Raw genomic sequence first — 57671 nt, forward strand, 5'->3', positions numbered from 1 at the left:
ATCGCATCCCGAAAAAGTGGGTTAGCCTGTTTTTCCTCAGACATTATTTACTCCTACTGCCAGACTTCTCGTCTGTGGGCGTCTTCACTTAAAATAATTATTAGTTAGATAACTAAAAAAATCACCTAACTACTTCGCTAACAAAGTTGTGATGTTATTGCCGGTTTCTTTGTTGCGTTGTTTTAAAGCCGTAACGCTACCGCGCATGAACAAAGATAGCAATCTTTCTTTGTTACAACTCGTTAACTTTATCTCAAATAACGGTGAGACAACCTTATCGCTAAGCGCCATTATTCCTAATATAGAGGTAGGATAATAGGCAAATTAGGCTACTTTTTTTGATTGATAAACAGATAACACAAATTGCCAATTCATAAAAATTGCGTATAGCTCAAGATGTTGCGGAAGATGAAATTAATCCTAAAAAAGGAACATGGGTGATAAATTGCACAAAGGGAAGAAAATTGCAAAAATTGAGTCAACTTTATTTATTTGTTAATATGAATAATTGTAACAATTAGTCTATTCTTAGAATATAGTCATTTTATAAACCATAAACAGCGGTACTTTTTCACTGTCTATATTGAGTGATATTTTGTCATTTCACCTATAACACCATATAAAGAGCTTCTTGATTATGCATGAATCATTAACTATCGCGCTATTACAAGCTCGGGAATCTGCAATGGGTTTTTTTCGACCTGTTCTCAAAGAGCATAATCTGACAGAACAGCAGTGGCGGATTATTCGAGTACTTGCGGATAAGCGTTCTATTGATTTTCACGAATTAGCGCAAAAAGCGTGTATTCTTCGACCTAGTTTAACGGGCATTCTGATTCGAATGGAAAGGGACGAATTAATTTGTCGTTTAAAACCCGTGAGTGACCAACGTAAGCTGTTTGTCTCTCTTTCTGCTAATGGTCAAAATTTATACGATATAATTCAGCCTAAAATAGATAAGGGCTATCAATTAATTGAGCAAAAATTTTCCACTGAAAAATTACAGCGACTGTCAGGTCTATTAAAAGAGTTGATTGCTTTAGAGGCTGATGACTCGGCGCAAGCTGAAAAATAAGTTATCTTGAAAGTAAGAAAAAAAGGTGATGTTTAGCACATCACCTTTTGGACTTTTATCAGTGGATAGAATTATTGTTTACCTAACACATGTAAAAAGTGAATGTGTTTTTCATACTGATCAAGAATATCGTGAATGATTTGTTCTTTCGTCCAACCCATTACATCGTAATCTTGCCCACCTTCTTTTAAATGAATTTCAGCACGATAATATTTATGTTCTTCGTCTTTTTCTTCATCACTTAATCCAGCTAAAGCAAAGGCAGGTTGAGTATAAAAACGTAGGCGAACTTCATAGAAGAAATTCATGTCATCGCCTAAATCGACTTCAAAACCAATTCGATCATCTTCTTCATTATGGATAAAACATTGCGTTGCTTGCTTACTTAACTCAGCAGATACCATTTCCATTGAGGGTTGGATCACTTCATCCATAAAACGTTTTACATGAGAGCGTTTAGGAAAATAGGCAATATTTCTTAAACGGCGTTGCCAAGGGATCGGATTGCGGCTTGCTGGTGGTGCAATTGTCGTGAGTTGTTGGCTATCACGTTTATATACATCCACTCGCAATGCTTTTATTAGTCCATAAATAGAAGCAAGCAATACTATCGAGAAGGGAAGTGCACTTGCAATGGTTACTGTTTGTAGTGCAGTTAAACCACCCGCTAACAATAAAGTAATTGCAGAAACGCCCATTAAACCCGCCCAGAAAATGCGTTGCCATACTGGTGTTTCGCTATCACCACCAGAAGCTAAAGTATCAACAACCATCGCGCCTGAGTCTGCTGAAGTCACAAAGAAGACAACGACCATCAACATCGCAAAGAAGGATAAAACAGATGAGAATGGGAAATAATTTAAGAACTCAAATAAAGCCAATGACACATCTTGTTGTACGATATTGGCGAGGGCTTCTGCCCCTTTATCTTTGATTAAATGAATCGCTGTGTTACCAAAAACGGTCATCCAGAGTAAAGTAAAACCAGCAGGAACAAACAGAACACCGACAACAAATTCACGAATAGTACGACCTCGTGAAATACGTGCGATAAACATCCCTACAAATGGTGACCATGAAAGCCACCAACCCCAATAAAGCAGTGTCCATCCCCCTAACCAATCACTCGATTTTGGTTCGTATGCATAAAGATTAAAGGTTTTACTGACAATTTCGGATAGATATCCCCCTGTATTTTCAACAAATGATTTTAATATCAATACAGTTGGACCGAGAATAATGACTAATAAAAGAAGAATAACCGCCAATCCTAAGTTAAGTTCAGATAAAAAACGAATGCCTTTTTCTAAACCAGAAACAACAGAAATGGTTGCAAGCCCTGTGATCACAACAATCAATACGACTTGAATCGTTGGGTTAATAGGTACATTAAAGAGGTGGTTTAAACCCGCATTAACTTGTAGAACACCAAAACCAAGGGAAGTTGCGACACCAAATACGGTTCCCATAACAGCGAAAATATCAACAGCATGACCAATTGGGCCATGTATGCGATCACCAATAATTGGGTAAAGTGCAGAACGCAGTGTTAACGGTAAACCATGGCGATAAGAGAAGAAAGCTAAGATCAAAGCGACAATGGCGTAAATTGCCCATGCATGTAATCCCCAGTGGAAAAAGGTTAATCGCATGGCTTCTTTTGCGGCTTCTATGGTTTGAGCTTCACCGGTTGGAGGCATCAGATAATGCATAACAGGTTCAGCAACACCAAAGAACATTAAGCCAATCCCCATTCCTGCTGAAAAGAGCATGGCAAACCAAGCAAAATAACTAAAGTGAGGGCGAGCGTGATCAGGGCCTAATTTGATTTCACCAAATCGAGAAAGCCCTAAATAAGTCACACTCAGCAAAATCAATGCAACGGCTAGAATGTAGAACCAACTCGCATTCGTGAAGAGATTTTCCTGAAGATGACTGAGTTTATCATTTGCCAGCTCTGGAAATAATGCAGAGAAGCCAACGACCAATAAAATTAATAATGCAGATGTATAAAAAACGGGAGGATTAATTTTCATCCTAACTTTTTGAGGGGTTATATCGTTTTGTTGACTCATAGCTAACCTATTTTTTGTTATTTTCCTAGAAAGAGACTTTTCGCTATCAATTTTCTGATTGTCTATGTGATCAGAAAAGAAAAGTTCATAAGAAAATTTGAATAAAGCATCAAATTAGTGTGATGTTTTATAAAAAGAACGGAAGTAAATTATTTTTTCCGTAAGATGAAGAAAATGACAATTAAATCAATTTATTGCTGTTTTTTGTTTATAGCTGCTTTCGCACTTTAATAGGTTTCTCCTGTTGAAAAAAGGAGAACATGGTTACATTTTTTGCTTAATCGATCAACCCTTGTCTTTTTTATGAACAAAAAAAGCCAGTAAAAATTTACTGGCTCACAAATCATCAAAAAAACTGAAATCGGATTATTTGTTTTCAGTTTTTAACTCATCAATTTTTTGTTTCGCTTGATCGGTTAATTGATCCGCTTTATCAAGTGCTTTGTTTTCAGTTTCTTGGGCTTGCTGTTTTACATCATCACTTGTTTTTGCAGCATCACCTTTTAGCTGATCAATTTTGTTGCCTGCTTCTTGCATTAGGTTATCTGCTGTTTTACTCGCATCTTGTTTTAACTCTGCGGCTTTTTCAGATAATTTGTTACCTTCAGCTTCTAGGTTTTGCTTAACTTCTTCAGCTTTTGCAGCACTTGCATCTTTTAGCTCAGCTGCTTTTTGTTCAGCTTTATCTTTTAGCTCTTGAGCTTGTTGTGTTAATTCATCTGCTTTTGCTGATGCATCTTCTTTCAAGTCAGCAGCTTTATCTTTGGCTTGTTCAGTTAATTCATTCGCTTTATCTTGCGCAGTTTCGGTGACTTGAGTTGCTGTCTCTTTCGCCTTGTCAATGCCTTCATCAACTTTTTTAGATGAATCATCACAACCAGCTGTAATGGTAACAAGACCCGCTAGAACCAATGAAGTAAGTAGTTTTTTATTCATTTTTTTCTCCAAAATATGTGTTCAAAAACAATTCAGTGATATCCCGCGTAAAAACTAGAAAAGGCGAGAAACTATTGCGTTGATTGTAAGAGATTACGGCAAAACTATCTTAATAAGTATAGTGCGAGTCTTAAAATCAACAAACCTAAGTATATTAAGTGTTTTTTCTTAGTCAAATCCCATGAAAAACAAAGTAAAAATAATTTAGATTTTTATCTAGATGAGATTTTCTGCTTTATAATAAGTGCAGAAATTATTGGAAATGTGAGACGCAAATGGAATATTACTTTCTGGTTATTATCAAATTTATTATTGGTTTTACTATCATACTAGCCCATATGAATTTATCGGGTAAAACACAACTCTCCCAATTAACACCTATTGATTTTATTGGTAATTTTGTGCTCGGTGGCATTATGGGTGGGGTAATTTATACCGATGCGATCCCTCTTTATCAATATATTATCGTCTTCTTAATTGGTGTCTGTTTTATCTCTTTGCTTAATTATATCAGCAAACATTTCAATTTTTTCCGTGCAGTGACCATTGGTAATCCTATTCCTATTATCAAGAAGGGAGAGTTTATTATGGAAAACATCATGGAGAAAAAAAATAAAATAGACATTCTTAACATCACGTCTCGTCTTCATGCTCAAGGTATTCATTCATATCAGGAAGTCAATTACGCCCAGATTGAACCTGATGGACAAATCACGGTGGTATGTGATGGTGCAAAAATGCCTTCGATTATTGTCATGAAAGACGGAGTTATTCGAACATCAGAATTAGCGCAAATAGAAAAAGACGAAGTGTGGCTACAAGATGAGATGAAAAATCAACATATTGATAAACCAGAAGATGTTTTTTTGGCGGAATTTTGGGATGGCAAAGTGAATTTTATTTTGCAAGATGGAAAGATAAAACGTACCGCGCTATTGAAGGATAATTAAAGAAGTTTAAATCAATGGTTGGATGATTTGTGAATAGCGAAATGGCGACATCATGCCGCCATTGTTATTTAGCGAAAATGCCATTACAACTTAAATACCTCAAAATCAGAAGCCATTTCAGTATGGCTAAAGATCTGTTGGCTTTCATTGAGTAACTCAACGCAGTCTTCGGGTAAATAACGGCTACTAATATGAGTAATAATCAGCTTTTTAGCATTAGCCTCTTTTGCTAATGTTGCCGCTTGCACAGTTGTTGAATGCCCGCGACTATTTGCTTGTTCTGTCATTTCATGCTTAAACGTTGCTTCATGAACAATAACATCGGCATTATTAGCCAGCTTTAATGCATTAGGTGTAGGTTGAGTATCCCCAAAAATAGCAATACAACGACCTTCTATTTCATCACCAATATAGTCTTTACCATCAATTGTTCGTCCATCTGGTAATGTTATAGTTTTGCCTTGCTTTAAGTCTTGTAACCAAGAGCCTGCTGGAATATTTTCCGCTTTCAGTTTTTCTGCATCTAACTTACCTGGTTTGTTTTCTTCTTCTAAGCGGTAACCAAAACAAGGTACGGGGTGAGACAATGCCTCACAACTGACTTTCATACCTTCTTCTTCAAAAAGAAAACCCGCTTTGTCAATTTCAACAATATTAATAGGGTAAGTTAAATAGGATTGGCTTAATGTTAGCGACGTTTCTATAAAGGCTTTTATACCCGTAGGACCATATACTGTTAAAAGTGTTTCCGTTCCACCCATTGAGCGACTACAAAGTAATCCCGGTAAACCAAAAATATGATCGCCATGTAAGTGGGTAATAAAAATTTTATTTAAACGCGGTAGTTTCACGCGGGTATGCAATATTTGATGTTGTGTCGCTTCACCACAATCAAACATCCACATACTTTTTTGTTTATTTTGTAAATCGAGCACCATACTGGTGACATTGCGATCTTTAGAAGGAACGCCTGCGTTAGTGCCTAAAAAAGTGAGCTCCATAATGAAATATTATTCTCCATGTCGAATTTGTTCCCAACTTAAATTGAATTTCGCAAGATACTTACGTAGGCGATCGGCATCGTTGGGTTGTTTTTTATTTTGTCTTGATACTGCGAAAAGTTTTCTACCAGCTTCTGAGAGTGTTGATGATTGCTGACACGTTTTGATAACGGTATTCAGTTGGCTAAGATCGAAAAGATCAATATCAGTGCTATTAAATAAAGAAGAGGAAGCAACTCCCCAATTTTGTTTTAAACGTTTAATTTCTTCATCAACAAGAGGAAGGGTAATACGACCATTTTCGGCAAGTGTTGCCATTCGCGTTATACTAGCACTAAGTTCACGGAAATTACCACGCCATAATGCCTGTTCAGACGTTGCAAATCGAATATAGTGTGATTTTGCATCAGCGTTAAAACGGATTGCCTTTTGATAAAGCTTTGCAAAGTGATGCAATTCATAATCGATATTAGGCTCAATATCCTCTTTACGATCGGCTAAACCCGGTAATGAAAAAGACCATAAGTTGATCCTTGCATAGAGATCTTCACGAAAAAGTCCTTTCGCAATTTGCTTGTCCATATCACGATGCGTTCCTGCGATCAGCTGAAAATCACTTTGTACCTCAGTATCTGAGCCATAGGGATAAAAAGATTTCTCTTCTATCGCTTTAAGCAACATGGCTTGCTCATCAAGTCCTAACTCTGCAATTTCATCAAGAAATAAAATCCCTTTATCGGCTTCTCTTAATAATCCTTGTCTGGTTTGTAATGCACCTGTAAATGCCCCTTTTACATGCCCAAATAAAGTGGACATCGCATTGTCACCACGCAAAGTGGCACAGTTAACAGCAATAAAACGACCTTTTACAAAATGGCGAGACTGTCGTAATTCATAAATACGCTGAGCAAGGAATGATTTCCCAGCGCCTGTAGGGCCTGTTAATAAAATAGGCGCAACGGAGCGCAATGCAACACGTTCAATTTGAGCAATTAAAGTATTAAAACGTTCATTACGTGTGGCGATCCCCGATTTTAAGAAAGAGAGGGACTCATTATGGTAATGCTCAAATCGGCTCGTTAGTTTTGTATAACGGCTTAAATCGAGATCAATAACAGCATAACTACCTGTGGATGATTGTACTGTTTTGTTGCCATCTTCATTTTCTATTTTAGAAGAAGGAGAGGTTTGTAATAGTTTTGCAGGTAAGTAATGGGCTTCAGTCAGGAGGAACCAGCAAATCTGGGCAATGTGCGTACCTGTTGTGATATGTACATAATATTCTTCATTTTCAGTATCAAATGGGTAATTTACTGCAAAATCAAGAAAGTGACTATAAACCTCTTCTAGATCCCAAGGATCACAAATATCAATTTCGTAAGGTAATACCTCTGTGTCAGGGGAGACAGTATGAATATCTTCAGTGATTTTTGACGCTAACATTGAATCATTAGGTTGATGGATCATGACCAATCGACTAACGGGGAAATCTTTTTGATGGCAAATCGAAATTGTTGGGCGCCATGAGTTCCATCTTTTATGACTTTTACCTCGTTTATCTAATGTTGTGCCTAAAACACCAATCACCACTTTGCGTTTCATTAAGTTATCCCTACTTATTTTTTATCTATATTTATAAATGTATAGATAAAAAGATAGGTTTTTATCATTTTTAATTCAATGGCTAAATATTTAAAAATTACGTTAAAAATATTTTTTCAAATAAAAACAATGAATTAAAAATATTTTTAGTGAGATTTAAAAACTTGGCACGATCCTCGCAATATTATGAGTGTCTTGAGCAGATTTTAAATCTGGTAGGCACATAAAGAACACTCTGTGGTGTTATCTAAATGTGTTCCTCCACATCGGGACTCTGTAGGTGAAGAGGGTTATTTTCAGGTTCGATTCCTGACACCAAAAACCATTACAAATCCAAATGTAAAATTAAAGATAGAAAATCGTTGTGACAGCAGTACCGTCACCTTGCTTATCCACCAGCAACTACGCTGGATTGAAGGCAGAAGAAGAGACAAACAAAGTAACGTTCCTCTCTTGTTTTCCCTTCGATTTCGCCAAGTTTGTTCGTGGAAAGCAAGTCACGATAAAAATGGTAATAAAAGAAAGCTAATAATAAAGAAGAGCAAAAGGAAGCAATGATGATAAGAACAACAATAAAAGTGAAACAAGGACAGCTGGGTTTATTAAAGAAGGATGATGAGTATATTGACGTCCTTGTAGCTGGTGAGCATAAATTTTTCGATCTTCGTCGCCAATTAAGTGTTGAGCTGGTGGAGTTAAACGGCCCTGCAATTGAAAAAGAGAAAGCCGAGTTTTTACGCCAATATCATCCAGAATGGGTGAGTGAATATTGTTTTGATATTGTGCTATCTGATGAAGAGATTGGCTTACTCTATGAAAATAGCTCACTCAAAGAGATCTTAGCGCCGAGTACTCGCCGTCTCTATTGGAATTATGCACAACGCTCAATGGAAGTGTTGTCAGCAAATGAATTGGAAGTTTCGCCAACTTTGGTTAAAAAATTGCAGCATCCAAAATTACGTAACCAAACTGTAAAAGGCAGTGAAGGTGTATTAAGTGTGGATATTCCGACATGGCATGCTGGCATTATCCGTGTTGATGGTGAAGTTCAATCACTATTGCCACCGGGATTAAAAGGCTATTGGCGTTATCAGCACAAAGTTGATGTTGAGGTTGTTGATATGCGCTTACAAACACTCGATGTGAGTGGTCAAGAGATCTTAACGAAAGATAAAGTAACATTACGCATTAATTTGTCAGCAAGTTGGCGTTATAGCGATGTGCTTTCAGCGTACCAATTACTGAGTTCACCTCTTGAATTCTTATATAAAGAGTTGCAGTTTGCGTTACGCGAAGCCGTAGGAACAAGAACATTAGATGAATTATTAGAGAATAAAACGCTGATTGACACCTTAGTGAGTGAAAAAATCAGTGAAGTGACTAAAGGATATGGTATTGAAGTGGCTTCATTAGGGGTAAAAGATATTGTTTTACCAGGCGAAATGAAAACGATTTTAGCGCAAGTGGTTGAGGCAGAAAAATCAGCACAGGCTAATGTTATTCGTCGAAGAGAAGAGACATCCGCAACGCGTTCTTTATTAAATACGGCAAAAGTGATGGAAAACAATCCAGTAGCCTTACGATTAAAAGAGCTAGAAACCGTAGAACGTATTGCAGAACGTATTGATAAGATTTCCGTTTATGGCGGTTTAGACCAAGTATTAAACGGGTTAGTACAAATTAAAGGAGCACAGGCATGATATTGGATCATCAAATAGTAAAAGAAGCAGGAACTGCTGAAATCAAAATGTGGACAAATGGTGTACCTGTTGAAGCAGATGCTCTAAAACAACTTATTAATACCGCGAAGATGCCTTTTATTTTCAAACATATGGCGGTAATGCCAGATGTTCACTTAGGGAAAGGTTCAACAATCGGGAGTGTTATTCCAACAAAAGGCGCGATTATTCCGGCTGCTGTTGGTGTGGATATTGGGTGTGGAATGATTGCGGTGAAAACATCATTACACGCAAATGATCTACCAGATAATTTATTTGCCATAAGAACGGCAATAGAAAGAGCAGTACCTCATGGAAGAACAAGTTATCAATCAGGGAATGATCGTGGTTCATGGAAGAACCCACCTAAACTTGTTGATCAACATTGGCAACAACTTGAAGGGCGTTTTAAGGTTTTAACCGATAAGTACCCACGTTTACGAAATACGAATAACTATCGTCACCTTGGTACATTAGGAACAGGAAACCACTTTATCGAATTGTGTCTTGATGAATCAGATAATGTTTGGGTAATGCTACATAGTGGCTCTCGTGGTGTTGGTAATGCTATCGGTACGTTATTTATACAAATGGCACAAGAAGATATGAGGGAGCATATCGCTAATTTGCCTGATAAAAACTTAGCGTACTTAAAAGAAGGAACGCTTTTCTATGATGACTATATAGAAGCCGTAGAATGGGCACAGGATTTTGCCCGACATAATCGTGAAATTATGATGGAACGCGTGTTGGCGGCATTATCGACACAAATAACTAAACCTTTTACGACACAGCAACAGGCGGTGAACTGCCACCATAACTATGTACAAAAGGAAATGCACTTTGGCGAAGAAGTACTGGTGACTCGAAAAGGAGCCGTTTCAGCTCAGAAAGGTGAAATGGGGATCATCCCTGGTTCAATGGGTGCTAAGAGCTTTATTGTAAAAGGAAAAGGAAATGCCGAAAGTTTCTGTTCATGTAGTCATGGCGCAGGACGTGTAATGAGCCGAACAGCAGCGAAAAAAGCTTTTAGTGTTGAAGACCAAATTCGAGCAACAGCACATGTGGAATGTCGAAAAGATGAAGATGTGATTGATGAAATTCCGATGGCTTATAAGGATATTGATGCTGTTATGAAGGCTCAGTTATCACTTGTTGAGGTTGTTCATACACTACGACAGGTTGTTTGTGTAAAAGGATAATTGTATTTTTTAAGGAAATTAATAACTATCCCCAAACGATAACGTTGGGGATAGTGAGATATGAAAGCGTGTGCATGGAATGCAAATGAATAAAATTTTTAAGAATAGATATTTTCTTTAAATAAGACCCTTATTTCTTGATCGAAAATCAAACAAATAATGTTTAATATTATTAATAAATAAAGACTGATATTAAATTTATTGCCTTCCAATAAAGATAATCAAAAAAAGAATAATGATATTGGGTTATTCTTTAATTAGAAAACGATTATTAATAAATTATTAATACCTGCAATCGTGATTATTTATTTAATATAAAACAATTCCTAATTTTCTTAGTTATATTAAAATTAACTGTATTCTTATTGAAAAAATATAGCCTACTCTATTTAGTGTATTAATTCTTAGAGAATATATTAATTAAATAAATATTGTTAATTTCTTGCGTCCCAAATGTGAACAAAACGTTTTGAATTACTTGCGGTATAGATAACAGTATGTGAAATATTACGATGTCCTAAATAATCTTGAATTAAACGAGTATCTCTACCTAAATCAGCGAGTGCATAGCCACATGCATGGCGTAACATATGGGGATGAGGGGCTATGGATACATTAGCATCTTTACCTAAACGGCGAAGTAATCCATACACTTGTTGACGAGAAATTGGACCTGTTTTTTGGGATAAAAAGACCCATTCTGAGTCAGCCTCTCTCCATGTTTCCCTTTTTTTCAACCAGTTAACTAACGCTTCATACTCCTCTTCGATAATCGGTTGTGTTGTTGATAAACCGCCTTTTAAGCGTCTGACATAGAGTATTCGACTTTCTAAATCAATATCGCTTAAGGTTAAATTACATAGTTCACTCACGCGAAACCCATGTAAAAAACACATTAAAAACATACAGTAATCTCTTTCTGGATACCGTCCTTCCTTTGCTTGCTTCAAAATAGAATTGATCTCAAAACGTGTAAGAAACTTGCGCTGCTTCATTTTCATAACCTTTTCAATGAGATAACAAGGAACAAAAGTCAATTGATGCATCACTATAACAAGTAATATGCATCAATAAAGAGTTGTATTTTTTTTATGCTTACACTTTTACTTGTTCATTTTAAACAAGTTTATTGAAAGTTTATTTATTTTTAGAAAATGAAAGTGATTGATTGAAAAAGCGAAAAATGAGTATGGATAGGAATTTGGTTATCTTTAGAGAAATAAACAGAATACACCAAATTGTTTACTATTATTCTCTGGCTTCTCACTTAAGTCAAATTTAATGTTAATCACTTATCTTAATTTATTTAACATATTGATATTTATCATTATTTTAAAAAACAAATATGATTGGTTACTTTGTTTAAAATCCAGAAATAATTTTTTTTACTTTTTTCACAAATTATAGTAATTGCACTAAGAATTATAAACTCTTTTTTCGATATTTAAAGTTTGATTATCTAAATGTGTTTAATTTCGAGATGAAAATTTTTAACAAAACAATTTGGTGTATTTTGTTTTGTTTCTAACGATATTTAATTTCGTTTTGGACGGGCACAAGTATACCAAAATTCAAAAACTCAATAAGTGAGTCATTCAATTAGGAATAATTCAATCCTAATGAATTTATTATTTTTAATGTCTTCGTCCTTTATATTTTAGGAAACAAAAAGATGAAATTAAATAAATTAGCGTTAGTTCTTGGCTTAGGTTTAACTGTTGCTGCAGGTTCTGCTTTTGCTGCTGATCAAGGTCACGGTACCGTTAAATTTGTTGGTTCAATTATTGATGCACCTTGTTCTATTCATCCTGATTCAGAAAATCAAACTGTTCCATTAGGTCAAATTTCTACTGCTTCATTAAAAGATGGTGGTCGTAGTAATTCTCGTGATTTTAAAATCACTTTAGAGAATTGCACAACAGAAACTTATAAAACTGTTCAAACAACCTTCACTGGTTCAGAAGATGCAAACATCTTAGCAGGTTCTTTAGGTATTGAAGGTATCGCTAAAAATGCTGCTGTTGTTATCACTGATGCAGGTGGCAAACAAATCAAATTAGGCACACCAAGTGCTGCTCAAACATTACGTGATGGTAATAACGATCTGAACTTTGCTGCTTACTTACAAGGTTCTTCAGCAGAAGCTGCCGTTCCAGGTGACTTCACTGCAATCGCAACTTTCGCACTGACTTATCAGTAAGAAAAAATAAGCACAGTACAAGGATGTACAGTGCTTTATTTCCTGTGTCTATTTTTAACGATTTTTTTCTTACGGAGAAAAATATGAATCGCAAGATGACACCACTATGGCTATGCCTTATTGCCAGCTTACTGATAACAACAGCAGAAGCGAGTGATGTAAAACAAGATAAAAACATGCATCAGCGATTTGGGGTACTTAATCTTTCAGGCTCGATCTTAGAACCATCTTGCACGATTGCAGCAGGAAGTGGAGAACAAGTTATTCCACTGACAACGGTTTCTATTCCAATGCTAGTGACTGAAGGGCAAGGACCTATTGAGTATTTTTCTATCAGATTAACGGAATGTACGCTAATTGAACAAAAAGGTCAGGAAGCGGACAACCCTCGTTTTATTGCAACGTTTGAAGGTCCCTCTAACGAGAATGGTAATTTTGCACTTTCTGGTGAAGCGAGAGGCGCGTCATTAGCGATAGCTGATCGTTACGGTAGGCGAGCCATCCCCGGTAAGCCATTACCCCCAGTAGGTATTGACTCCAAATCAATGGCGTTACTTTACCAAGCGCGAATAGTCAAAAATAACGAAATACCAAAAGCTGGAAATTACCGAACAACGCTGCGATTTAAGCTGGAATACTATTAAATGGATCGGGTTGGATAACTTATGGTTAGAACATTCAAAACCGTTGGTTTAGGGACGGAAAAAAAGAAAAAACAACATACTATTCGGCCTGTTGCTGTACTGATCTATTTAATTCTTACTGGCGCTTCCAGTATTTCAAGTTCAGCTTTAGCAAATAGTGATATTGAATTTAATGCCGATATTTTAGATCTAAAAGATAAGCAAAATATCGACTTATCAGATTTCTCTCGTGCTGGCTATATTATGCCCGGCCGATATGAGTTTGTTGTTCGTGTGAATAATAATGAACTCCCTGAACTCTACAATATTAGCTATGTTGTACCAGCCAATGATCCTAAAGGTAGCGAAGCTTGCTTACCGCCAGAATTGATTCATCAAATAGGGCTCAAACCTGAATGGGCTGAAAAAGTTAAATATCAAGATAACGGAAGCTGTCTTGATATCTCTTCTATTCCCGGAATGACGGTAAATGCAAGTCTGGGAAATGGCAATCTTATTCTTACTATTCCTCAAGCGTATCTTGAATATTCAGCGCCAAACTGGGATCCACCTTCTCGTTGGGATCACGGTATCTCAGGTGTGCTTTTTGACTATAACGTCAATGCTAACGTGACAGATCCTGCTAAAGGAAAACAGCGTCAACAAGTTACAGGCTTAGGAACCGTGGGAGCGAACCTTGGTGTTTGGCGTTTCCGTGCCGATTGGCAAGCAAGTTACCAGCATACAACAGGTCTTCCTGATAGTACTGAAAATAGTTGGAAATGGAACCAGCTTTATCTTTATAGAGCCATCACGCAATTAGGGGCTCGTCTTGTGATGGGGGAAACTTACTCTCGTTCTGACATTTTCGATAACTTCCGTTTTACTGGGGTTAACTTGTCTACGGATGACAATATGCTGCCACCTAACTTAAGGGGATATGCCCCTGAAGTAACGGGTGTGGCAAAAACGAATGCGAAAGTGACGATTAGCCAGCAAGGCCGTGTGATCTATGAAACTCAGGTTGCTCCAGGACCGTTTCGCATTCAAGACATCAATGATGCAGTGAGTGGTAAATTAGATGTACGTGTTGAAGAACAAGATGGATCTGTTCAAGAATTCCAAATGGATACGGCAAGTATTCCTTATTTAACACGCCCCGGCCGAGTGCAATATAAATTATCTGCGGGTAAACCGTCGGATATGAACCGTAATACTGAAGGCCCTATTTTTGGTATGGGTGAATTCTCATGGGGGATCAGTAACGGTTGGTCACTTTATGGCGGTTCATTAGTATCGGGCGATTATAACTCGGTTTCTGCGGGTATTGGTCGTGACCTAATGGCACTGGGTGCTATCTCTTTTGATGCGACACATTCTTGGGCAAAAATTCCAAGTGATGACAAGCGTTATCATGGGGGCTCTTATCGCGTCAGTTACTCAAAACGTTTTGAACAAATAAATAGCCAAGTGACATTCGCAGGCTATCGCTTCTCTGAACGTGACTTTATGAGTATGAACCAATATTTAGATCGCCGTTATCGTGGTGGTGAAGAAGATAATAATAAAGAGCTTTATACCATTATGTTTAGTAAGCAGTTCCCTGAATGGGGATTGAGTGCTTACTTAAACTATAGCCATCAGACTTATTGGAATAAGCCTAATAACGATAACTATAACTTGTCATTAGCCAAAACGATGGATATTGGTAGCTTTAAAAATATCAACCTCAGTCTGTCGGCGTTTCGCAATAAATTCAATGGCACCAATGATAATGGCGTTTATATGAATGTCAGTATGCCTTGGAGCGATCGCGCAACTATTAGCTACAACACGGTGATTAATAAACACGGTAATTCACATAATGTCAGCTATTACGATCGTATTGATGACAATAGTAGCTATCGAGTTGGTGCTGGTTTAAGCAGTAACGGTAAACCATCCGCAGATGCCTATCTCATGCATTACGCTGATGCTGCATTGGTCACTGCTAGTGCGAGCCATATTAATGGTGAATACACATCAGCCACATTATCACTACAAGGTGGGGCAACATTAACACCAAAAGGTGGTGCATTACACCGAACAAGTCGTACGGGTAGTACTCGTTTACTTGTTGATACAGATGGTATTTCAGATGTTCCAGTGAAAAGCATCGGCGCTATTACGCGTACCAATGCTTTTGGTAAAGCAGTACTGCCTGATATCAATGATTATTATCGCAGTAGTGCCAGCATCGACCTTGATCAGATGCCAGATAACGCTGAAGCATTACGCTCAATTCAACAGCTAACCCTAACAGAAGGCGCAATAGGCTACCGCCACTTTGATGTGGTCTCGGGGCAAAAAGCCATGGCTGTCATTCGCTTACAAGATGGAACTTATCCACCATTTGGTGCCAGTGTCACAACCGAGAAGGGGCGTGAGCTTGGTATTGTCAATGATGGTGGGAATGTCTATCTGACGGGGATTAACAGTGATGATCTATTGAGTGTTCGTTGGAATGGTCAAGAGCAGTGCAAAGTCCGTATTCCAACATTAGTTGAAGGATTATTTATGTCTTCATTATTACTGACTTGTAGTGATGGTGACGCAACACCTTCAACAATCAATCAAAGAACAGAGCCCTTACCTAAACCTCAACTAATCACGCAATAAGGTTAGGAAAAAAGGGAAAGATAAAAATAATTTCAGATAAAAAGAGTAATTTAAAATGATGTTATCAAAGCGCTTATTCATTGTAACAACCACTTTATTGACTGGAATGGTCTTTACTAGCCAAGCTCTTGCTGCGATTGCTTTAGATAGAACGCGTGTCATTTTTAATGGTGCCGATAAGTCTATTAGCTTAAATGTCAGTAATCAGAATAAAGAGTTGCCTTATTTGGCTCAGGGCTGGATGGAAAATGAAAATGGAGAACGTATTGACAGCCCATTATTAGTTTTGCCTCCTATTCAGCGTATTGAGCCGGGCGATAAAAGCCAAGTAAAAGTGCAGTCATTACCTGATATTGCCAAATTACCACAAGATAGAGAAAGCGTTTTCTATTTTAACTTGCGTGAAATTCCACCACGTAGCGATAAACCTAATGTACTGCAAATTGCACTACAAACGCGCATTAAACTTTTTTATCGCCCAGCATCGATTTACGCCACACAAACGGATCTCACCCATCCTTGGCAGGAAAAAATCACCTTAATAAAGAAAGGTGATCGCTATGAAGTGAATAACCCAACACCTTATTACGTGACATTAGTGGATGGGTTAACAGGATTGCAAGGAAAAAGCCTAGATGGTTTTGAACCAATCATGATTGCCCCTAAAAGCACAGGAACGATAAATCTGCATACTTCTGCGTTTGGCTCATCACCTGTACTCAGTTACATCAATGATTACGGTGGACGACCACAGATGAAATTCACCTGTAATGGCAATGAATGCAAAGTTACAGAAACATCAGCAGGAAACTAAATAGGTCTATTTTATGAAAATGGAACAGCGGTTTAGCCCAAGCAAAGCAGTGTTGATTCTTATTTTGGCAACGTTTACTGGAGGCCTAAGTTTTACTGCTGTTGCGAATTTACCCGCTAGAGCGGTGAAAGATGTTATTCCAGGAATTGTTTATATCAATATTTCAGGGAATGTCATTGCGCCACCGCCTTGCTTAATTAATGACGGCAAAATGATCGAAGTTAATTTTGGTGAGGTGATGAGTACACGTATTGATGGTGTTCGTTATAAAGAGCCTGTCCACTACACCGCGACTTGCCAAAAAATGCCAACCAATGCCATGAAAGTTTATGTTACGGGTAGCGCAACAGGGTTCGATTCAAATGCGCTACAAACAAATATTACGGGATTAGGGGTGCGTATTCTGTATCAGGGAAACTTATTAGACTTAGGTAAGGCGGTGAATTTTACCTATCCCAACTTACCTGAATTAGAAGCTATTCCTGTTCGTGATCAGAATGAAACCTTAGTGGGTGGTGATTTTGTCGCAAGTGGCACACTGCATGTGGATTATCAGTAAGAGGTCAGAAGATGAATAAATTAAAGTACCTATGTCTGATCGCATTACTGAATTCTTATTCTGTTATGAGTGCAGACGCACCTAATATGAAATTATTTGGCACCTTATTAGTACCACCTCCTTGTGTCATTAGTAATAACGAACTGATTGATGTCTACTTTGGACACAACGTAGGTATTCACAAAGTAGATGGCATTAACTATACCGAATCGGTGAATTATCGATTGGTCTGTGATCCAAATTTAAAAGGTTGGGATTTAGGGCTTTCTATTATTGGTCCTAAAACACAGTTTGATGAAGCTGCGCTACAAACCAATATTCCAGATTTAGGCATTCATCTTACGCAAGATGGTAAGCCTTTTAAATTAAACGAGCGTATTGCGATATCACCCGATAATCCTCCCGTGATCCAAGCGGTGCCCGTTAAAAGACCGGGTAGCACTTTGCCTGAAGGTGCATTTGAAGTTTCGGCAACACTGCTTGCTGAATACCAATAGGAGCGTATTGATGAATATAAAAAGGTTATCGATCCCGTTCATATTGGGTCTTGCCACATTTACGGGATTAATATCAACCGCTTTCTCAGCGCCAGACAATATGCGTTTTCACGGCATATTAGTTGACGAGCCTTGTACCATAAAGCCTGGTGACGAAACCGTTGAATTAGATTTTGGCAATATACCAGACAAGAACCTTTATGCGTATCAAAGAACACCAAGCAAGTTGTTTCAAATACGCTTGTCTGAATGTGATTTAACGATTGGTAAAAGCGTCAAGATCACTTTCAAAGGGGATGAAAATCAAGCTATGGCAGGACAAGGTTTTTTAGCGATTAGCCCAAGCAGTCAAGCGGCGGGTATTGCTGTTGGACTGGAATCTGAAAATGGAAATGCGCTACCTGTTAATAAAGAAACAGACAAACTCTCGTTAAATGCGGATGACACGATTTTAAATTTTTATGCCTTTATTCAAGGGGAGCCAGATGCGATTGCTAACCAATCCATTAAACGCGGCCCATTTAGTGCAATCGCCACATTCCATTTGAATTATGACTAATTATTAGGGTTGAGGTTTTATATGTCCATATTAAAGCGATTTCCGGCTTTATGTATTGCAATAGGTTTGTTGTTTTCGGCACCCGCAATGGCATCTATCTTTTCTTATATTACTGAATCGACAGGAACACCCTCAAATGCAACCTATACCTATGTTATTCAGCGTTGGGATCCTGAAACGTCGGGAACATTAAATCCTTGTTATGGATGGTCTACTTGTTATGTAACGATTAACCATAAACATGATCTTGATGGGTCTGGTGGATCAGCTAAGCAACTTATCACAAGAATTGAGAAGTTGCGTACTTTGGCTGAAGTTAGAGAGGAAGTTTTAAGAAATATATCCTTTCCACTTGAAGGAAAGACAAATCACGTAGGGCCTGCTTTAAATTCTAATCAGGAATGTGTGGGATTATTTTATCAACCAAATTCAAGTGGAATATCACCGAGTGGACGTTTATTGCCGGGATCATTATGTGGTATCGCACCGCCACCTGTTGGTGCCTGCAAAATAACAGAAGGTGCTGTAAACCTTAATTATGGTGATATAGATGAATATAGTTTAGAAGGTGCTCAGCGTTATCAGAATATCAATGTTACTTGTAATTTAGCGATGAAAGTCATGGTTATTGCATCAGGTTCAGATAATGGGAGAGTGCCTTTACGTTCAGACAACAGTTTATATGCTGATTTATTTCTTGATGATTATCCAGGCGAGACCGGTAGCATAATTAATGTTCCAGCTGGCGGTTCAGTGCCTGTAAAAGTAAGTTCTACTTTACATACAAATGGTCGCGTTGCACCGGGCTATTTCTCTGGTTCAGGATCAATTATTTTAACGATGCCTTAATCATGATAATGGGTGAATATTATGATGAATTACGATTTTACAGATATTGATGTTAATGCGTTGGTTGGAAAACGTATTCAGAAAAAGCGTAAAGAATTAGGTTATACCGGTATGCAAATTGCTGAGAAAATTGGTGTAAGTCAACAGCAATTCTCTCGATATGAGCGCGGGATGAACAAGATAGATTTAAGTTATCTTGTTCTATTAGCCAACTATCTAAATACACCTATTTATTGGTTTTTTGAAGACTGTTTTATATCAAAATCGTCATCAGAAAATCAATGTACCGATAAACGAAGTAGCATCATTGCTGAAGCGATGCCTGATGTTTTTTTATACTAATGCATATCGCTAAAGGATACTCAAACTTGGTGTTTTAGAGCGTATGCTTTTTCTTTGATTGATTACCAAATTGGTAAGGCAGGGGAAACCCTGCCCTTTTTTTATGCTAAAAAAGCTAAGTACCGTTAGTCAAACTCGAGTTATTGATAGTGTGATCAGCAAAAAGGAAGGAACGGATAATCAATTTTTACTCTTTTATATAGAGAAGAAAATGGGGCATAAATATAAAATTGTCATTTTATGATGATGATAATTATCTAACACAGGTATTTTTCTTGAAATGTAGGATAAGAATACTCTTAAAGCGAGTATTTAGAGAATATCGATTTCTATTAGGTTGAAAATGTCTTTTTTTTATTTCATCGTGAAAAAGATAAATAAAGCTAACTTAATTTATTAAATAAAGATACTCTAATAATGATATTCTTATTAAGACGTTATTAGTTAAATAATTAAATAATGCTAATGTAATTCTCTATTTTTATTTAAATTATTAACTTGTTATTATTCAGTCTATAAAGGATTGTTTCCAATATATACCTTAAAACTTACTTCTTTAGATTAATTAACTATTCGAAAATGAGTTAAATCTATTCAGATAATATAAAATTATTCCTAATTTATCGTAAAAATAAAAAAACACCAATATTCTTATTGAAAAAAATTTGATAATTAAAAAACAAGTAATAACGGCTAATATTTATACGCATTATATGGGTAATGTTAAATTAATGAATTTGCAATGTAAATAAAATGTATTTTACTGTGTTTCTATTTGGATAAGAAAATGTGGATTCTATGGGGATTTAATAATATGAATAAGCTAATAATGAAATTAGTAGCAATACGTAAAATAGTCAAGGAAGCAATAAATAATTAATTTAACTTTTTGAAGCAGCTCTTAATAAATACATTAAAATTTTTACCCAAAAAAAAGCGTAATTATTCTCAATCAAATGATTAAATTTTTAGGTTTTTCTGAGAAAAAAATAGGCGTTACACGAATTTCTTTTTTGAATTATCAGTTAGTTAACTTATAAGGGTGTTCTTAATCAAAAAATGCAATTTGTACAAAAAACTCGCTTTATGACCTTAACTTCCTAAGTGAAAACACTTAAGTTCAAGTGTTAAATTATTATAAAAATACTCTATTCTTGATTAGTTTATTTATATAATAAATTGTAAATCAATTACTTATGATTTTTCTGCTCTTTTTATTTTGTTTATTGTAAATATACGTAACTATAAAAAATGTAACTATTAATTTTTATATTAAATACAAGTACTTATGTTTTTTTGGTGTTTTATTTTTAATGCTTATTTCAATTTTGGATTATCATTAAAGGAGTTATTTAATGTGGTTTATACATGGGATTAAATAATGATAATAAATAAATTAACAAATTCATTATTTTGATCTGCTTGCAAATCAATGAATTAAGTCTTGTTTGTTTCATTATGTAAAATTTTAGTTATATTGAGTTAAAATAAATAAATAAGAAAATGTTATTTAATTGACAATTAATCCTATTCGTAAAAAGACAATCAGATCTTTTCACTTTAAATTCCAAAATAGCAGAATTTAAATCTTGTATATCTCTTTTTAAGAGTGTCAATTTGGCTTTAAAGTCCATTTCCGTCATTTTCAAAAAGTAATATTTTGTATGAAAATGTAAAAAATACACCTAATATCAGTAAATTAATAAAAATAGACTTAATGAAATTGGGGTGGTTTGACTTAAATAAAACCAGAGAGAATAATATATCCAACTTGATACGCTTCCTTTATCTAATTTCATAATTAAATATGAAATTGGCTGGGTGAACTTTATCAAAATATAGAAACTTTATTTAGTGTGACATTCATTTAAGCAATTTGCTTATATTGAATTTTATTATTTTAAATATCTTCGTTCTTATATTTTCAGGAAACATAAAGATGAAATTAAATAAATTAGGTTTAGTTTTAGGTTTAGGCTTAACTGTTGCTGCTGGTTCTGCATTCGCGGCTGATCAAGGTCATGGTACTGTAGAATTTTGGGGTTCAATCATTGATGCTCCATGTTCAATTGATCCTAACTCAGGCGACCAACGTGTTCCACTAGGACAAGTTTCAGCAAATGCACTGAAAGATGGCGGCCGTAGTGTTTCTAATACTTTCAAAATTAAATTACTGCAATGCTCTACTGAAACTTATAAAACAGTTCAAACTACCTTCACTGGTGCTGAAGCAGCGGCTATTCTGCCAGGCTCTTTAGGCATCGAAGGTTTAGCGAAAAATGCAGCAGTTGTTATTACTGATGCTGGTGGTACACAAATTAAATTAGGTGAACCAACAAAAGCTCAAACTATTCGTGACGGTTCAAATGATCTGAACTTTGCTGCTTACTTACAAGGTTCTGCAACAGATGCAGCTGTACCTGGTGACTTTACTGCAATCGCTACTTTTGCATTGACTTACCAATAATAGATATCCTTTTAGGCCCTGTATAAGGATGTATAGGGCTTTATCTTTAGCTGTATTTTTATGGTTTATCTTATGGAGTAGAAAACAATGAATCGCAAGATGGTGCCACTATTATTACTTGTTACAACAGGACTATTTGTTAAGCCTGTAATGGCAGTGACCGATATAAAACAAGATGTAAAATCACATCAGCGATTCGGCGTGGTTAGTCTACAAGGTTCTATATTAGAGCCAACATGTACTATCTCGGCAGGAAGTCGAGAGCAAGTTATCTCTTTGAGTACCGTGTCTATTCCGACCTTAGCTGTTGAAGGCCAAGGACCTATTGAACATTTCTCTATTCGATTAACAGAATGTTCCCTTGTTGACCAAAAAGGTACACAAGCTGAACGTCCTCGTTTTATTGCTACTTTTGAAGGCCCTGCACAGAACGGATTATTCCAACTTTTCGGCGACGCCAAAGGTGCTTCGTTAGCTATTGCTGACCGTTACGGAAGATTGGCAACACCAGGGAAACCTTTACCTCCTGTGGATATCGATACTAAATCGTTGTCTTTGTTGTATCAAGCAAGGCTTGTTAAAAATAACGACATTCCACGAGCAGGTAATTATCAAGCAACCCTGCGTTTTAAACTCGAATATTATTAAATGGATTGGTTGGATTATTTATGGCTAAATCATTCAAAACTGCTTCAAGAAAAGCAGAAAAAAAGAGTAATCAGCATACAATTCGACCTGTAGCAGCACTGATCTATTTAATTATTGCTGGTATGGCGAGTGCCTCTAATATGGTATTTGCAGCCGGTGATATCGAGTTTAACTCTGATATTCTTGATCTAAAAGATAAACAAAATATTGATTTATCAGATTTTTCTCGTGCCGGCTATATTATGCCCGGTAAGTATGAATTTATTGTTAAAGTTAACAATAATGAATTACCTGATCTCTATACCATTAATTATATTGTCCCCGCAAATGATCCTAAAGCGAGTATTCCTTGTATTCCTCGTGAATTAGTCAATCAATTTACATTGAAACCTGAGTGGCTCAAAGCGGTAACTTGGAAAGATGATGGCTCCTGTCTTGACGAGTCATCGATACCAGGTATGACAACAAGTACTAACTTAGGTGCAGGTAGTTTTATTGTTACTATTCCTCAAGCCTATGTTGAGTATGCAACCGACGATTGGGATCCGCCATCTCGTTGGGATGAAGGTATTTCAGGGCTTATTTTTGACTATAACCTGAATGCTAATGTGACCGATCCTGCTAATGGTAAACAAAGACAACAAGTTACAGGTAGTGGTACTGCGGGTGCTAACTTAGGTGTGTGGCGTTTTCGTGCGGATTGGCAAGCAAACTATCAACACACAACAGGCATGAATGGCAGTACTGAGAATAATTGGGATTGGAGTCAATATTACCTTTATAGAGCAATAACCCAATGGGGTGCTCGCCTTGTTATGGGTGAGACTTATTCACGCTCTGACATTTTTGATAACTTCCGTTTTACGGGTATTAGTTTATTAACGGATGATCAGATGTTACCTCCTAATTTAAGAGGTTATGCACCTGAAGTCACTGGTGTTGCAAAGTCGAACGCAAAAGTGACGATTAGCCAGCAAGGTCGTGTCATTTACGAAACTCAGGTCGCGCCAGGACCTTTCCGTATACAAAATCTTAATGATGCGGTAAGTGGTAAGTTAGATATTCGTGTTGAAGAACAAGATGGCTCAGTACAAGAATATCAAATGGATACAGCAAGTATTCCTTATTTAACACGCCCAGGTCGAGTGCAATATAAGTTATCGGCAGGTAAACCTTCAGATATGGATCACAAGGCTGAAGGACCTGTATTTGCAATGGGCGAATTTTCATGGGGGGTAAGTAATGGTTGGTCTCTCTATGGCGGTTCATTAGTTGCGGGAGATTATAACTCTGTTTCTTTAGGTATTGGTCGTGACTTGATGGCTCTGGGGGCAATTTCGTTTGATGCCACACATTCATGGGCAAAAATTCCGAATGATGATAAGAATTATCATGGTGGTTCTTATCGAGTCAGTTACTCAAAACGTTTTGAGGCGATTAATGGTCAAGTAACGTTCGCAGGTTATCGTTTCTCTGAACGTGATTTTATGAGTATGGAGCAATATCTGGATCGTCGTTATCGTGATAACAATCGAGATAATAATAAAGAGCTTTATACCATAACATTAAGTAAGCAATTCCCAGATTTAGGCTTGAGTGCTTATCTTAACTATAACCATCAAACTTATTGGAATAAGCCTAATAACGATTATTACAACTTATCTTTATCTAAGTTTATGGACATTGGTAGTTTTAAAAATATCAATATCAATTTATCGGCTTACCGCAATAAATTTAAAGGCACGAATGATGATGGTATTTATCTAAATGTCAGCATGCCTTGGAGCGATAAAGCCACAATTAGCTATAACACCGTGATTAATAAGCATGGTAACTCTCATAATGTGAGCTATTTTGACCGCCTCGATGACAATAATAACTATCGCTTAGGTGCGGGGTTAAGTAGCCGTGGTCGTCCATCTGCTGATGCTTATTATACGCGTTATGGCGATACAGCATTGGTAACAGCGAGTGCGAGTCATATTCAAGGTGAAAATACCTCAGCATCACTTTCGCTACAAGGCGGAGCAACGTTAACACCTAAAGGCGGAGCATTCCATCGTACTGCAATGCCAGGAGCTGCGCGTTTATTGGTCGATACTAATGGTGTGGCTGATGTACCAATTAGAAGTTTAGGGGCTGTGAGCCATACTAACTATTTTGGTAAAGCGGTACTTCCAGATATCAATAATTACTATCGGAGTAGTGCAACAATTGATTTAGATAAATTACCTGATGATGTTGATGCAGTGCGTTCAATTCAACAATTAACCCTGACCGAAGGGGCGATAGGTTACCGTGAGTTTGACGTTATTTCAGGGCAAAAAGCGATGGCGATTGTCCGCATGAAAGACGGTAGTTATCCACCATTTGGCGCTAGCATTACCACAGAAAAAGGCCGAGAACTGGGCATCGTGAATGATAGCGGTAATGTTTATTTAAGTGGAATAAACTCTGGTGATATTTTAGATGTACGTTGGAGTGGTAAAAAACAGTGTGAAGTACAAGTACCTAAATTAGATGAAGGTATCTTTATTTCTTCACTATTATTAACGTGTGGGGACACTCCATCAATCTCTTATTCAGCACAAGAGAGAACCGAATCACCATCTCAGCCACAATTAGTCAAAACTGAAGGTTGAGAAGGGAAAAATTAAACGATTTTATAAACAAAAGAGTAATTAAAGATGATGTTATTAAAGCGCTCATTCATTGTAGCAACAACCTTATTGACAGGCATGGTATTTACTCAGCAAGCCATTGCTGCAATTGCATTGGATAGAACTCGTGTCATTTTTAATGGTACTGATAAATCAGTCAGCCTTAATGTCAGCAATCAAAATAAAGAATCGCCTTATTTAGCTCAAGGTTGGATGGAAGATGTGAATGGGCAAAAAGTAGAAAGCCCTTTAATCGTTCTACCGCCTATTCAACGTATTGAACCAGGTGATAAGAGCCAAATAAAAATACAGGCTTTACCCGATATTGCGAAATTACCGCAAGATAGAGAAAGCGTGTTTTATTTTAATTTACGTGAAATTCCACCACGTAGCGATAAGCCTAATGTACTGCAAATTGCATTACAAACACGCATTAAACTTTTTTATCGCCCTGCTGCGATTTATGCCACACAAACGGATTTAACTAATCCGTGGCAGGAAAAAATCACCTTAACGAAAAAAGGTGATACTTATCAGGTAAATAATCCAACCCCTTACTTTGTGACAATTGTCGATGGGTTAACTGGGTTAAAAGGTGAAAGTATTACTGGGTTTACGCCTTTAATGGTTGATCCAAAAAGTAGCGCAGATCTTAATTTGAAAGCTTCTACACTTGGTGTATCCCCTGTACTTAGTTATATCAATGATTACGGTGGACGCCCTCGTTTGAAATTTAGCTGTAGTGGCAATGAGTGCAAGGTTGTAGAAACAGCAATCGGAAATTAATAGGTTTATTTATGGATATGGAACAGCGGTTTAACACAAGCAAAGCAGTGTTGATTTTATTAATGACAACATTTACTGGTGTCCTGAGTTCAGCTGCTGTTGCAAATACACCACCTACAGCGAGAGCGGGTAGCACTATACCTGGGATTGTATATGTCTATATCTCGGGTAATGTTATCGCTCCACCTCCTTGCGTTATCAATGGAGGAAAAACGATTGAGGTTGATTTTGGTGAAGTCATGAGTACGCGTATTGATGGTGTTAATTACAAAAAGCCTATTACCTATAGTGCTGAATGTAGAAAAATGCCAACAAATACAATGAAAGTCTCTATTTCTGGAAATGGTACTGGGTTTGATTCAAATGCTTTGACCACAAATATTACAGGATTAGGGGTACGTATTCTTTACCAAAATAAATTATTAAGATTGGGGCAAGAAGTGAATTTCACTTATCCTAACTTTCCTCAATTTGAGGCAATTCCTGTTCGTGATTATTCTGCATCATTAACTGGAGGTGATTTTTACGCTACTGCAACGCTTCGAGTAGAATATCAGTAAGGAGTCAGTACATGCTTATTAATTTAAAAAAGGTTTGTCTGACAACATTACTCGTCATGTCGCCTTTATTTGTCAGTGCGGATGAACCGAATATGAAATTATTTGGAACATTATTAATTCCGCCTCCTTGTGTGATCGAAAATAATAACTTAATTGAAGTTTATTTTGGCCATAACGTTGGTATTCATAGAGTTGATGGCATTAATTACACCCAACCCGTGAATTACAAATTAAAGTGCGATCCCAATATTAAAGGGTGGGATCTGGGGCTTTCTATTATTGGCCCTAAAAGCCAGTTTGATGATGCAGGATTACAAACTAATATTGCCGATTTAGCGATTCATATGACTCGCAATGGTGAGCCTTTTATTTTAAATGAGCGATTTGTTATCTCACCAGATAAGCCACCTATTATTCAAGCTGTACCGGTAAAAAGACCAGGAAGTACTTTAGTAGAAGGCCCATTTGAAGTAACAGCAACGTTGCTCGCAGAATATCAATAGGAGTGTGAAAATGAAGCTTAAAACATTGCCGCTTCCTGTTATTTGCGGGCTTACGCTTCTAATAGGAATATTTACAGCTGCCAATGCAGCACCGAATAATATGCGACTTTATGGCACATTAGTTGATGAACCTTGTGTGATTAAACCGGGGGATGAAACCATTTCTCTAGAATTTGGTAATGTGCCTGATAAAACGTTTTATATTGGCGCAGGTAGAACAAATAGCCAAAATTTTCAAATTCATTTATCAGAATGTGACCTTTCTATTAATAAAAGGGTGAGAGTGACATTTAGTGGTACTGAAAATCAGGCAATGGTTGGGCAAGGTTTTCTTGCATTAAGTACAGGAAGTCAAGCTGAAGGTATTGCCATAGGGTTAGAAAACTCTGATGGCAGTCCACTGCGGATTAATCAGGAAACAAGCAATATTGCCTTAAATTCAGGAGATTCTATTTTAAGGTTCCGAGCTTTTATACAAGCCGAGCCTAATGCTATTGCTAATGAATCAATAAAACGAGGTCGTTTTAGTGCTATAGCCACATTCCACCTGAATTATGATTAATTATTAAGATTGAGGTTAATATGTTTACCCCAAAACGATTATCAGCATTATGTTTATTTAGTGTGATGATGCTCTTTTCTGCGTCATCAATGGCTTCTATTTTTTCTTATATTACTGAATCCAAAGTTCTTACTCCTTCCTCTGCAAATTATACTTTCATTATTCAACGTTGGGATCCTGAAACAACGATGACCTTGAATCCTTGTTATGGTGGCGCATCTTGTAAAATTACGATTAATCATCGACATAATGCATCAGGACAAGGTGGGGCAGCGACAAGAACAGTTTTAACAGGGGCGCAAAAATATCGCACTATGGCGGAATTGCGTGATGCTGTTATGCGAGTGCAAAGTTTTCCTACGTCACCTACTGTAGCTCACCACTCAGGGGTGCCTAATAGTGAAATTCAAGAGTGTGTTGGTTTATTTTATGAAACCGGAACGACAAAATTACTACTTCCAGGATCAATGTGCGGTATTGCACCACCTCCTGCTGGGGCTTGTGAGATAATTGATGGTTCTGTCAACCTCAACTATGGCGACATTGATGAAGATAAACTAGGCGACTCAACACAGAATAAACGTTCACAAACAATTCGAGTGACGTGCAATAAAGATTTATCGGTTGTTGTTTATGCCTCATCTCTAGATGGTCCAAATGTCAGATTACGTCCAGACGGTAGCCTATTTGCGGATTTATATCTTAATAATAGACCCGGTGAAAATGGTGAGACAATTTTTGTACCTGCGGGGAGAGCAACACCTGTAGTTGTTAGCTCTGTATTACGTCCTTATGGTCGAGTTGCTCCTGGTTCATTTTCTGGGGTAGGTACATTAATTTTGGCAATGCCTTAATATAAACGAAGTTGGAAAACGCGATGATGGATTATGATCTTATAAACATCAATGTGAATGAGTTAGTTGGTCAAAGAATACAGAAAAAACGCAAAGAGCTTGGTTATACAGGCGCTCACATTGCTGATAAATTGGGAATTAGCCAACAACAGTTCTCACGTTATGAAAGAGGGTTAAATAAAATAGACCTAAGTTACCTTGTGACATTAGCTGTTTATTTAAAAACTCCAATATACTGGTTCTTTGAAGATTGTTTTCATGTTGAAGCTGAAACGGAAGATAAAAATATCCGCAAATCTACATATTTTATGGCGGAATCCACACCCGATTTTATTTTCTAATTACAGATATTTTTAACACTGGGTTTAAGTTATACAGAAGAAGGCAGGAGAAATCTTGCCTTCTTTTTTTATCCATAATAATTATTTATTGTCGATTTTTTTATTTTATTGCTGTTTAAATGATGGTTGGTTTATTATCTTTTGCGTTACAAATAAACTCATTTTTAACCTATTTTGTATTTTTATTCGCCACTAATTTCCTCTTTATAGTAATTTCGTCCGTTACTATCAGGTTTATCAGAGTATTGATTCGATTCTTCCCATTATTTCAGCAGATCTTTAACTACTAAAGGTTAACAATTAATCAAAATATTGTTAAAAAATGTTACCTTATGCACATTTTTTAATTTTAGATATTATAAATTAATTTTAATGTAAGTGATTTGTAATTGTGTAATTTATTTTTATTTTATTGTTTATTAAGGTGAAAAATATTTTATTTGATAACTTTATTATGATGTTTATCTTAAATAAAGCATTTATAAATAGGATTAACAGATAGTCATAATAAAAAGGGTTGTGTACTGTGCATTTTCTGTTTTTTTATAAAAAGGATAAATGATGCAAACAAAAAAACAGGGAGGCAGTCGCTTTCTTCGCACAGTGGAATGGCTAGGAAATGCGCTACCCCATCCCGTTATTTTATTTATTATTTTAATTGCTATTTTACTTGTCTCTTCGGCAGTTGGTGAATACTTCGGTGTTACGGTACAAGATCCCCGACCAGAAGGCGCCAAAGGACGCGCAGAAGATGGCTATATTCACATTATCAGCTTATTAGATGCTGATGGTATTCGCCGTATATTGGCAAATATTGTCACAAACTTTACTGGATTTGCGCCTTTAGGTACGGTGCTGGTGGCGTTATTAGGTGTCGGCATTGCTGAACGAGCAGGTTTATTATCTGCGGTTATGCGTTTAGTGGTAATGAAAGCACCTCGCAAGATGACCACGTTGGCGATTGTTTTCGCTGGTATTATGTCAAATACTGCAGCTGAATTGGGTTATGTGGTATTGATACCGTTATCAGCGATTATCTTTCATTCGTTAGGACGGCATCCTCTTGCTGGTTTAGCGGCTGCATTTGCAGGAGTTTCTGGTGGCTATTCTGCTAACTTACTCTTAGGGACGATAGATCCGTTATTATCGGGTATTACGCAGCAAGCCGCGCGCATTATAGATCCAACTTATATCGTTGGTGCTGAAGCAAACTGGTACTTTATGTTTGTCAGTACATTCCTTATTACTTTCTTAGGTTACTTCATTACAGAAAAAATCGTTGAGCCTCAACTAGGGCCTTATAACGGTAATGAACTTGATGATGAAGAAAATGATTTAAGGAATGCTGCTGAAGTTACGCCACTAGAAAAGAAAGCATTATGGGCGGCAACAGGAACCTTTATTGTTATGGGCGTGATTTTGGCGCTAACGGTTGTTCCTGAAAATGGCATATTAAGAAACCAAGAAACAGGGCTAATTGGTAATTCTCCTTTCTTAAAATCTATTGTTGTCTTTATTTTCTTATTCTTTGCAATTCCGGGTATTGTTTACGGATGGGTTGCTAAGACAATGCGTACAGATAAAGATATCGTTGATGCTATGGCGAATTCGATGAGCACATTGGGGCTTTATCTGGTCATTATTTTCTTTGCGGCTCAGTTTGTTGCGTTTTTTGGTTGGACAAACATCGGTCAGGTTATTGCTGTCAAAGGTGCAGCATTACTTAATAGCATTGATATGCCAAGTGGATTACTGTTCTTAGGTTTTATTTTAATCTGTGCTTTTATTAACTTAATGATTGGCTCGGCTTCGGCTCAATGGGCTGTAACCGCGCCTATCTTTGTACCCATGTTAATGCTTGCAGGTTATGCGCCTGAGACAATCCAAGCAGCATATCGAATAGGAGATTCTGTTACTAATATCATTACACCAATGATGAGTTATTTTGGTTTGATATTAGCAGTTGCAACAAAATATAAGAAAGACACAGGTATTGGTACGATGATCTCTATGATGTTGCCATATTCCGTTATTTTCTTAATTGGTTGGTCATTATTATTCTACTTATGGGTATTTGTATTCAATTTGCCAGTAGGACCTGGCTCACCAACGTATTATTCTCCAACAGCAGGCTAATTCTCTGCGATAAATGAAAGAAGCTTATACAGGGATGTATAGGCTTTTTCTATGTTGATATTTCATTATTTTTGATCGGTTTATTTTTTATGATTTGTCAATTTTTCTGTCAGCTGTGTGGCATAGTCCGCATGTAAAAATTGAGTATCTAAACCAGCCTGCTGTAATTTCAACTCAAGTAATGCCAAACGTTTTTGCAGTGATCCATTGTCTATTTCGGTTTCATTTAATGTGCTTAAGATTTCAGCTAGAGATAAGGCTTCTTTTCTATCTTGCATTTCAGGTGGTAAAAAACCTGCATTCTTTAATAAGTGATAGCTTGCTCTAAGTGACTCTGGAACATGGCTATTATCATCAAGGATCAGCGGTTTTCCTTCACCTTTAAGTGATGAAAGTTCTCCTTTTTGTAACGCTTTTTCGATATGGCGTTCAGCCCACTCGTCTAAAATAGACACTTTAAACCTCTTTTTCGGTAACTATCACAATAAAAAAGATCACCTCAAATTAAATTCCCTTGCTTATATTATATGGTTTGATAATATATTTTTATATTATATAAATAAGTATATTGTTAAGGGATCAAAAATGAGCAAGTACAAAGAAATAGTAACAGACATTGCAGGTAACATGGGGGCATTGTCTCAAAATATTCCAGAAGTGATGAAAGCTTTTATGAGTACAACAAAAGCGGGTGGTAAAGACGGTGCTTTAGACGCAAAAACAAAAGAACTGATCGCCATTGCAATTGCTGTCGCAAATCGTTGTGATGGTTGTATTGGATTTCATACAAAAACACTTGTGGAGCTTGGCACAACAGAACAAGAACTCGCTGAAGCATTAGGCGTTGCTATTTATATGGGGGGAGGCCCTTCAGTTATGTATGCATCCAACACCATGGGCGCTTTTAAAGAGTTTAGTAAATAAGATTTTTATCATTATATAATTAAACAAAGTAATCAAAAACCAGAATAAGTTCCTTCTGGTTTTTTTATTTATATACTTTGTTTATTTTCTGTTTATGTTTAATTCTTTATCCTTCATTTTTTAATTTAATACTATTTAGGTAGATTTTTGATAAAAAACTTGCTGTTACTTAAAAAAGATTAATAAAAAATTAATGTGTCGTTATTTTAATTACTAACTAAATTTTATCAATATCTTATTGATTAGTATTGATAATACTGTTTTTTTAGTATCTTTGTCGTTGGTTGAAAATAAAGCAATATGTTAATTAATTATAATTTAATAAATAATAATTGAATCTTTTATAGGATAGCTATTCTAAGTGAATAGTTCGTATAAGGTGATATTGTTTTATTTTAACGAGGAATATATGCGTGTTGATTTTGTAGAAAGATATAAATGGTTTCTACTTTTTATTTTTATATTTTTAACTTATTTAATTCCTCTCGAAACGCGACTGCTCTGGCAACCAGATGAGATCCGTTATGCTGAAATTAGTCGAGAAATGCTTGCATCAGGTAATTGGTCTGTACCTTATATGCTGGATATTCGTTATTTTGAAAAGCCAGTATTGGGGTATTGGCTAAACAGTATTGCACAATGGTTATTTGGCGGCGGTAATTTTTCTGTTCGTATTGTCGTTGTAACTTCAACCTTATTAACCGGCTTATTTGTTTATCGTGCTGCTATGCTAGTTTGGCATAACCGTACTTTGGCGTTTAATGCACTGGTAGTTTTTTTATCCTCGTTTCTTGTGTTAGCTATTGGTACTTACAATATTCTTGATCCTATCGTGACAATGTTTGTCACGGCAACAATGTATTATTTTTTATCTGGATTACATGCAACTAATAGAAAGAGTAGAATTAAAGCTTATATTCTCGTTGGTATTTTCTGTGGATTAGGTTTTCTAACCAAAGGTTTTATTGCTGTTGTATTACCTGCATTAGTTTTTTTTGTGACCGCAATTAGCTTATCTCGTTTTAAAGAAGTCCTTTGTTATACACCAATAGCGCTTATCTCTATGGTTATTATTGCTGGTCCCTGGGTGATTTCAGTTGCACTTCAGGCACCTGATTATTGGCACTACTTCTTTTGGGTTGAGCATGTTCAACGTTTTGTTGAAAAGGGATCAGCAAGATCACAACCTATGTGGTTTTATTTACCTATTGTAATTTTGGGTATTTTGCCTTGGTTAGGGTTCTTATTTGGGGCTATCAAATCAGCTATTTTCTTGAAGAAAGGAACTCTTTATTTTTCGTTTTGGTTATTCCTGTTTTTTGCTTTCTTTTCTGCCTCCAGCGGTAAGTTATTAACCTATATGCTGCCTTGTTTTGTGCCACTTTCTATCTTGATTGCACATTATATGGAAGAGCTAAAAAATAAACAAAATGAAAAAATTCATAATATTAATGCGATCATAAATACTGTTTTTGGGCTTGTAGGCGTCTCTATTATTGTTTATTCGCTTCTCTCTACACGATTTACGTTATATGAAACAAATGAGCAATATAAAGCGTTGCTGGGTATTGTGGGCTTCTTATTTTGGAGTGTGATAGGGATTGCTTCTTTCTTTAAACCCACACGCTTACTGACTTTATTTTGCTCGATAGGATTAAGTTTAGCAATTGGGTATGCTATTCCTCATAAAGTAGAAAGCAAAAGCACCCCTGAAAAGGCAATTAATTACTATTATAGTGAGCTAGCAGATAAGCCTTATATTTTAACTGATGAAGTTGGGATCGGAACGTCTTTAGCATGGGGGTTAAAACGCACTGATATTCGTTTAACAGAGACGAAAGGGGAGCTTGCTTATGGTCTGGCATATCCTGATGTGCAAAATAAATATTATGATCTTAAGCAGCTAGTTAACTTAATTGAAGAGAATAACTATCAAGGGCTTGCGATTATTTTAGTCCGACCAGAGCGAAAAGAAATATTATCTGTTATAAGCCAGTTAAAGGTAAAACCTATTGTAGAAAAACAGGGTGATTTAACATTTGTTTTCTTTAATTGACTGATTTTAAATATTATTTATTTTTTCAAAAGACGGTTATAAAAGAGCAAATAAATTTAACTTCGGCTTTTAAAATGACATAAATTTGATTTTTTGTGTTGTTTTTATGTGATCAAAGCCCAAAAATGGATTTTGTTGAGAAATATATTTTGCTCTTTTTAGTTTTAATGGTAGGTTTAAAATGTGTCCATTAAATCGGAGTTAGCTAAGCACTATATGACAAGTCACTTTACTTTATCAGAACCCCCGCCCAAACAAAATGTACTTATGAATGGGGGTAATTTATGCTGATTTTCCTAGCTGAATGTTTTATCGGTCTAGCATCAATTGCTCTTACTCACCGTGTATTAACGTTGTACGGTACTAAAAAGAAGTGATGATACCCGCTAGCTAAAATAAGTGATTAACTATTGCTTATAACTAAAAGTCCTATATCTATTCCATGATCTAGGACTTTTATAATTATATTCATATCTCTTATTAAACAATTTAACAACTCTATTGAAAATAACCTTCAATTAATTTTATTTTTTCAATATCTAATGTATTAGTGTATTGATGTAATAATGTCCAAGCCTGAATATAATCATATTTAGCTTTAATCAAATCCTGTTGAGCGCGATATAATAATTCTTCAGCATTAAGAACATCAACCATTGTCCTCTGCCCACCAATATAACTTTTTTGAGTCGCATCTAATTGTAATTTAGCAGAGGAAACGGACTGCTCATAAGCATTCAATTTAATATTACTCGTTGTACATATTTGGTATTGATGACGTAGTTCTTGCGTGATTTGTTGGATAATTGAATCTCTTTCAAAAGCACTCATTTGATACAATGCAGTAGATTGACGCATCGAAGCTGTTGTTTTTCCACCATTAAATAAAGGCAAACTGACATAAAAACCAACATTCGCTGATTGATATTTTTGATTTACAGTATTATTACTATCGGAATCACTATTAGAGTAAGAGGCATAGAGTTGTACTGTTGGGAAAAATTCACCTCGATTTTTCTCTACTTCTTGTTTTGCTATTGCCATTTCATAACGAGCTGTTTGAATATTGAGGTTGCTTTGCATAACCTCATTTTCCCATGACTCGTAATTATTGGGTGTGATAGGTTGTAATATAAAGCGATTACTGCTTAATTTTGCTATATGTTCTGCATAAGGTAGTGGCGTGCCAATCATTGAACTTAGTTTATTTTTAGCATTATCTAATTCAAGCTGAATATCTGTATATTGAGATTGAGTTAAATATAATCGCGTTTGGATCTCTGAAATATCTGTTTTTGTTCCTTCACCTAATTCGAATAAACGCTGACTTGATGTTAGCTGTTTTTTATAAATCTCTTGCTGTGAAAGGTTTAATAATAATTTATCCTGTGCATAAGCCAATTCTATATAATTATCTACTAATCTGATCACTAGCTCGGAAAATTTTACTTGATAACGGCTGTCTGATAATAATGTTTTTATTACCGATGATTTATAATCACTAAATGCAGTGTAATCAAAGAGTGGTTGGCTAATAATTGCACTGATAGAATGGCTTTGATAATTTTGATATTCTGTTCTTTCCATTTCCCCTTGATTCGTATTAATAGGATAAACTTTTCGTTGCCAATTTCGTGGGTTGTTTTGATAGTTTACATGTACGCTTGGGAGTAATTGAGATAATCCAATATTTTCATACTCTTTACCCGCAACCTGTTCTTTAATCGCAGCATTAAACGTAGGGTCATTTTTTACTGCTAAGAAATAAAGATCAGATAAATTGATCGCCAAAGCGTGAAAACTTAGCATCCATATAAATAAAATGGTTGAGAGTTTTTTTATTTGCATCATTATTCTTCCGTTAATGAAGTATGGATCCTATCTAAAACAGGCTTGAAGAGATAATTTAGTAATGAGCGATCGCCTGTATTAATAAATACATCAACTGGCATTCCAGCCTTTAATTTATTTTTATTGTCTGTAAGAAGAGCATTATCTTTAACATTAATAAATACTTGGTAATAAGGTTCTGTTGTTCTTTCATCAATGAGTCTATCAGCTGAAATTAATGTTACCTCTCCAGGAATTTTAGGTGTTGTATTTTGATTGAATGCACTAAACATTAAATCAACAGGAAGACCAAGGGTAACTTTATCAATTAGGTGAGGTGCTAAACGTGCCTCAATAATTAATTGATGATCTTGAGGAACAACTTCCATTAATGTTTGACCTGTTCTTACAACGCCACCTTGGGTAAAAACAGATAAATCCATTACTATTCCCGAAATTGGGGCAGTAATTTGCATCTTTTTTAGTTTATCTATTTCAATGATAAGTTGTTTTTCTGTTTCACTTATTTGTAATTGAACTTGGTTAAGTTCAGTACGTGCCGATTGGTAAAAATTAGCATTACGTTGCAATATTTTTTGTTGATATTCCAATTTTTGTTTTTCTAATGTACTTATTTGTCCATATGTATCATTAAGGTGGTTATTATTTTCAGCAAGTTCACGCTCAATTTCTTGATAACGATGACGGGGAATATAGCCCTCATTAGCAAGAGTATATAAATCTTTGATTTGAATTTTTAAGCTATCAATTTGATGTTGTTTATTTAACGTAGATCTTTTTAAATGAACTAAACGATTAGAGATACCATCAATAATAGCTTTATAGCCATTTATCTCACTATGCAATTCAATATACTTTTCATTAAGTAGTTTATTTTGCAGTAGAGATAATTTATTTAAATTCTCTGAAGGAGAATAATATTTTTCATTGGGATCTAAGATAAACTCTGTTTTTTCATTTAATTGAGCATATAAGCGTTGTTGAGTAATCAGTAAATTATCATATTGATCAGATAAAGATTTGACTAAAGCTTTCGATTGAATAGGGCTTAATTGAATAAGCGTTTGGCCTTCGATTACGTTATCACCATTCTTCACTAAAATGTCAGTGATAATACCTTCTACGGAAGCTTGAACACTCTTTTTATTACCTGAAATTGAAACATTTCCTTTTGCAGATACGCCTTTATCTAAAGGAGCAAAGGCAGCCCAAAAAATAAAAATAGCAAGACCTAAAAGAATAACTGACCATCCTATTATTAAGAATTTTCTAGGATCATCTGAAATACCATGAACAATATCGATTTCATTTTTTTTTGTGATCATAATAATCTTCTCAATATTAAATATTGCTTTGAGTAATAGGTGTAGTTGCTGGTGTTGGCGTACTCTTTATTACTGATGAGTTATTTAACTCAGCAACAACAGCTGTTGTAGAGCCAAATAATTTTGTGTGACCATCGAAAAGAACCAAGAGTTTATTGGTCACTGAGAGTAATTGTTTTTGATGCGTGATTAATATAACGGTTTTTTTATTTTGCTTAAGTGTTTGAATTGCTTGCATTAGAGCTTTAATGCCCAAATCATCTAAATTAGAATTGGGTTCATCTAAAACGACTAGAGCAGGGTTACCATATAATGCGCGAGCTAACGCAATACGTTGTCGTTGTCCTCCTGACAACCCTTCACCATGAGCACCAATAATGGTTTCATAACCATCAGGAAAACGTAAAATCATTTCATGAACATTTGCCATCATTGCAGCTTGAGTGACTTTTTGAGGATCTATTTCAGAAAAGCGAGCAATATTTTCGGCAATCGTGCCAGGGAAAAGGGCGATTTCTTGAGGAAGGTATCCGATATATTGGCCAACTTCACTTTTATTCCATTGGTATATATCTGCATTATCAAGGCGTATGGCGCCCGTTTTAACTTCCCATATGCCAACAATAAATTTAGCTAAAGAGGATTTTCCTGAAGCACTCGGGCCAATAATGCCAAGTACATCGCTGGGGCTTAGCGAAAAATGAATATTATTTAATAGTGTGCGTTCCGTTTGAGGATATTGAGCTTGATTAATATTTACTGTTAATTCACCTTTAGGAGCAGGTAGCGCCATTTTTTTATTTTCTTCAGGATACGTTTTTAATAGTGTGGTTAACCTTTTATAAGCTTCTTTACTACTATCCCAGTTTTTCCATACACCAATAACTTGTTCAATTGGCGCTAAAGCGCGACCTAATAGTATTGATCCTGCGATCATCATTCCTGGGCTAATTGTATTATCTATTGCTAGCCATCCACCTAATCCTAGCATTAAAGATTGCAGTGCCATTCGGGTGACTTTTGTTATTGCATTGATACTTGCTGCATTATCACTTGCATGAGTTTGTGCTTGTAGATATTTAAAGTGAGCAATTTGCCATTGGTTACGTAAATAACCTAGCATTCCCATTGCTTCAATAGGCTGTGGATGTTCAAAATGATGACCTTGTATTACCTGAGCTTGATTAGCAAACTCATTGGCTTTTTTTAATGATGATCGAGACAAGTATTCATTAAGAATAGCCAAAGAAAATAAAACGAGCGCACCACATAATGCAAATAATCCTAACCATGGATTAAATAATGCGATAACGAGAAGATAGATTGGGAACCAAGGTAAATCAAAAAAAGCAAAAATGGCGTGACTTGTAATAAATTGCCTAATAGTCACTAAGTCATTAAATGCTAAAGAGGAATTAATACTGGGCGTTTTGTTTAATTTTGCTTGATATGCAGCAGTATAAATTCTTGAACTTAAGGATAAATCAAGTTTGTTACTCATTCTAATGACAATAATGCTTCTTAAGTATTCCAATCCTCCCATAAAAATAAATAATGCTAACATAATGAGTGTTAGCATTAATAAAGTCATTTCATTACCTGATGGTAAGACTCGATCATAAACTTGCAACATATAAATAGAAGGAACTAACATTAAAATATTTATTAAGGCTGTAAATATTCCAATGGAAAGAAATACTTTCTTTCTTTCTTTTATAATATTTGTTATTTCATTATTTTTTTTGCTTGCTGACATAATGTTATTCCTGATTTTATTCCTATCTGTTTTATTGCTATTTACTGCATTTCTTCTATCAATATGGAGTGATCAATTTATCTTTTTTTTAATAAGATAATATAAAAATAACTCCTTATAGGTAAAAGAAAGGTAGGAGAAATATCTCTCTCCTACCCAATGAAAAATTAAACAATAAAGTCAGTTTCGTAATTAACAAATCCTACAATGTCAATTTTGAAATCAGGGCTGTAACCATAAGCGTTAATAGCAAGTTCACTTGAGTTTGTTGATTGATCATATTTAATGGTTGCTTCACCCGAGCGACCTGTAAAATTATCAACAAAGTTAAGGAGTTTATGGCTAAAGGTATTTTCGATTAATGCTGATAAATCAATCTTATCAATACCTGATTTGAAGTCCATTATCTTGTCAGCGGCAGATACCAGAGAGTCAGTGATCTCTTTATAAACAAAGGTATTGCTACCTGTACCACCCCATAATGTATCTTGACCACCGCCACCATACAGTATGTCGTTACCGCCACCGCCGATGAGAATATTATCAGCATCATTGCCGTAGATAATATCATTACCAGAGCCACCGATTGCATTTTCTATTGTTACACCTTGTGCAATAGAAACGTTTTTCTGTAGTCCGCCAACATCAGAGAAATGACCCTCGCGTAAATCAATAACTTGATCTTGATAATATCCTGAGAAGTCAAAAGTATCGTTACCAGCACTGTCCCAAACAGAGAATATTAATTTATCGTTTCTGCTTGTTGCAGTGTAATAATCAATACCTGTGTTTGAGTTAAAACCATAAACATCATCACCTGTTCTGGTTGTGGTATTTGCGCCATAAAGATATTGCATTGCTGAAATATCATGAAGTAAAGGAGCGCCTGCATAAGCACCTTGGAAGTGCGCACCTGTTTCATATTCTTCCCAATAACTCATAACAGTATATTGGCGACTATCTTCAGCGTAGTCAGACTTTAAATAGCCAGGTACGTTTTGCCCAGCGTTATAATCGCCAGGATGCATTAGACCAAGTGCATGGCCAATTTCATGGATAATAGTTAAACGACCATAATTACCTAATTCAGGTGTTGTATTACCAGCATAATAATAATCACTAAACCAAGCTTGGCCTGAAAGATCACGTCCATAACTATAGGTATTTGGCAACGTCGCATAAGCTTGGAATGTGCCGTTTGGATCAGTAATATTACCAAAAGTAATATCTGATTTTACACCTGGCGCTACTTCGGTAAATTTGATATTTGCAATATCAGACCATGCATCTAAAGATTGTCTTGCATGATCTTTTTGTACTGAATTAAATCCATAGGGATTTTTATCACCAAAATCATTAAACTTTTTACCAGCCCAAGTTGGGAATGAATATGTCACTTCTGCCGCTTGTCCAACAACATATTTCCCATTCCATGTGGAATTTTCGCGTGCAATATGTTTTCCAGCAGTATCATAATCAAAAGAAGGTAGAGTCTTAGCTGAGAAATTATAAAAAATTCCACTTTTATCTAATAAGTCAGAAACATTAGATAATCCTACTGCTTTTTTTAATAAAGAAGAACCCATAATATCCTCCGGATATCAAGTTTAGGTTAGGTTTATTTTCATGTTGAAAATAGTTTAATTATCTGGCGAACACCAGCGATAATAAAGATAGCTATTTATTGATATTAATCTAGAGGGGAAAAATAAGTTTTTAAATAATTGTGAAGTGAGGTGTGTTTTAAGTCAGAATAATTTTACTAAGTAAATAAATTTTAGGTTATCTTCTCTAGAGAGATGTTTTTTAATGTTATTATATAATTCCGTCATGATTTTATAATGTATTTCATTCTCTTATTATAAGGCTTGGGTAAATACAAGCCTTATAAATTTTTCGTTATTTTTTAAGGTAATTAATTATATTAATAAAATAGATCTTCATAACTGAAATTCCCAACAATATCTATTGTTAAATTTGGAACTTCTAGTTGTTCTTTTGTTTTTATTGCTAATTTTGTTAAATTATCTTCTTCTTGAAAACTCATCTTAAGCGAGATTGAATTTTGAGATATAAGTTTCTTGATATTTAGGCTTATTTTGTTTTCATCTAAAAAAATAAGGAAATCTTCATTTATATGATAATCCATAATTTTATTATGGCTATTTGTCTTGTTGCTAATTTCGAAAAAAAACATATAAGCATTCTTTCCTCCGAACAGCGTATTATGTCCATTACCTCCAGAAATTATATCGCAGTCATCTTCTCCATTAATGAAATCATTGCCCTCGTTACCATAAAGTGCATCACTACCTTTACCGCCAAAAATTTTATCATCCCCATCATATCCATAAATAATATCATTACCCTGATTACCAATTAAGTGGTTGTTTACTTCATTACCAATGATGTGGTCATTGTTTTTTCCTCCTATTACATTTTCAATTATTGTTCCATACGCAATAGAAATGTTACTTTTTAGCCCACCTACATCAGAGAAAGCACCTTGGTTAAGGTCTATTTTCTGCTCAAAATTATATTTTGAAAAATCAAGAGTATCACAGCCACCGGCATCCCAAATACAACTAATAATGACATCATCTGATGAAGTTAAACTATAACAGTCTCTTTGCGTATTAGAATTAAAACCATAAATAGTATCACCTGTTCGTGTCGTTAGATTTACGCCATAGAACTTTTGAATAACATATATATCGATTAATAATGGAGACATAGGAAATAATCCAACGAAATCAGCTTCTTTTGTTTTTGGGTGGCGGTATGACATTATAGAATATTTAAAACTATTTTCTTCAATATCAGGATTATTATGATCATTCACTCTAAAGGTATGTGGTAAACCAAGAGCGTGTCCAGTTTCATGTATATAAGTTTGAGTTTCTTTATTTCCTTTTTGTAATATTATAGGTTGATTATTTATATGACCATTTTCATTATTGTTTTTATATAAAGTAATATGAGTATCTGTTTCTATATAATAATATTTTATATTGTCTGATTTTTCTTTAAATAAATCTATTTCATTTTTTTGCTCTGGTGTTATTTCATGTTTATTGAATTTTTTTATACGTGTAGTTGAAGATATATTAATCCAAACATGTCCTCCTATACTGTAATCAGTGATTTTTTCTATTTTTTTATCTGGCTCTATATTATTTAATGGGAATGTTGCAACACCAGCGACTAAATGAGAATTATCTTTCGTTAGTTCATTTATATTATTATAAACACCAAATTTAATATTAGTATCATATTTATTGTCTTTCTTAATGAATGTAATATTGGCAATGTCAGCCCATAGTTGTAATGTTTTTTCGGCAAGATCTTGTTGATATTGATTTAATGTTGTAATGGTTTTATATTCCTCACCCCTTAAATTGCTCCAGTCAGGAAAGCTATATGTAACTTCAGTAAAATCACTATTAGGATCTTGTTTTTTCCATCTGCGTAGAGGTTTAAAATTCTTTATTAAATTGATAATATCACTATTTTCTAAAGGGTCATTTTGATGAATAGCATTCATAATATATAAATATCCTTTTTTTATAAACATTTTCCATGTTAAAGCATGCTTATTTTATTTTTCTTAATATTAAATTTCTTTTAAAAATGGATTTCATTTGAAAAAAGAGAGGCGATTTAATAATATTTATATTGAGAAAAGTAAAAATGATAATAAACCAATAAAGGTTTATTATCATTTAAAAGAGGGAATATATAAGTTAATTATGAAAAATCTTTTTTATAATTACTCACCTTATTTTCTTTAAATGCAAATATAAATACAATAGCAAGTATAAGTGTATAGGATGCAAAAATTAACCAAATAGATTGCCAGTCTTTCATTCCATTAACTGTAAAATGATCAACGACCATACCACTTAAAATAGAGCCTGCGTATGCACCAACACCATTGACCATGGTCATAAATAACCCTTGAGCACTGGCTCTTATTTCAGGATTAACTTCATTTTCAATATAGATAGAGCCTGAAATATTAAAGAAATCAAATGCACAACCATAAACAATCATTGAAAGCATTAGCAATACAAATCCCCAAGGAGATGGATCGCCATAGGCAAATAATCCGAAACGTAAAGTCCATGCAATCATACTAATTAACATGACTTTTTTAATACCAAAGCGTTTTAGGAAAAAAGGAATTGCTAAAATAAAGGCAACTTCAGCCATTTGTGATACTGATAATAAAATTGATGGATATTGAACAATTAAACTATCAGCAAATTCAGGATTTTTAGCAAAATCATGAATAAAAGGACTACCAAAAGTATTGGTAATTTGAAGTACCGCACCTAATAGCATGGCAAATAAAAAGAATACTGCCATTATAGGTTTTTTGAATAAAACAAAGGCATCTAATCCCAAACGAGATGCCCAAGAGGTTGATTGTTTATGCTGGGCTGTTGGAATTTTAGGTAAGCAAAATGAATAGAGAGCTAAACAAAGAGAAGCTACTGATGCAATATATAATTGAGTGTTGCTGAGTTCTAATTTAAATAAACTTACACACCACATGGCGATAATAAAACCTATCGTACCGAAAACACGAATAGGGGGAAAATTAGCAACAGAATCTAGCTTGTGTTTATTTAAGCAAAAATAACCAATTGAATTTGAAAGCGCAATAGTTGGCATAAATGCTAATGCATTAATGAACATAACCCAGAACATGATTGTTGGATCAGTCACTGATGCCGCAAAGAATAAAGCAACAGCACAAATAAGATGACAAATGATATATAAGCGATTTGCAGGAATAAATTTATCGGCAATGATACCTAATAAACCAGGCATAATCAGAGCAGCAATGCCTTTAGAGCCATAAACTAATCCAACTTCAATCCCAGTGAAGTTTAATGTTTGCATCATGTATGCACCTAGGGTAATTAACCAACTTCCCCAGATAAAATATTGCATAAACATCATGCCTTTGAGCTGTATTTTTATACCCATAACAATCTCCACTGTTGGGGATATTGATTTTAGTGGAGCATAGGCAGCTATCTATTCTCCACTTTTTCTTTTATTGATAAAAAGTTATAAGCGAGCGATCACTTCACTGATCAGTTTTAAGAAGGTAGATTTCACACGTTCTGCGGTTTCAATAACTTCATCATGACTAAGAGGCTGTTCTAAAATGCCACAAGCCATATTGGTTAAGCATGAAATACCAATGGTATCAATACCTGAATGGCGAGCAATAAGTGCTTCTGGAACGGTTGACATGCCTACGGCATCGGCACCTAATGTTCTTATCATGCGAATTTCTGCTGGGGTTTCATAAGTTGGCCCTGTCCACCATGCATAAACACCTTGACGTAAGGTAATGTCTTGCTCTTTGGCAATATCAATAACAATTTGGCGCATAGCTTTGTTATAAACTTCACTTACATCTAGAAAACGAACACCTAATTCAGGGTTATTTGGCCCAATCAGTGGGTTATTTGCAGTTAGATTAATATGATCAGTAATTAGCATTAGATCACCAGGATTAAAATCTGTATTTACAGCGCCACATGCGTTAGTGATAATCAGCTTTTCAACACCCAATGCTTTCATTACACGAACAGGAAAGGTGACTTCATCGAGCGATACACCTTCGTAGTAATGAAAACGACCTTTCATTGCAACAACTGTTTTTCCTGCAATTTTTCCAATCACTAATTCATTTGCATGCCCCACAGCTCCTGATGCTGCAAAGTGTGGAATGGTGTGATAAGGAATATGTACGGCATCTTCTAATGTATCGGCAAAAGGACCTAAACCTGATCCTAAAATGATCCCAATAGTTGGTTTTTCTGTGGTTTTAGATTGAACAAATTCTTTTGCTTTATTAATTTCAGAAATCTGGTGCATGACTCTCTCCTATGTAAATCGTCATTACATTTTTAATTGTGCTTGAGAGTACTTTGCCTGATACACAGAAATGAACAACTTACTTTTTCTCATTTTGAGATTAAGATCATGTTGTTTGTTTTGACTAAGGAACTATTGCTTTTTTTACAGTAAGATAGCGATATTCTTCTTTGAGTGGCTAAATAATTTAATAAAGGAAATGGCTATGCTATTGAAAAATTTAAAAGAACTTCAGTCTTCTAAGACTTCAAAAGCATTGAAACTTAAAAGCCTTTATAAATTAGTGGCAGAAAATGGCCCAATAAAAACAGAAACACTCACTGAATTGGCACAAATGAAGCCTGCTACTTGCGCTCGACTACTGGACGAGTTAAATGCTCTTCAATTAATTACAACCGCAGAATTAGGTGAATCAACGGGTGGTCGAAAACCTATTTTGTATAATATCAATACAGAAGGGGTATTTTTAATCGGTATTGAATTAAGTAAGGTCTATTCAACCATTGTGTTGATGGATCTGAAACTTAATATGTTGGATAAAATTAAAATATCGCCAGAACCTTACTTATCTGCATATGAGATGACAGATAAGCTATTACCTAAAATTGATGCCTTGTTATTAAAAAATAACATCAGCTATGAAAAAGTTTTAGGGTTAGGAATTTCTATTGAGCATGTTGTCGAACATCAATTGACTTCAAAATCCCTCGATGAAGAATTCAGTGAATTAGAGGCGTTATTACGTAAAAAAATTCCTACTTACGTCACAGTGGGAAGTGGAGTGCATTTTGCTGCTTTAGCTGAATTTCGTTTATATTATCGCCAAAAAACACAACGATTTTTATTTACTTCTTGTGATACCGAAGTAAGAGGATGTGCCATTATTGGTAATCAGTTTTTAACTGATACCTCAGCGACGATGAATTGTTTTGGTCATATGACGATTGATGTAAAAGGGCTATTGTGTGAATGTGGCTCTTATGGTTGTTTAAATACATTGTGTTCTTTAGACGCCATAAAAAATAGTATTATTCATCAAATAAGGCGGGGAAAGCACTCCTTATTAACTTCTCTGGTCAGTACCGATGATGAAATTAACTATCACACGATTTTTCAAGCAATAGAAATGCGAGATCCTCTGTGTATTGATGCATTAGAAGAAGCGGCTTATTACTATGGGCTTGCTATTGCAAATACGATTTTAATGCTCCAACCTGATATTGTTGTTTGTGGCGGAACATTAATACCTAAATATACGTTTTTTGATACCGTCAAAAAAACGATTGAAACGAAACTCGCTCTTTTCCCAAATATAAAAACAGAAGTTTATCCAGCAAGCCACGCTTATGAAATCGTTTCTCAAGGCGCTGGCGCTATGGTATTAGAGCATTTAGTTAATTAAATAATGAAAAAGGCGGTGTAATATCAATTACATCGCCTTTTAGTTTTTTTATTGTTGTTTGTTTTTACTGCTTTAACCCTGGTGAGGTTACCTGCTAGGAGACAGGTTTATTGATATAGACTAACTTTTTACTGCAAACTTTTTTTATTTACCTCATTGTGAGAAAGGTGATTCTTTTTATTTTTGGTTTAATTTAAACTATCTGAACTAACATCTTATTATTGTGCCGTTACTTTACCCTGGTACTTTGTGCATTTGGGAGCCAATTATAAATATGCCTTACATACCTAGAGAAAAAATAGATTATCAAGCCATTGGCTATCGCTTGCGTGCTTACCGCATAGCCTCTTCATTAAAAGCTGAAGATGTAGCAGAAAGCTTGGGTATTTCTCGTGCTGCTGTGTATCGGTTAGAAAAAGGCGAAATTGTTAAAATTGAGACACTTGATAATCTTGCTAGATTATTAAATACCTCGTTAACCAGTTTGTTGGGTATTAATACTGAATATTATTCAAGTGCAAATGGCTTTTTTGAACGAATGCGCCAACTTGAAAGTCAATCTTCACATATTTATACCCACTTCGAACCTTTCTCTTACTTATTAACTTCAGATTGTTATGACAAAACATTGGTTGAAATGCTAACAGAGGCATCACCTTTAAATCTTTTGTCTGAAAAACAACAAGAAGTTTTGTCTATTTTAAAAGAGCGTAAGAAACATCAGTCCTTACATTCGCCCCATATTTATAACCTTATTAGCCAGCAACAAATTGAAAAATTTCTTTATGTTGGCATGCTAGGTTCGGTTAATTTAACTAAAACACTGCAACAAGAAAGAAAACAACGAGCAAAAAACGAAATTCTTCATTTAATTGAAAAGTTAGAGCAAAAAAATAGTTATCTTAATATTGCAATTATTTCAGATACTATGCCGTCTTTAACTTTCCAATTATTTTATCAAGACAAAATCCCTCTTTCTTTAGCCGTTAGCCCGTTCCGTTTAGGTGAATTTCCTAATGTCAGCACGGGCATTGCTACTGTAACCTCTTCAACTGAGGCGATATTTCAATATCAATCCCTCTTTGATAAATTATGGTTAAAAGCAACCAAGGGAGATGATGCAATTAACCTTCTAAAACAAATAGTCAGTCATTATTGATTGGCTAATGTGCCTAATGTTTCTGCTAATAAATCTGCAGCGACAGCAATATCACTAAATTCGGTAAACTCATCAGGATGATGACTAATACCGGCAACTGAAGGTGTAAAGATCATCGCAGTTGGATAAAGTGACGCCATATTCATTGAGTCATGGCCAGCACCACTTAGCATTGTCATATAGCTGATATCGTGTTTCTGGCACAAGCTTTCAATAACTTGGCAAATTGAATCATCTAGTTTGACTGGCGATTCAGCAGAAATCGGTTGAACATCAATAGAGACGCCAAAATCTTTTTCTGCTTTTTCCACACTATTATTTAGGCGTTGTACAACACGTTGAATACTTTCAGTATCAATACCACGAATATCAACAGAGAATTTTACTTGTCCTGGAATGACGTTCATGGAGTTCGGCACAACATTGAGTTTACCCACTGTACCTACAGTGCCATAAACTGCTTCAGTGCATGCTGCACGGTTGATATCGGTAATAATCCCTGCACTTGCCACTAACGCATCTTGGCGTTGATACATAGGCGTTGCACCAGAGTGATCCGCATGACCATTAACAGTGACTGAAAAACGAGTTGGTGCCGCAATACCATTGACAATACCAATAGTTTTTTTGTCATTCTCAAGGCGTTTACCTTGTTCAATATGAAGCTCAACAAAGGCACTATAACGATCAGCTTTGACTAAACAACTATCCAAATTATCATGCTGATAACCTAAAGATTTTAAAACTTCAAAGAAGTTATTGCCGTCATCATCTCTATTTTGTTCCCAACGAGCTTTATCTATTTTTCCTGTTAATACTTTACTGCCAATACACGAAAAGCCAAAACGGCTAGATTCTTCCGCACGAAAAACAACAAGCTCAAGGTCACGTTTAAGTTGTTGTGGTTTGTATTGCATTAATGCATAAAAACCTGCAATAACACCTAAAGCTCCATCATAAGCACCGCCTTGAGGGACTGTATCAAGATGAGATCCTGTACCTACTGCGGGTAGTGAACGATCTTTACCTGGTAAACGTGCGTAAAGTGTACCAATACCATCACGATAAACTTCAAGACCCGCTTCTTTCATTAAACCAGCAAGGTACAGATGGGCGGCTTCATCTTCTTCGCCATAAGCAATACGAGTTATCCCTTTGCCACTGTTGTCTTTTTTATAAATCTGCATTGTTTCAATTAATGCTTTCATATCATCAATTGAATAATGAGTTGCTGTATCTTGTTGAGTCATAAGAGAATTCTCCCGTGGTTTCTGTAATATTTATTTGTCTAAAAAATGAGACAATTTAAGGATTAAAAAAGCCATCTTTAAAGATGGTCACTGTTTTTATAATCATTGCTTATTATATTTACTGCTGAAGCTATATTTCGTCAATGACAATTAAGGTGAATTTCATATTCTGTGAGGTAGGTTTCAATTAAAAAGAGATATATAGCAGGGGTATTTCTTAAATGAACTTAAATTGTATTATAAATGTTATAAAAGCGATCGCTTTTTTATGTTAAGTATATTTAAAATTATATTTTTAATTTCAAAATGAAAATAAGAATTATTATTGGTGGTAAATTTATTATTTTAAGAGTTATTTAAATTGTGATTTATATACTAATAATAAAAGATAATTAAAAATATCCCTGACTTTTCGTATTAATAAAGATATCATTTTTTATATATAAATAATATTTATAACATTATCAGGGGAATGTTGGGTTTTCCTGTAAATATCATAAATACCATGTAAATATATAGAGGTCTTTATATAAAATTAATTTTATAATTATAAAAATAAATAATAACCTATCTTATATATTTAGATTTATAGCCTATTTATTTTATTGCTTTGGTTAAATGGACTTTTATCTCTCTGCTAAGTAGAAAACTAAATATTTACTATTAATAAGAATTATTAAATATTACACTATAATAGCCGATAATTTGGATGAGATATTACTTAAGTTTTTATTTTAAATAAGGATGTGAAAGAAATGACTGAGTATGAACTAGACTATAGTTATAGTGATGTATATAGCGATACATTAAGAAGAGAATCCAGTTATTTAAGAAGAATAGCAATGAAATTTGCCTATCAATATATTGGTGATTCTTTTGATTGCTAGAACAGAGTTACAGAGTTAGGAAAGAAAGTAAAAGTTACAAATAAAAAAACAGCCTTGGTTTGAGCAAGACTGTTTATTCAAAGCTTTTGATTAATTTTAACAACAGATAACTTACGTTAAATTTGTGTCTTATCTTAGCTTTTTTGCCCTCTCAGTAATTTAACTCACTGACGAACAAATGAAAGATGGTGCCCGAACTCGGAATCGAACCAAGGACACGGGGATTTTCAATCCCCTGCTCTACCGACTGAGCTATTCGGGCAACGGGGCGTATTAAACCCGATATCGCCTTGCTCGTCAACGTTATTTATCACAAAACCGTTCGATTGCTGTTTTTTTAAACTCATTGGGTATTAAAACGCTATTTGTCGTGGGAGATGAGTAAAAATAAAGCTAAAGTCTTTTGCAATACTCAAAAAATACATGACGATAAAATCGTTTATTAAGTCTCAATAACAAAAAAGCTTCCCCAAATTCATTGAGGAAGCTTTGTTTTTTGGATTAAGCATCAACTAACGATAGTTACGTTGAGCTGTACTGACTTTCTCAAGATAACGACGAGATTGGTCGGCAGGGTGTTTATTACGTAATGTGGTATACACCTGCATTGGCTCTAAGTTGTTAATCATGGCAGCAGCTTGTTTCTTATCGTTGTGGAATATCCGCAACACACTACCTGCACCACCGTTGTAAGCCTGTATCACGGCGTAACGGCGCGAAACAGGATCTTTGATATCGCCAAGGTAGCTATTTTGCAGAATTGAGATATAAGCCGCACCAGCATCGATATTATTAGCTGGATCAAATAAGTAACTACGACTTGGTTGCCCAGATTTTCCTTGCATTCGGAATACATCTCGTCCAGCCGTTGCTGGCATAATCTGCATCAAACCTAGCGCATCAGAACTACTCACGGCATATGGGTTAAAACTTGATTCAATTTGCATAATTGCCAAGATCAGTGATGGTTCAACCCCATATTTAGCCGCAGCTTGTTGAACGAGCGGTAAATATTTATGAGCACGTTTATCAAGGTGATTAGGAACAAGATTAATGGTGACATACCAAATGGTATTCATACCAGATTGGCGTTTTTGTAATTTATTGGCAATCAGATAATCTGCAAACTTATTGGCTCGCCATTCCCAGCGTATAGGTTGTCCCGTATTATCAAGAACCTGCCCAGATAAAAACGGTTCAGTGCTGTGAGGAATATTATTAACGTCAGAGTAGAGGTCAATAGAACCTGGATCTTCACCCATTAATAACGTTGTGACTATCGCCTTATGCAATTGGAATTGAGGCGCATCATCACCTAAAGTTTCTATCGTAATTGTACCTGCTTCAAAATTAATATGGCTACGTGTTTTATAAGCATTGGTATATTTTACGTAATCTTTAGGGCCTGCGATTAATACTTCCTTCATACCCCAAATCATTTCGATATTATTGGCAAATTGCCCCATAAGAATATCGAACGCATTGGTATCCTTTGCGTAATCAGGTTCAAATGTTTTTGGTGGTTGGCTACTACATGAAATGAGTAGAGGGGCGATAATCAGCAAGAGAAGGATTTTTTTCATGGTCAATTGCATCGCTATGGTGAATAAAATACCAGAGCCTTAAAGGCTCTGGAAAAGTGAATATTATTTTTCAGGTGGTGTGTAACCGTCAATATGAACATCATGGCCTTCGAATAAAAATCGCACCATTTCTTGTTCTAATAGTTTGCGATCATCAGGATTCATGGTGTTAAGTTTTTTCTCATTGATAAGCATGGTCTGTTTTGTCATCCATTGAGCCCATGCTTCTTTTGAGATCTCATTGAAAATGCGCTTTCCAATTTCTCCTGGGTACAACTGAAAATCAAGTCCATCAGCTTCTTTGTTAAGGAAAGTACAAAAAATAGTTCTGCTCATAATAAATCCTCAATATCGCAGGGATTAGCTTAGGCTAATTGTCTAAGTAAATTCTCTACAGGTGCTGCTAACCCTACGGTTGCAGGTGTCTGTAAGTTATACCAAAGTCCTTTTTGCGCCTCCATCATAGAGGTAAACGCTGAGAGTTCTACGCAAATTGGCACAATATCTAAATGAAAGTGGCTAAAAGTATGTCTAAATGAAATCAGTTGCTCTGATTTATTATTATCGAGCCCATGCTCGGCTAGCCACTGTTCTAAAAGCGCTTTTGTTTCAAATTGAGGAAAGGCAAATAACCCGCCCCATATTCCTGCTGGTGGCCTTTTATCTAACCAAACAAGATTATCATATTGTAAAATAAGAAAATAAGTTGTTTTTTCTGGGATGACTTTTTTCGGTTTTTTCCCAGGATAATCCGCCCAATTATTTTGAGCATAAGCGATACAGCCAGTATTTAATGGGCATAATTCACATTTAGGCTTACTTCTTGTACAGACCATTGCACCTAAATCCATCATTGCCTGATTAAAATACTCTACACCTTCAGTTGGAGTGATGTTTTCGCTGATCTCCCACAACTTATTTTCAACCTCTTTTTTACCCGGCCAGCCTTCGACAGCATAGCAGCGTGCTAAAACACGTTTTACATTACCATCAAGAATTGGGTAAGGTTTTTTCAGTGATAACGATAAAATAGCACCGGCGGTTGAACGTCCAACACCAGGTAAGGCACAAACGTCCTCAAAGGTATCAGGAAACTGCCCTTGATGTTTATCTACAATGTGTTGTGCTGCTTTATGTAGGTTTCTGGCTCTTGCGTAATAACCAAGTCCTGTCCATAAATGAAGCACTTCATCAAGAGGTGCTTTAGCCAATGCGCTAACATCAGGAAAACGTGCAATAAAACGCTCAAAATAAGGAATAACCGTAGCAACTTGAGTTTGTTGCAGCATTACTTCAGATAACCATACGTGATAAGGCGTTTTTTCTTGCTGCCAAGGGAGCGTTTTACGCCCATATTTGTGATACCAATTGAGCACGACTTGCGAAAATTGCTGAACTTCCATCATGTTTTATTTTATTAACTCATGTTCTGATTAAGGTAAGATTGCACCACAGAGAGAATAAACTGTAAACACTCTTAATATTTATCTTATAGAGTGATGCTTCTATGAGTGACTCTTGCTAAACTTAGTGATCTTTGGATAATGTCGGTTAAGTTGTACTATAGCGACATTATAACGATTTTAAGTAAATAATTGGCCTAACGACTGACAGTATTAGACATGATCAAGAATGTAATTTCTCCGGAATTCAATGAAGAAGGGCGTGCTTTACGACGCGTTCGTAGTTTTGTTCGTAGACAAGGTCGTTTGACTCCTCGTCAAGAGCAAGCATTAGAAACACAGTGGCCTGTTTTTGGTATTGAATATCAACCGGAACCCATCGACTTCAGTCAGGTTTTTGGACGCGAAGCGCCTGTAATTTTAGAAATTGGCTTCGGCATGGGCGCATCGCTCGTGACTATGGCAAAAAATACACCAGAAAATAATTATTTCGGTATTGAAGTACATGCACCGGGTGTTGGGGCTTGTCTTGCAAATGCTGAAGAAGAGCAATTAAGTAATCTGAGAGTCATGTGTCATGATGCGATTGAAGTGCTCAATCATATGATCCCAGATAATAGTTTAAAAATGGTTCAGCTATTCTTCCCTGATCCATGGCACAAAGCGCGTCATAATAAACGCCGTATTGTTCAAGTGCCTTTTGCAGAATTAATTTTAAAAAAATTAACGTTAGACGGTGTTTTTCATATGGCGACAGATTGGGAACCATATGCAGAACATATGCTTGAAGTGATGACAAGTGTTGAAGGTTATCAGAATTTGTCAGAAACTCAGGATTATGTACCACGACCAGAAACACGACCTGTGACTAAGTTTGAAAAACGCGGTCATCGTTTAGGGCACGGAGTCTGGGATCTTATGTTTAAGAGGGTAAAATAATGGCTAAACAACGTAGTCGCCGCTTACGCAAAAAAATGCGTATCGATGAATTTCAGGAATTAGGTTTCTCAGTTAAATGGACTTTCCCAGAAAATACCCCAATTGAGGAAGTAGATCGCTTTGTTGATGAACTGATCCTCAAAGTTATTGAGCCAAACGGGCTGGCATTTGATGCAAGTGGTTACCTGAGCTGGGAAGGCTTAATCTGCTTACAACAAATTGGTAAATGTACAGAAGAACATCGCCAATTAGTCGAAAACTTCCTCAAAGAAAGCAAAATGCAAGATGTACAGACCTCTGAACTATTTGATGTTTGGTGGGATTGATAGAAAGTTATACATTTAGCAAATAATTACAAGGGCATCCAAAAGGATGCCCTTGTCTGTCTGGGGAAGGGACTGTGACTACAACGTTATCTAACGCATTACTGTCAGATATTTTGCAACAAATTCGCCCATTAATCGGGCAAGGAAAAGTCGCGGATTATATTCCCGCATTGGCTCAAATACCTCCAGAACAGCTTGCTATGGCTGTTTATACGGTTGATGGTGAACTCTATCAATCAGGCATGGCAGATAAGCGCTTTTCGATTCAATCTATTTCTAAAGTACTTAGCTTAACGCTTGCTTTAACACGTTATGAAGAAAATGAAATTTGGCAACGTGTAGGAAAAGAGCCATCAGGTCTGCCTTTTAATTCCTTGATACAGCTAGAAATGGAAAAGGGAATACCGCGCAATCCTTTTATTAATGCGGGTGCCATTGTTATCACTGATATGTTGCAGTCTCGACTTAGTGCGCCTAAGCAAAGAATGTTAGAAGTGATCCGTTTTCTTACTGATACTCCAGATATTTGCTATAACTCAGTGGTTGCAAAATCAGAGATGGAGCATCTTAGCCGAAATGCATCAATCGCTTATCTGATGAAATCTTTTGGTAATTTTGAGAATGATGTTATTACGGTGCTTGAAACTTATTTTCACTATTGCTCCATAGAGATGAGTTGCACCGAGTTAGTACGATGTTTTAGCTATTTAGCTAATCAAGGTATGTGTGTGGTTAATAAAAATCAGATTATTACGCCAAGACAAACCCGACAAATAAATGCGTTAATGTTAACTTGTGGCATGTATGATGGTGCAGGTGAATTTGCATTTCGTATTGGTATTCCCGGAAAATCAGGCGTGGGTGGTGGCATTATTGCAGTCGTTCCCGATGCTTTTACGGTTGCAGTTTGGTCACCAGAGCTGGATAAATCAGGTAACTCATTAGCAGGTTGTGCAGCACTTGAATTATTAGCAAACAAAGTCGGGCGTTCAATTTTTTAGGTGTGTTTTCAGGAGCGTTGTTATGAATTTAAGAAATATTGCTGTCACACTGTTTTTTGTTGCGGGTACAGCAAATGCATCACCAAGTTTTGATTGTGCTGTAATGCCAAAAGATGATTTACGCATAACCTCTGAATTTGTTGAAGTCGCTGGTTCACATGGTTTAATGGTGATTTATCCTGATGGCACATTATTTCAAAATGAAAAAAGTGCCACATTGACACCACAACAACAAGAATTAGCAAAAAAATATCAAGCCACAGTAAGACGAGACGTACCTTGGCTAAGAACTGAAACTGGGGTAAAACTGCAAGATTCTCGCAAAGTGCTTGATAAAGTAGTGATTGAAGCTTTTGGTAAAGAAAGCAATATCCTCAATAGATTAAGTAGATTAGAGAAAGATCTTAATCAGCAAATGGATAGAGTGGTCAGCATAGAACCGAATAACATTACGTTCCATTCTCAAGCCATTAAAGAAGTTGAAGCTAAAGGCCGTGAAATCGTAGAAAGCAGCCTTGGTGGTATGTTGCAAGACAGCATTAATGAATTGGGGAAAAAACAGTTATTAGCCGCTGCAGGTGGCGACAGTAAAAAAGCCTTAGGCGGATTATTAGGAAGCTTAGATGGTTTTCAAAAGATCATAGATCAGGAGTGGAAGCAGCAAGAAGCTGCGTTTACTCAATTTGGTCAGCAAGCTTGTAGCAAAATCACACAGATGGAAAATCAACGTGTTGAATTAATTAATGCATTAAAGAAGTAGCTGATCCGTCTCTCTAATGATTGGGTTATTAACCAGATAATTAATAAGCTTTACAAATGGCGGATTCACAATAATTGAAAATAATAATGAAAATCATTCTTGTTCAATTGACTTATGGGGAGAGCTGTTTAGAATGCCCTGTTTGAGTATTCCACTTAAACAGGGCAAAATTAATGAAGAAGATCCTTCCTTTAGTTATCGCATCTATCTTTTCTGTAACGAGTTTCTCAGCGTTAAGCAAAACGCCAATCGAATACCAACCTAACCAAGTTATTAGTCAGCAGAATGACAAAATGGTGATTAAACATCTGTTGGGTGAAACGTCGGTTACTAAGAACCCTTCAAAAGTTGTTCTATTTGATTTTGGTTTATATGATTCTTTAGTTCAGTTAGGTTTAGCTGATAAAGTGGTGGGGTTACCATTAGGTAATGCGCCTGCTTATATTAAAGGAAGTATTGCAAGTAATGTGGCTAATGTCGGTGGTATGAAAGCGCCTGACTTAGAAAAATTAGCCGAAATTAAACCTGATTTAATTATTATTACGGGTCGACAAGGCGCTTCTTATGAGGCTTTAGCGAAAATTGCACCAACCGTTAACTTAGGCACCAATAGCGCTAATTATCTTGATTCAGTTGAAGCGAATATTAAATTAATGGGAGAGTTGTTTGATAAGCAACAAGCAACCCAAGAGCAACTGACAAAACTGAATACAGTGATTGAGCAGGCTCAGAAAAAAGCGGCAGAGTCTGATAAAAAAGTTTTAGTGTTACTGCATAATGCAGGCAATTTAATGCCAAATAACCAAAGTGTTATTTATGATGTGGTTAAAGTGAAGAAAGCCGAATTACCCCCTGTAGCTGAAGAAGATAAAGATAAACGTCGAGTTGTCACTTCTGAAATGATCGCAAAAGCAAACCCTGATGTGATTTTCATTGTGGATCGTAGTGAAGCGATTGGTGCTGATAAATTAGAAAAAGCTACTTTTGAAAATGATGAAATTAAAACGACATCTGCTTATAAAAATGGCGATATTGTTTATCTGCAAGCAGATCTTTGGTATCTCTCTGGCGGTGGATTAGACAGCTTAACTAAGCAGATTGAAGCGGTAGAAAGCGCATTCTAAGACTTTTATGATCGTTTTATCATAAATAAAAAATACCCATATTGTGAATAACAGTATGGGTATTTTAAAATTAGCTATTTGAAATCAGCAATATTAAAGAAATAGCTCAAGTAATGAATTTAAAAATAGCTTACCGTGAGGGGTTATTTGCCAGTGAGAGTCAGTTTCACTGATATAACCCAACGCCAAAGCTTCATCTATTTGATGGCGAATCACTTCTTCTGAAAGCCCAGTGTAATCACTGAAATCTTGTCTTGGAAATGCTTCTAATAGGCGAAAACGGTTCATAAAAAATTCAAATGGACGGTCATCATTATCAACAAAATTTTGCTGATCGAGATAGCGACCTTCCATAAAACCTTTAGGGTGCTTGGTTTTTACTGTTCGCATTATGCGACCATCTTCAAAGCTTATTTTCCCATGAGCACCACAACCGATACCTAAATAATCACCAAAACGCCAATAGTTTAGGTTGTGCTCACACTGAAATCCTGGCTTGCAATATGCCGATGTTTCATATTGTTGATAACCTGCTGCTGTCAGTAATTTATCGCCTTCTGAGAAAATATCCCACAGCATATCGTCATCAGGTAATTTAGGTGGGCGAGAGCCAAATTGTGTATTAGGTTCAATGGTTAATTGATACCAAGACAAATGTGGCGGAGATAACGCTATTGCTTGCTGTAAATCCGAAAGCGCTTGAGATAATGATTGGTCTGGTAATCCATGCATTAAATCTAAATTAAAGCTACGTAAGCCTAATTCTTTGGCTAAACGAGCCGCATTTTTAGCTTCATCTGCATCATGAATTCGACCTAAGCGGATAAGCTTGTCGTCGCCAAAACTTTGT

Annotated in this window: 52 protein-coding genes and 1 tRNA gene (2 of these 53 only partly in view); 33 read left to right on the forward strand and 20 right to left on the reverse strand. The window is 35.8% G+C overall.

Going from position 1 to position 57671, the window contains the following annotated elements; genetic code table 11:
* A protein-coding gene (hpaC, locus tag JEP71_RS08005) for a 4-hydroxyphenylacetate 3-monooxygenase, reductase component (RefSeq protein ID WP_198619425.1) crosses the window boundary here: on the reverse strand, positions 1-44 show its 5' end (the start). It extends 475 nt beyond the left edge of the window; 44 of the gene's 519 nt are visible here — the first part of the coding sequence; its start codon is at positions 42-44; its stop codon lies beyond the left edge, outside the window.
* A gap of 593 nt (positions 45-637) precedes the next feature.
* Between hpaC and hpaR the strand changes: the two genes are divergently transcribed.
* Positions 638-1075: a homoprotocatechuate degradation operon regulator HpaR gene (gene hpaR, locus JEP71_RS08010; RefSeq protein WP_109371512.1), complete on the forward strand. Its 438-nt coding sequence runs from the start codon at positions 638-640 to the stop codon at positions 1073-1075.
* A gap of 71 nt (positions 1076-1146) precedes the next feature.
* Here the strand turns inward: hpaR and betT are convergent, their stop codons facing one another.
* Both betT and JEP71_RS08020 read right to left on the reverse strand, forming a co-directional pair.
* A complete protein-coding gene (gene betT / locus JEP71_RS08015) occupies positions 1147-3150 on the reverse strand; it encodes a choline BCCT transporter BetT (protein WP_198619426.1) in 2004 nt (667 codons plus the stop codon).
* Positions 3151-3516: 366 nt separating this feature from the next.
* Complete coding sequence (locus JEP71_RS08020) at positions 3517-4086, reverse strand: hypothetical protein (RefSeq protein ID WP_198619427.1); 570 nt, start codon at positions 4084-4086, stop codon at positions 3517-3519.
* A 275-nt stretch (positions 4087-4361) separates the two neighbouring features.
* Between JEP71_RS08020 and JEP71_RS08025 the strand changes: the two genes are divergently transcribed.
* The gene (locus JEP71_RS08025; protein ID WP_198626063.1) at positions 4362-5036 is read left to right on the forward strand and encodes a DUF421 domain-containing protein; all 675 of its coding nucleotides are present in this window, start codon (positions 4362-4364) and stop codon (positions 5034-5036) included.
* Positions 5037-5119: 83 nt separating this feature from the next.
* Here the strand turns inward: JEP71_RS08025 and rnz are convergent, their stop codons facing one another.
* Positions 5120-6037, reverse strand: coding sequence for a ribonuclease Z (gene rnz / locus JEP71_RS08030; RefSeq protein ID WP_198626064.1), 918 nt, complete (start codon positions 6035-6037; stop codon positions 5120-5122).
* A gap of 9 nt (positions 6038-6046) precedes the next feature.
* Complete coding sequence (rtcR, locus tag JEP71_RS08035) at positions 6047-7639, reverse strand: RNA repair transcriptional activator RtcR (RefSeq protein WP_198626065.1); 1593 nt, start codon at positions 7637-7639, stop codon at positions 6047-6049.
* Between the two features lie 364 nt (positions 7640-8003).
* Between rtcR and JEP71_RS08040 the strand changes: the two genes are divergently transcribed.
* Genes JEP71_RS08040 through JEP71_RS08050 form a run of 3 tightly spaced genes read left to right on the forward strand, consistent with a single transcriptional unit; the run spans position 8004 to position 10559 of the window.
* The gene (locus JEP71_RS08040) at positions 8004-8168 is read left to right on the forward strand and encodes a hypothetical protein (protein ID WP_198619430.1); all 165 of its coding nucleotides are present in this window, start codon (positions 8004-8006) and stop codon (positions 8166-8168) included.
* Positions 8169-8199: 31 nt separating this feature from the next.
* Positions 8200-9339: a slipin family protein gene (locus tag JEP71_RS08045; RefSeq protein WP_109372061.1), complete on the forward strand. Its 1140-nt coding sequence runs from the start codon at positions 8200-8202 to the stop codon at positions 9337-9339.
* Positions 9336-10559 carry an RtcB family protein gene (locus JEP71_RS08050; RefSeq protein ID WP_198626066.1) on the forward strand — a complete coding sequence of 408 codons (1224 nt, stop codon included), beginning with the start codon at positions 9336-9338 and terminating at the stop codon, positions 10557-10559. Before JEP71_RS08045 ends, JEP71_RS08050 begins: the two co-directional genes overlap by 4 nt.
* 434 nt (positions 10560-10993) lie before the next feature.
* On the opposite strand, the gene mrpI is transcribed toward JEP71_RS08050, so the two are convergent.
* On the reverse strand, positions 10994-11554 hold the full coding sequence (gene mrpI / locus JEP71_RS08055) for a phase variation DNA invertase MrpI (protein WP_109371496.1): 561 nt from the start codon (positions 11552-11554) through the stop codon (positions 10994-10996).
* 677 nt (positions 11555-12231) lie between these two features.
* Between mrpI and JEP71_RS08060 the strand changes: the two genes are divergently transcribed.
* The 19 genes from JEP71_RS08060 (at position 12232) to JEP71_RS08150 (ending at position 31177) form a co-directional block, all read left to right on the forward strand.
* On the forward strand, positions 12232-12759 hold the full coding sequence (locus JEP71_RS08060; RefSeq protein WP_196532222.1) for a fimbrial protein: 528 nt from the start codon (positions 12232-12234) through the stop codon (positions 12757-12759).
* A 95-nt stretch (positions 12760-12854) separates the two neighbouring features.
* Entirely contained in the window at positions 12855-13403 is a 549-nt protein-coding gene (locus JEP71_RS08065) for a fimbrial protein (RefSeq protein ID WP_160230858.1), read from the forward strand.
* Between the two features lie 21 nt (positions 13404-13424).
* Positions 13425-16040 (forward strand): outer membrane usher protein, encoded by a 2616-nt coding sequence (locus JEP71_RS08070; protein WP_196532221.1) that lies wholly within the window; start codon positions 13425-13427, stop codon positions 16038-16040.
* 55 nt (positions 16041-16095) lie between these two features.
* On the forward strand, positions 16096-16854 hold the full coding sequence (locus tag JEP71_RS08075) for a fimbria/pilus periplasmic chaperone (protein ID WP_198619432.1): 759 nt from the start codon (positions 16096-16098) through the stop codon (positions 16852-16854).
* 13 nt (positions 16855-16867) lie between these two features.
* The gene (locus JEP71_RS08080) at positions 16868-17413 is read left to right on the forward strand and encodes a fimbrial protein (protein ID WP_196532219.1); all 546 of its coding nucleotides are present in this window, start codon (positions 16868-16870) and stop codon (positions 17411-17413) included.
* Between the two features lie 11 nt (positions 17414-17424).
* On the forward strand, positions 17425-17910 hold the full coding sequence (locus JEP71_RS08085; RefSeq protein ID WP_109373864.1) for a fimbrial protein: 486 nt from the start codon (positions 17425-17427) through the stop codon (positions 17908-17910).
* 10 nt (positions 17911-17920) lie between these two features.
* Positions 17921-18469 (forward strand): fimbrial protein, encoded by a 549-nt coding sequence (locus JEP71_RS08090; RefSeq protein ID WP_198619433.1) that lies wholly within the window; start codon positions 17921-17923, stop codon positions 18467-18469.
* 21 nt (positions 18470-18490) lie between these two features.
* Entirely contained in the window at positions 18491-19318 is an 828-nt protein-coding gene (locus JEP71_RS08095) for an MrpH family fimbial adhesin (RefSeq protein ID WP_098943998.1), read from the forward strand.
* 21 nt (positions 19319-19339) lie between these two features.
* Positions 19340-19660, forward strand: a complete 321-nt coding sequence (locus tag JEP71_RS08100) for a helix-turn-helix domain-containing protein (protein ID WP_109373866.1) — start codon at positions 19340-19342, stop codon at positions 19658-19660.
* A 1939-nt stretch (positions 19661-21599) separates the two neighbouring features.
* Complete coding sequence (locus tag JEP71_RS08105; RefSeq protein ID WP_109373867.1) at positions 21600-22127, forward strand: fimbrial protein; 528 nt, start codon at positions 21600-21602, stop codon at positions 22125-22127.
* A gap of 87 nt (positions 22128-22214) precedes the next feature.
* A complete protein-coding gene (locus JEP71_RS08110) occupies positions 22215-22775 on the forward strand; it encodes a fimbrial protein (RefSeq protein WP_109373868.1) in 561 nt (186 codons plus the stop codon).
* A gap of 20 nt (positions 22776-22795) precedes the next feature.
* Positions 22796-25417, forward strand: a complete 2622-nt coding sequence (locus JEP71_RS08115; RefSeq protein WP_198619434.1) for an outer membrane usher protein — start codon at positions 22796-22798, stop codon at positions 25415-25417.
* A 45-nt stretch (positions 25418-25462) separates the two neighbouring features.
* Positions 25463-26221, forward strand: a complete 759-nt coding sequence (locus tag JEP71_RS08120; protein WP_198619435.1) for a fimbria/pilus periplasmic chaperone — start codon at positions 25463-25465, stop codon at positions 26219-26221.
* A gap of 11 nt (positions 26222-26232) precedes the next feature.
* Positions 26233-26781, forward strand: coding sequence for a fimbrial protein (locus tag JEP71_RS08125; protein WP_109373871.1), 549 nt, complete (start codon positions 26233-26235; stop codon positions 26779-26781).
* A gap of 56 nt (positions 26782-26837) precedes the next feature.
* On the forward strand, positions 26838-27284 hold the full coding sequence (locus JEP71_RS08130; RefSeq protein ID WP_406588704.1) for a fimbrial protein: 447 nt from the start codon (positions 26838-26840) through the stop codon (positions 27282-27284).
* Between the two features lie 10 nt (positions 27285-27294).
* The gene (locus JEP71_RS08135) at positions 27295-27846 is read left to right on the forward strand and encodes a fimbrial protein (protein ID WP_196532213.1); all 552 of its coding nucleotides are present in this window, start codon (positions 27295-27297) and stop codon (positions 27844-27846) included.
* Positions 27847-27866: 20 nt separating this feature from the next.
* Positions 27867-28700 carry an MrpH family fimbial adhesin gene (locus JEP71_RS08140; protein ID WP_198626067.1) on the forward strand — a complete coding sequence of 278 codons (834 nt, stop codon included), beginning with the start codon at positions 27867-27869 and terminating at the stop codon, positions 28698-28700.
* A 23-nt stretch (positions 28701-28723) separates the two neighbouring features.
* Positions 28724-29041 carry a helix-turn-helix domain-containing protein gene (locus JEP71_RS08145; protein WP_109373875.1) on the forward strand — a complete coding sequence of 106 codons (318 nt, stop codon included), beginning with the start codon at positions 28724-28726 and terminating at the stop codon, positions 29039-29041.
* A gap of 561 nt (positions 29042-29602) precedes the next feature.
* Positions 29603-31177: an AbgT family transporter gene (locus JEP71_RS08150; protein WP_109373876.1), complete on the forward strand. Its 1575-nt coding sequence runs from the start codon at positions 29603-29605 to the stop codon at positions 31175-31177.
* A gap of 80 nt (positions 31178-31257) precedes the next feature.
* On the opposite strand, the gene JEP71_RS08155 is transcribed toward JEP71_RS08150, so the two are convergent.
* Entirely contained in the window at positions 31258-31632 is a 375-nt protein-coding gene (locus tag JEP71_RS08155; RefSeq protein WP_198619437.1) for a DUF1992 domain-containing protein, read from the reverse strand.
* Positions 31633-31762: 130 nt separating this feature from the next.
* Here JEP71_RS08155 and JEP71_RS08160 point away from each other — a divergent pair, with 130 nt between their 5' ends.
* A complete protein-coding gene (locus tag JEP71_RS08160; protein ID WP_109373878.1) occupies positions 31763-32101 on the forward strand; it encodes a carboxymuconolactone decarboxylase family protein in 339 nt (112 codons plus the stop codon).
* 409 nt (positions 32102-32510) lie between these two features.
* Positions 32511-34157 carry a lipid IV(A) 4-amino-4-deoxy-L-arabinosyltransferase gene (gene arnT, locus JEP71_RS08165; protein ID WP_198626068.1) on the forward strand — a complete coding sequence of 549 codons (1647 nt, stop codon included), beginning with the start codon at positions 32511-32513 and terminating at the stop codon, positions 34155-34157.
* Positions 34158-34655: 498 nt separating this feature from the next.
* On the opposite strand, the gene JEP71_RS08170 is transcribed toward arnT, so the two are convergent.
* From JEP71_RS08170 to JEP71_RS08200, 7 genes are all read right to left on the reverse strand, one after another.
* Positions 34656-36008: a TolC family outer membrane protein gene (locus tag JEP71_RS08170; protein WP_160230036.1), complete on the reverse strand. Its 1353-nt coding sequence runs from the start codon at positions 36006-36008 to the stop codon at positions 34656-34658.
* Entirely contained in the window at positions 36008-37333 is a 1326-nt protein-coding gene (locus JEP71_RS08175) for an HlyD family type I secretion periplasmic adaptor subunit (RefSeq protein WP_198619439.1), read from the reverse strand. The genes JEP71_RS08170 and JEP71_RS08175 overlap by 1 nt, the downstream gene beginning before the upstream one ends.
* Positions 37334-37349: 16 nt before the next feature.
* Complete coding sequence (locus JEP71_RS08180) at positions 37350-39089, reverse strand: type I secretion system permease/ATPase (protein ID WP_198626069.1); 1740 nt, start codon at positions 39087-39089, stop codon at positions 37350-37352.
* A gap of 167 nt (positions 39090-39256) precedes the next feature.
* Positions 39257-40675, reverse strand: coding sequence for a serralysin family metalloprotease (locus JEP71_RS08185; protein ID WP_198619441.1), 1419 nt, complete (start codon positions 40673-40675; stop codon positions 39257-39259).
* 338 nt (positions 40676-41013) lie between these two features.
* Entirely contained in the window at positions 41014-42633 is a 1620-nt protein-coding gene (locus JEP71_RS08190) for a M10 family metallopeptidase C-terminal domain-containing protein (protein ID WP_198626070.1), read from the reverse strand.
* 203 nt (positions 42634-42836) lie between these two features.
* Complete coding sequence (locus JEP71_RS08195) at positions 42837-44084, reverse strand: nucleoside permease (protein ID WP_198619443.1); 1248 nt, start codon at positions 44082-44084, stop codon at positions 42837-42839.
* 84 nt (positions 44085-44168) lie between these two features.
* On the reverse strand, positions 44169-44987 hold the full coding sequence (locus JEP71_RS08200; protein WP_109373886.1) for a purine-nucleoside phosphorylase: 819 nt from the start codon (positions 44985-44987) through the stop codon (positions 44169-44171).
* Between the two features lie 205 nt (positions 44988-45192).
* Here JEP71_RS08200 and JEP71_RS08205 point away from each other — a divergent pair, with 205 nt between their 5' ends.
* Positions 45193-46389, forward strand: coding sequence for an ROK family protein (locus tag JEP71_RS08205; RefSeq protein WP_198626071.1), 1197 nt, complete (start codon positions 45193-45195; stop codon positions 46387-46389).
* Positions 46390-46663: 274 nt separating this feature from the next.
* A complete protein-coding gene (locus tag JEP71_RS08210; protein WP_198619444.1) occupies positions 46664-47548 on the forward strand; it encodes a helix-turn-helix domain-containing protein in 885 nt (294 codons plus the stop codon).
* Here the strand turns inward: JEP71_RS08210 and JEP71_RS08215 are convergent.
* The 5 genes from JEP71_RS08215 to mutY form a co-directional block, all read right to left on the reverse strand.
* Positions 47542-48798: a Zn-dependent hydrolase gene (locus JEP71_RS08215; RefSeq protein ID WP_196532201.1), complete on the reverse strand. Its 1257-nt coding sequence runs from the start codon at positions 48796-48798 to the stop codon at positions 47542-47544. The genes JEP71_RS08210 and JEP71_RS08215 overlap by 7 nt on opposite strands.
* 1073 nt (positions 48799-49871) lie before the next feature.
* A tRNA-Phe gene (locus JEP71_RS08220) sits at positions 49872-49947 on the reverse strand.
* 250 nt (positions 49948-50197) lie between these two features.
* Positions 50198-51268, reverse strand: a complete 1071-nt coding sequence (mltC, locus tag JEP71_RS08225; RefSeq protein ID WP_198620998.1) for a membrane-bound lytic murein transglycosylase MltC — start codon at positions 51266-51268, stop codon at positions 50198-50200.
* A gap of 63 nt (positions 51269-51331) precedes the next feature.
* The gene (locus JEP71_RS08230; RefSeq protein WP_098943971.1) at positions 51332-51604 is read right to left on the reverse strand and encodes an oxidative damage protection protein; all 273 of its coding nucleotides are present in this window, start codon (positions 51602-51604) and stop codon (positions 51332-51334) included.
* Positions 51605-51633: 29 nt separating this feature from the next.
* Positions 51634-52674 carry an A/G-specific adenine glycosylase gene (gene mutY / locus JEP71_RS08235; protein ID WP_198626072.1) on the reverse strand — a complete coding sequence of 347 codons (1041 nt, stop codon included), beginning with the start codon at positions 52672-52674 and terminating at the stop codon, positions 51634-51636.
* A 216-nt stretch (positions 52675-52890) separates the two neighbouring features.
* Between mutY and trmB the strand changes: the two genes are divergently transcribed.
* The 5 genes from trmB (at position 52891) to JEP71_RS08260 (ending at position 56821) form a co-directional block, all read left to right on the forward strand.
* Positions 52891-53610, forward strand: coding sequence for a tRNA (guanosine(46)-N7)-methyltransferase TrmB (trmB, locus tag JEP71_RS08240; RefSeq protein ID WP_109373894.1), 720 nt, complete (start codon positions 52891-52893; stop codon positions 53608-53610).
* Positions 53610-53936, forward strand: coding sequence for a YggL family protein (locus JEP71_RS08245; protein WP_023581025.1), 327 nt, complete (start codon positions 53610-53612; stop codon positions 53934-53936). The genes trmB and JEP71_RS08245 overlap by 1 nt, the downstream gene beginning before the upstream one ends.
* 74 nt (positions 53937-54010) lie before the next feature.
* Complete coding sequence (gene glsB / locus JEP71_RS08250) at positions 54011-54937, forward strand: glutaminase B (protein WP_198620996.1); 927 nt, start codon at positions 54011-54013, stop codon at positions 54935-54937.
* 22 nt (positions 54938-54959) lie between these two features.
* Complete coding sequence (locus JEP71_RS08255) at positions 54960-55697, forward strand: DUF2884 family protein (RefSeq protein WP_109373896.1); 738 nt, start codon at positions 54960-54962, stop codon at positions 55695-55697.
* 173 nt (positions 55698-55870) lie between these two features.
* On the forward strand, positions 55871-56821 hold the full coding sequence (locus tag JEP71_RS08260) for a siderophore ABC transporter substrate-binding protein (protein ID WP_198626073.1): 951 nt from the start codon (positions 55871-55873) through the stop codon (positions 56819-56821).
* 93 nt (positions 56822-56914) lie between these two features.
* On the opposite strand, the gene hemW is transcribed toward JEP71_RS08260, so the two are convergent.
* Positions 56915-57671: the 3' portion of a radical SAM family heme chaperone HemW gene (gene hemW / locus JEP71_RS08265; RefSeq protein ID WP_198626074.1), read on the reverse strand. Its footprint extends 374 nt past the window's final position; 757 of the gene's 1131 nt are visible here — the last part of the coding sequence; its start codon lies off the right edge, out of view — the gene reads right to left on this strand; its stop codon occupies positions 56915-56917.

This window comes from Proteus sp. PR00224, assembly GCF_016238105.1.
In the GTDB taxonomy this organism is placed as follows: Bacteria; Pseudomonadota; Gammaproteobacteria; order Enterobacterales; family Enterobacteriaceae; genus Proteus.

What these genes read in the sequence shown, in the direction of transcription:
- hpaR (WP_109371512.1), top strand. Translation starts at nt 638, where the DNA reads ATGCATGAATCATTAACTATCGCGCTATTACAAGCTCGGGAATCTGCA.
- betT (WP_198619426.1), bottom strand. Translation starts at nt 3,150, where the DNA reads ATGAGTCAACAAAACGATATAACCCCTCAAAAAGTTAGGATGAAAATT.
- JEP71_RS08020 (WP_198619427.1), bottom strand. Translation starts at nt 4,086, where the DNA reads ATGAATAAAAAACTACTTACTTCATTGGTTCTAGCGGGTCTTGTTACC.
- JEP71_RS08025 (WP_198626063.1), top strand. Translation starts at nt 4,362, where the DNA reads ATGGAATATTACTTTCTGGTTATTATCAAATTTATTATTGGTTTTACT.
- rnz (WP_198626064.1), bottom strand. Translation starts at nt 6,037, where the DNA reads ATGGAGCTCACTTTTTTAGGCACTAACGCAGGCGTTCCTTCTAAAGAT.
- rtcR (WP_198626065.1), bottom strand. Translation starts at nt 7,639, where the DNA reads ATGAAACGCAAAGTGGTGATTGGTGTTTTAGGCACAACATTAGATAAA.
- JEP71_RS08050 (WP_198626066.1), top strand. Translation starts at nt 9,336, where the DNA reads ATGATATTGGATCATCAAATAGTAAAAGAAGCAGGAACTGCTGAAATC.
- mrpI (WP_109371496.1), bottom strand. Translation starts at nt 11,554, where the DNA reads ATGAAGCAGCGCAAGTTTCTTACACGTTTTGAGATCAATTCTATTTTG.
- JEP71_RS08060 (WP_196532222.1), top strand. Translation starts at nt 12,232, where the DNA reads ATGAAATTAAATAAATTAGCGTTAGTTCTTGGCTTAGGTTTAACTGTT.
- JEP71_RS08065 (WP_160230858.1), top strand. Translation starts at nt 12,855, where the DNA reads ATGACACCACTATGGCTATGCCTTATTGCCAGCTTACTGATAACAACA.
- JEP71_RS08070 (WP_196532221.1), top strand. Translation starts at nt 13,425, where the DNA reads ATGGTTAGAACATTCAAAACCGTTGGTTTAGGGACGGAAAAAAAGAAA.
- JEP71_RS08075 (WP_198619432.1), top strand. Translation starts at nt 16,096, where the DNA reads ATGATGTTATCAAAGCGCTTATTCATTGTAACAACCACTTTATTGACT.
- JEP71_RS08080 (WP_196532219.1), top strand. Translation starts at nt 16,868, where the DNA reads ATGAAAATGGAACAGCGGTTTAGCCCAAGCAAAGCAGTGTTGATTCTT.
- JEP71_RS08085 (WP_109373864.1), top strand. Translation starts at nt 17,425, where the DNA reads ATGAATAAATTAAAGTACCTATGTCTGATCGCATTACTGAATTCTTAT.
- JEP71_RS08090 (WP_198619433.1), top strand. Translation starts at nt 17,921, where the DNA reads ATGAATATAAAAAGGTTATCGATCCCGTTCATATTGGGTCTTGCCACA.
- JEP71_RS08095 (WP_098943998.1), top strand. Translation starts at nt 18,491, where the DNA reads ATGTCCATATTAAAGCGATTTCCGGCTTTATGTATTGCAATAGGTTTG.
- JEP71_RS08100 (WP_109373866.1), top strand. Translation starts at nt 19,340, where the DNA reads ATGATGAATTACGATTTTACAGATATTGATGTTAATGCGTTGGTTGGA.
- JEP71_RS08105 (WP_109373867.1), top strand. Translation starts at nt 21,600, where the DNA reads ATGAAATTAAATAAATTAGGTTTAGTTTTAGGTTTAGGCTTAACTGTT.
- JEP71_RS08110 (WP_109373868.1), top strand. Translation starts at nt 22,215, where the DNA reads ATGAATCGCAAGATGGTGCCACTATTATTACTTGTTACAACAGGACTA.
- JEP71_RS08115 (WP_198619434.1), top strand. Translation starts at nt 22,796, where the DNA reads ATGGCTAAATCATTCAAAACTGCTTCAAGAAAAGCAGAAAAAAAGAGT.
- JEP71_RS08120 (WP_198619435.1), top strand. Translation starts at nt 25,463, where the DNA reads ATGATGTTATTAAAGCGCTCATTCATTGTAGCAACAACCTTATTGACA.
- JEP71_RS08125 (WP_109373871.1), top strand. Translation starts at nt 26,233, where the DNA reads ATGGATATGGAACAGCGGTTTAACACAAGCAAAGCAGTGTTGATTTTA.
- JEP71_RS08130 (WP_406588704.1), top strand. Translation starts at nt 26,838, where the DNA reads ATGTCGCCTTTATTTGTCAGTGCGGATGAACCGAATATGAAATTATTT.
- JEP71_RS08135 (WP_196532213.1), top strand. Translation starts at nt 27,295, where the DNA reads ATGAAGCTTAAAACATTGCCGCTTCCTGTTATTTGCGGGCTTACGCTT.
- JEP71_RS08140 (WP_198626067.1), top strand. Translation starts at nt 27,867, where the DNA reads ATGTTTACCCCAAAACGATTATCAGCATTATGTTTATTTAGTGTGATG.
- JEP71_RS08145 (WP_109373875.1), top strand. Translation starts at nt 28,724, where the DNA reads ATGATGGATTATGATCTTATAAACATCAATGTGAATGAGTTAGTTGGT.
- JEP71_RS08150 (WP_109373876.1), top strand. Translation starts at nt 29,603, where the DNA reads ATGCAAACAAAAAAACAGGGAGGCAGTCGCTTTCTTCGCACAGTGGAA.
- JEP71_RS08160 (WP_109373878.1), top strand. Translation starts at nt 31,763, where the DNA reads ATGAGCAAGTACAAAGAAATAGTAACAGACATTGCAGGTAACATGGGG.
- arnT (WP_198626068.1), top strand. Translation starts at nt 32,511, where the DNA reads ATGCGTGTTGATTTTGTAGAAAGATATAAATGGTTTCTACTTTTTATT.
- JEP71_RS08170 (WP_160230036.1), bottom strand. Translation starts at nt 36,008, where the DNA reads ATGATGCAAATAAAAAAACTCTCAACCATTTTATTTATATGGATGCTA.
- JEP71_RS08175 (WP_198619439.1), bottom strand. Translation starts at nt 37,333, where the DNA reads ATGATCACAAAAAAAAATGAAATCGATATTGTTCATGGTATTTCAGAT.
- JEP71_RS08180 (WP_198626069.1), bottom strand. Translation starts at nt 39,089, where the DNA reads ATGTCAGCAAGCAAAAAAAATAATGAAATAACAAATATTATAAAAGAA.
- JEP71_RS08185 (WP_198619441.1), bottom strand. Translation starts at nt 40,675, where the DNA reads ATGGGTTCTTCTTTATTAAAAAAAGCAGTAGGATTATCTAATGTTTCT.
- JEP71_RS08190 (WP_198626070.1), bottom strand. Translation starts at nt 42,633, where the DNA reads ATGAATGCTATTCATCAAAATGACCCTTTAGAAAATAGTGATATTATC.
- JEP71_RS08195 (WP_198619443.1), bottom strand. Translation starts at nt 44,084, where the DNA reads ATGGGTATAAAAATACAGCTCAAAGGCATGATGTTTATGCAATATTTT.
- JEP71_RS08200 (WP_109373886.1), bottom strand. Translation starts at nt 44,987, where the DNA reads ATGCACCAGATTTCTGAAATTAATAAAGCAAAAGAATTTGTTCAATCT.
- JEP71_RS08205 (WP_198626071.1), top strand. Translation starts at nt 45,193, where the DNA reads ATGCTATTGAAAAATTTAAAAGAACTTCAGTCTTCTAAGACTTCAAAA.
- JEP71_RS08210 (WP_198619444.1), top strand. Translation starts at nt 46,664, where the DNA reads ATGCCTTACATACCTAGAGAAAAAATAGATTATCAAGCCATTGGCTAT.
- JEP71_RS08215 (WP_196532201.1), bottom strand. Translation starts at nt 48,798, where the DNA reads ATGACTCAACAAGATACAGCAACTCATTATTCAATTGATGATATGAAA.
- mltC (WP_198620998.1), bottom strand. Translation starts at nt 51,268, where the DNA reads ATGAAAAAAATCCTTCTCTTGCTGATTATCGCCCCTCTACTCATTTCA.
- JEP71_RS08230 (WP_098943971.1), bottom strand. Translation starts at nt 51,604, where the DNA reads ATGAGCAGAACTATTTTTTGTACTTTCCTTAACAAAGAAGCTGATGGA.
- mutY (WP_198626072.1), bottom strand. Translation starts at nt 52,674, where the DNA reads ATGATGGAAGTTCAGCAATTTTCGCAAGTCGTGCTCAATTGGTATCAC.
- trmB (WP_109373894.1), top strand. Translation starts at nt 52,891, where the DNA reads ATGATCAAGAATGTAATTTCTCCGGAATTCAATGAAGAAGGGCGTGCT.
- JEP71_RS08245 (WP_023581025.1), top strand. Translation starts at nt 53,610, where the DNA reads ATGGCTAAACAACGTAGTCGCCGCTTACGCAAAAAAATGCGTATCGAT.
- JEP71_RS08255 (WP_109373896.1), top strand. Translation starts at nt 54,960, where the DNA reads ATGAATTTAAGAAATATTGCTGTCACACTGTTTTTTGTTGCGGGTACA.
- JEP71_RS08260 (WP_198626073.1), top strand. Translation starts at nt 55,871, where the DNA reads ATGAAGAAGATCCTTCCTTTAGTTATCGCATCTATCTTTTCTGTAACG.